Source organism: Pseudomonas sp. SWRI81 (genome assembly GCF_014268545.1).
Taxonomy (GTDB): domain Bacteria; phylum Pseudomonadota; class Gammaproteobacteria; order Pseudomonadales; family Pseudomonadaceae; genus Aquipseudomonas; species Aquipseudomonas hamedanensis.
The window spans coordinates 1-57,233 of the sequence record NZ_JABWQS010000033.1 but is presented as its reverse complement, the minus strand read 5'-3'; the positions used below and the strand labels follow the sequence as shown (position 1 = coordinate 57,233).

Genomic DNA, 57,233 nt, shown 5'->3' with positions numbered 1-57,233 from the left:
TCGGCAGCGCGCCGTTTCGATACCCAATTGTTCGGCGACGCGTGCGTACAGCTGTTGTCGGGGAATTTCTTCGCTGGCGCGGGTTTTCCAGCCGCCGCCGAAAAACACCAGTGACGCGGCCGGCAGTCTCAGATCAGGCACACCGGTGGCGCGCATGTGCTCCAGAGTCTGCCAAAGAAACGCCGGAAAGCCGAAGATCCTTACCGGCAAGCCTTCCTCGGCGAATGCTTGCAGGGCCGCGATGACCCCGTAGACATCGAACTGATGGCTGTCGCCGGTGCAACGCAGGGCGTAGACGACGCGGTTGGCCGGGGCAAAGCGGCAGAGAAATTGATCGGTGTAGGACGTGCCGAGAGTGATCGCGCCGCGCGGCTCGTAGCTCAGTAGCAGGTAGTTGCAAGGCGTGTCGGGCGTCAGCCAGCCATAGTGGTCAAAGATTCGCTCGACCATGAACTGCGCGCCCGCCAGGCTGCGCGGGTCATAGCGCATGCGGCTCTTCTGGCCGCTGGTGCCGGACGACGTCAGCTCCAGGGCGTCTTCCCCGGTCGGGCTGAGCAACAGCTGTTGTTTGAAAAAATTGGCCAGGATCGGAGGCAGGTGTGACCAGTCATCAACACGGTCCAGGTCCTGAACGTCAAAACCGTTAGCGTTCAGCCAATGTTCGTAGCCAGGGGTGTGCCGGCAATGAAACCGGCTGATCTCGGCCATGGCCTGGTCGAACAGGCCCGTCGGTACGGAATTCAGGCAATAGGGGTGTGGCAACGCGCAGAGCGCATCGCTGGCAGGGAAGGCGTGCATTTGAATATTCCTTTATTGGTCAGACGCGGAGTCAGCGGGTGTGCCTGGCAGTAATCCGTACAACAAAGGCAGGCACATCAGGCCGCTGGCCGCAGCGCAGAGGGCGAAAAGTCCGAGGTGTGCGCCACCCCCGATGACGGCGATCAGCGAGCCGCCAAGACCCATCACGGCAATCGAGATCATCCCGGTCAACGCCGAGACCAGGCCTTTGCTGTCATCGCTGGAAAACAGCGCCAGTCGATACACGGCGGCATTGCTCATGCCCAGACCGACCGCATACAGCGCCAGACTGGCAACCACCGACACCGTGCTGGCGCCGAGCAGCGTGCAGCCGGCCAGTGCCAGCAGTCCGAGGCAAAATGGCCAGAGCGCCAGTTGAATCAACTGTGGCAGGGAGTGGGTGGGCAGCAGTCGGTCGAGGATCAGATTGCCGACGATCACCGCAGAAAACACCGGCAATTGCCACAGCCCATATTCCACAGGCGAGAGGCCCTGCAATCGAATGAGCAACAGCGGCGCCAGGCCGATCCAGGCAATCAGCGGCAGGCTCATCAGCCCCAGAGAGAGACTGGCGCAAAGAAACCGGCGGTTGCCCAGCAGTGCACGATAGCGCCTTGCGGTGAGGCGCCAGGAGAGGGCAGTCGGCATAGACCGCTGCCCATCGCGGCGAATGACGCCGACAGTCTCGGGCATATACAGGTAAAGCCCCAGCCAGACGAGCGCCGTCATCAGGCCCAGCCCCAGAAACAGCTCGCGCCAGCTCAGCCATTGCAGCAGCACGACGCCGAGCAGTGGCCCGAGCAACGGCGACAGCAAGGCAACGTTGCCAAGCAGGGCCATCAGGCGAACCGCATCGGCTTCGCAGAACACCTCTTGCAGCGCCGGATAGCTGACCGTCACGACAAAGCCCAGGCCCATGCCTTGCAGCAGGCGCAGCAGGTTGAACAGTTCAATGCTGTTGACGAAAAATGCCGCCGCACAGGCTGCACCAAACAACGCGCACCCGACCAGCAGCAGCGGTCGTCGCCCCCAGCGATCCGACAATGGCCCCAACAACCATTGCAGGCAGACGCCCCCCAACAGGTAAAGATTGAATGCGTGGGGAACATGACGCGCATCGGCGTGCAGTTCGGCAGTGACACTAAGCATTGCCGGCATCAGCAAATCGCTGGCCATGTAAGTCAATAGTTCAAACGCAGTAAGGGCCAGACAAAAAACAGCTATTTGCCGGGGGCCGATGTTTATAAGAGTTCTGTGCATTACACGTCCTTGTCAGTTAACCGCAAGTGGCGAGAGCCTAGAGCCAGACGTGTGCGACACCTAGTTGTTTGCTGCGACATTAGATTTCAAATGCTTGCAGTTTGTTTAAGCGAAGGCCTGATTAAACAAACTTGGCGAGTGTATTCCGCAGGCAAAAAAATACCCGCGACAGCGCGGGCATTGGGTGGGTATATCGATTGGGGGTATTGCGCAAATCCGTATGTGAGTGCCGTCATGAAGCCAAAACGCCTCATCGGCTGTAACATGAGGTCCCGTTTGCAGCGCCGCACCCGCAGAGTGCTATGCGCCCGGCACGCAAGCGGATACGAACCGGATTCAGCCCATGTTCCAGGAAACCGCAATGACCCAGAAGCAACGCTTGATTTATTCGATTCTGATCGCCGTGTCCGTACTGGCGATCATGCTCGGCCTGTCCTGGCTGCAGAACGCCGGGATGATCAGTGAGAAGACCTTTCAGTACATCGCCATCGGCGTGGCGGTGGTCGTGGTGGTGATCAACGGGGTAATGCGCCGCAAGGTCAAGCCCTGACCGCGATTACCGCGCGTCTCACTCGTTATTGAGTACGGCCGCAGCCTGTGGATGCAGGCTGTAGCTTTTGTCGGCATTGAAGACGATGACGCCTTCGGCGCACAGGCGTTTGAGCACTTCGCGCACGCTGAGAAAGGACAGCGGAACGTCCAGATCGAGCAACTGGCTGTGCACGCCGCGTACGCCCAGGCGGCGGTTGCTGTGGGCGGCGACCAGCAGTGCGTCGATGACTTTCAGGCGGATCAGGCTGGTGCGCAGGCCGAAGCTCTTGAGCAACAGGCGGATGCGGTCGTTGGCGTGACGTTCGCCGCGCTGTCCGAAATCGCTCGCGTGTGGGCTCATGGAGACTCCTTGTGGCGCCTGGCTACCGTCCGTTGGTAGTTGCGAGTTGTACATGCGGTGACTCCTTTTCAGCGTCTGATCGGGAAGGGTTTTTTGCGCTCTGTAGAACTAGACGTATCAGCGGCACAAATCATGAAAGAAAAGATGTAGAAATTGTGTGTAAGGGGGGTGGTTTTTTTGTGGGGGACCTTGGCGGCCTTTGGGCCGGCCATGCTGTTGGGGGGTGGGGGGATATCCGGTTTTTTTGGGGCTGCGGCTGGCGGTTCCGCCCTTACGGCGGGTGACTTTGGGGGCCCAAAGTAACCAAAGGCCTTTTGCCCTGACGTGCGGCCCCTCGCCTAGGCTCGGGGTGCCTTCGCTGCGGGATCGATCCGGGCGCAGCGTTTCCGGTTTGCTTCGCTGCACCTCCTTCCGCTGTGTACGACTTCGTCGTACGGTCGCTGCGCTCCCACGCCCGGATCAATCCCTCCGCTCAGCCTTCCGACGGGCGCCGTGCATCAAGATCAAGAGCGTTACTCGAGCTAACGCTCATTGTGTTGAGTGGTGAGAAGCAAAAGCGGTACTTGAGCTAACGCTCATCGTGTTGAGTGGTGAGAAGCAAAAGCTTTACTTGAGCTAACGCTCATCGTGATGAGTGGTTAGAAGCCAATGCGGTTTGCTTTGCTTTTGTTTTTGCTTTTCTGTGGGAGCTGGCTTGCCAGCGAAGGCGGCCTTCCAGCCGACCCATATCCATCAGACTCCACGCGATTCAATTGTAGGAGTGAGCCTGCTCGCGATGACGGCCAACCAGCCGCCTCATCTCCATCAGATTCACCCAATCCCAACTATGGGAGCTGGCTTGCCAGCGAAGGCGGCCTGCCAGCCGACCCATATCCTCCTGACCCACCACAATCCCACTGTAGGAATGAGCCTGCTCGCGATGACGGCCAACCAGCCGCCTCATCTCCATCAGATTCACCCAATCCCAACTGTGGGAGCTGGCCTGCCAGCCGACCCATATCCTCCTGACCCACCACAATCCCACTGTAGGAGTGAGCCTGCTCGCGATGACGGCCAACCAGCCACCTCATGTCCATCAGATTCACCCAATCCCAACTGTGGGAGCTGGCTCGCCAGCGAAGGCGGCCTGCCAGCCGACCCATATCCTCCTGACCCACCACAATCCCACTGTGGGAGCGAGCCTGCTCGCGAAGGCGTCCTGACAGCCACCTATGCTGCTACTGACTGAACTCGAACCCATTGACCGAACCTGCTCTGTTTCCCGAATGACAGGAATCCATTAAATTTTTCCTTCCAGCTTCGTTTCTTCGACAGGCTCATTGCGCGTGGACGCAGGGGTGTTTCCAGAGCGGATCCGCCGTACGCCTTGTTTGTGGCGTCTGGTTCGTTCGTTGGCATGTCGATCAGGAGCAAGCGTGACGATTTCCAGACAATTAACCGGGCTGACCTTTGCCGGCGTGTTTTTCGGCCTGAGTTGTTCAGCTCATGCATTGAGCCTGGCCAATGAGGTCAGTGCCGATATTCGCCGTACCGCTTTTGGTGTGCCGCATATTCGTGCCCATGATGAGCGCGGGCTTGGGTTCGGTATTGGCTATGCCTATGCGCAGGACAACCTGTGCCTGCTGGCGAACGAGATCGTGACGGTCAATGGCCAGCGTTCACGTTACTTCGGTCCGGATCAGTTCACCGTCGAAGAGCGTGAAAATCGAGTCAGCGATGTGTTCTTCAGCTGGCTCAATACCCCCGAGGCGGTCGACACCTTCTGGCAGGCACAACCGGCTCAGGTTCGGGATCTGGTCGAAGGCTACGCTGCCGGTTACAACCGTTATCTGGACGAGCGCCGTCAGCAGGGTTTGCCACAACAGTGTCAGGGCGAGTGGGTGCGCAAGATTGCACCGCAGGATCTGGTCAAGCTGACCCGTCGTTTGCTGGTCGAGGGCGGTGTCGGACAGTTTGCCGAAGCCTTGGTCGGCGCTACGCCGCCGCAAGCGACAGCGGTGGTCGAACACGATAGGCAGGCTTATCAATTGGCCGATGCGCGCCAGCAACGCTTTGCCCTGGATCGCGGCAGTAATGCGGTGGCTGTAGGCAGTGAGCGTTCGTTCAACGGGCGCGGGATGTTGTTGGCCAATCCGCATTTTCCGTGGGTCGGCGGGATGCGGTTTTATCAGATGCACCTGACCATCCCGGGCAAGCTCGACGTCATGGGCGCTGCCTTGCCCGGTCTGCCGGTGATCAATATTGGCTTTAACCAGCACCTGGCCTGGACGCACACGGTCGATTCATCGAAACACTTCACCTTGTATCGCTTGCAACTCGATCCGAAAGACCCGACGCGCTACCTGCTCGACGGCAAGTCGCTGCCGATGAACAAGCAGACCGTGACCGTGCAGGTCAAGCAGGCTGACGGGCAGGTGGCGGCGGTCTCGCGTGACGTCTTCAGCTCGCAGTTCGGGCCGATTGTGCAGTGGCCGGGCAAGCTCGATTGGGACAAGCAATACGCCTATAGCCTGCGCGATGCCAACCTGGAGAATGACCGGGTGTTGAATCAGTGGTACGCGATGAATCAGGCGTCAACGCTCCAGCAGTTGCAGGATTCGGTGCACAAGATCCAAGGCATACCGTGGGTCAATACGCTGGCCGTCGATGACCAGGGGCAGACGCTGTACATGAACCTGTCGGTGGTGCCCAACGTCAGTGCTGACAAACTCGCGCAGTGCAGCGATCCGCGGATTGGCACGCAACTGATTGTGCTCGATGGCTCCAACAGCGCCTGCGCCTGGGATGTCGACCCGCACGCCGCGCAGAAGGGCATTTATGCCGCCAGCCAGTTGCCGCAATTGCAGCGCAAAGACTTCGTCCAGCATTCCAATGACTCCGCATGGCTGGCCAACCCGGCGCAACCGCTGAGCGGTTTTTCACCGCTGATCAGTCAGGACGGTCAACCGCTGGGCTGGCGTTCGCGTTTTGCGCTGGATCGTCTAGCCACGTTGAGCAAGAAAGGTCCGCTGGCAGTGAAGGATTTGCAGCACATGGTGATGGATGATCAGGTGTATCTGGCCACCCAGGTGATGCCGGATCTGCTGAAGTTCTGTGCCGCGAGCTTCGGTGCCAATGCGCAGGCGCTGAAACCGCTTTGCGCCAGTCTCAAGGCCTGGGACGGTCGGGCCAATCTGGATTCGGGGGTGGGGCTGGTGCATTTCCACAACATCATGCAGGCGCTGCAGGATTTGCCGGATGTCTGGCGTGTCGCGTTCGATCCCAACGATGCCCGGCACACGCCGCGCGGTCTGGCGATCGAGCAGCCAGTGGTGGCCGAGGCGTTGCGTGAGGCGATGCTGGCGTCGGTCGAATCGACTGCGAAAATGGGCCTCAAGCCGCAGAGCCGTTGGGGCGACATCCAGGTCGCCAGCAGTGGCGGGCAACAGACGCCTATTCACGGCGGCCCGGGCACATTGGGGATTTACAACGCGATCCAGAGCGTGCCTCGTGAGGACGGCAAGCTCGAAGTGGTCAGCGGTACTAGTTATCTGCAAGTCGTGACGTTCGATGAAAACGGTCCGCACGCCCAGGGGTTGCTGGCGTTTTCGCTGTCGAGCGATCCGGCGTCGAAGTATTCGCGGGATCAGACCGAGGCGTTTTCGAAGAAGCAGTGGAGTGTGCTGCCGTTTACCGAGCAGCAGATTCAGGCTGATCCGCATTATCAGGTGCAGACTGTACGCGAGACGCCGGGCAACGCGGGGAAAGTCGCCGCTCAGTAATTCCCGGCGTGTCATGGTGTCGACGCTGAAGGCCGCATCCTGAAAGGGTTGCGGCCTTCAGCTTTTTGGCGGTTGTTGCGGCATCGAGTTGATCACCGGGTTGCCTTCCTTGTTGCGCGTCAGGTAGACCGGCAGCACTTTGGGCAGACTGTTGGCGAGGTTGTTCAGCTCTTTGATGTTGTAGATGCCGCCCACGCGAAGCGAACCGGTGCGGCTGTCGGCCAGCATCAAGGGGTGGGTCAGGTAGCGGTTGATCAGGGGCAGGGCGTCGTTCAGCGCCAGATTGTCCAGCACCAGTTTACCGCTGCGCCAGGCCAGCGCTGCATCGTCGGGGTAGGTCTGGCTGATCTGCGGAATGTAGTCGCCGTGTTTGTAGCGCGCCTGCATCATTGGCCCCAGACGCAGGCCGTCACCCGGCAGGGCGCGATCGCTGGACACCAGCACCGAGCCTTCGACCAGGTTGACCCGCACTTGATCCTCATACATCCACACATTGAAACGCGTGCCGGTCACCCGAACCTTGCCTTCCCCTGCGCGCACGACAAAGGGATGGGCGAGGTCATGACTGACAGTAAAGAATGCCTCGCCTTTTTTCAGCGTGACACGGCGCTCATCCTTGTAGTTGCTGAAGGTCAGGTCGGTGTTGAGGTTCAGTTCCAGCTCGCTGCCGTCACTGAGGGTGACTCGACGCACCTCGTCGGTGGCGGAGAAATGCTCATGGCTGTTGGGCAACCAGCCAAGATTCCAGCCGGCATAGGCCGCCAGGGGCAGTGCGAGTGCGCACGCTGCGGCGACCGCAACGTACTGGCGCCATGCGTGCGAAGACTGCTGCCGTGCTGTGGCAAGCGCGGGCGCCGGGCGAGGCAAGTGCTCGGCGACCTCCCAGACTTCGAGCATGGCTTCGTACTCGAACGCATGTAGCGGATGAGCCGCGTGCCACTGCTCGAATGCATCACGCTCCTCATCCGTGCAATCGGCGGCGTGCAGACGCATGCACCAGTGCGCGGCGGCATCGGTGATCGCATCGTATTCGGCTTCCGAGAGGGTGTCTTGGGTCATTGAGTCATCCTGATTTTGCTCATTCTACCCTTTGCGGGAAGTGGCCGAGAACAGCAGTCATGGCAATTGCCCATCAAAAGTGGAACTTATTTTCCGCAGCGCTACCCAAAAAAACAGGATGCACTGCCTACTATCCATAAATGGAGTGAAAAAATGATCAAAACGACTTTTGCTGCTCTGATCGCCACTGCCGGTCTGCTCGGCGCCGGCACCGCCCTGGCCGACAAGCCTGGTGCAGGCTGGATCACCATCGAAAAAGCCATCGAAGTTGCCAAGACCAAGGCCGGCTACGTCGAGGTCTATGAAATCGGCGCCGACAATGACGGTTACTGGGAAGGCGAGGGGCGCAAGGCCGACGGCACCGTCTACGAATTCCGCATTGACGGGGCGTCGGGCAACGTGTTGCGCGACCAAAAGGATTAACCAGGCGGTTTGTCCACGTGTGTTGCTTGTAGAAAATGCGCTGGCATCAGGCCAGCGCATTTTTTTCGAGGTTCACGGCGAAGGTTGCGAAGATCCTTGCGGACTCGATGTTGGCGCCGGCAAAGGTATCGGTGCCGGAAGCGGGTCCAGCTCCCTGCCCATTTCGCTGATCAGCAGCGCGATCGAGTCAGCGTTGGCCAGCATCACGTCAATGCGTGCCTCATCAGCCAGAGGATCGCGGAAGGCTTTACGTGCGTCGGCGAGGTTTTTGGTCTTTGTAACGCTGAGGATTTTTTTGCAGGCATCGGCTTCGTCCGGCAACTGGTCGAGATCGACCCATACTCCGTTCTCGTCCTTGCGCGCGAACAGATGCGAAGCTGCAGTGAAGCGCGACAAGGATTTGCGCTGTTGATCGAGGTCTTCTTTGAGCCGTTGCCCCTTGGTAGTCGTTGTATCGATAAGGTGTGGAAACGGCGCCATCGCCTCAGCGGAGACCAGATCTTCGCTATCGCAGATCAGATGCGAAAGCTCGTGCAGCAGCGCGACGGCGCGAGCATGCGAGTCGACATTGAACCTGGGCGGCAATACATCGGTGTAGACATCCATGCCCGGGTTAAAAAAATGTTCGGTCAGGTGAAGGATCTTGCGTTTGTCTTCCTTGAAAACAAAGGCAACGGTGTCGTCGCCGTAGCGCGCATTCAAACCGGCGAAAAAACGCTCGGTATAGAGCATGTCGTCTTTGGGATCTGTCAGCTCGCGGCAAATGGGCAGGATGACTTTCTCGATTTTTCTGAGCAGCATGGGGGTGACTTGCGGTACTTCGAAGAAATGCCTGAGCAACCTTTCTACCCGTGTGCCACCGAGGTTGTCGCGATGTATGACGAAGTTATGCAGACAATAAAGTGCGTAGTTCCGCGCTCGCCCGACAGCTTGCTGTATCACGAAGGCTCGGGCGGGATAGCGCTGATTGATTTGGGCCATCCCTTTGGCCTGGATGTACATCATGATCGAGCGGCTTGACTCGACCTCGGTTTGAATACGGTTGCGCTGTTTCGAGCGACAGCGCTGAACCTGCTGACCCGCGCGCGCCAATACTAATCTGGCGTTCTTCTGTTCAAGGGCCGGCCCTGGCCCCCCGTCTTTTTTGCGCAAGTACCAGTTTTTTCCAGCCTGGACCACCCCATAGACTTTGCCGGCGATTGCCGCGTACTTATGCGTGGTGGCGGCATCCCCGTAAACCAGTTTATTGCCCTCGGGTTTGAGCTTCTCCAGAGCCGTGGTGGTCTCAAAGCGCTGCAAGTCAAGGCGAGGGGACGTAACGGGTGATACTTTTGCCCAACGCGCAGCGGTTTTTATTGTCGTCTCGCCGGCAGTTTCGCCAGCCTTCGATACGGGAGCCTGCGCTTGAGAGGCAAATTCGGCCGTTTCCTGTTCTGCTTCGGTTTCCCAGGACAGGCGCCCCAGACTGGCCAGGGTTATCCCGCCGGCGATGAAGTTTTTCACGGCGTTCGCCCAATGGTGGTCCTGCAGTCCTTCGGCGGATTTTTTGAAATCCTCGTAGCTTTTCCAAAGGAAAAACAAAGATGCGAGTTTACCTGGCAACACGTGCGGAACCAGATGAACGCCATGACGCAAGAGACACTTCACAGCTTCCCAGTCCGATTGCGCGTTTACCTGCGGCTGGCATTTAAGCAATTGGGTTAAGAGGCTGAGGGTGTCCTTGTGTAATCGCTCCAACAGATTGCCCGTGATGGGCGAACGTTGAAGTTTGATGTCGCTGGCTTTGCCAACGGTTGTTTCCAACCGACTCCTGAAGATCGCTTGTTGCGCGGAAGGCAGACGGCGGATGATTAGTTTCTGAAAGTCCCCGGGCGCATTCAAGGCTTCGATCAACTGCACGTCACTCTCGAATTCTCGAAATACTTCACTCGCGTACGGCGCATAGAGCACGCATGGGCCTGTGTGCCCGGTGCCCGGCCCGATGACATACAGCCCAAGCGTGTCGACAAAGTCTGCGCTGCCGGTCTTGATCAATGACAACGGGCTAACGATGGCGTGAGCGCCTTCCACCGTCGCACGCGCTATCCCGTCGGGCATGTCCAGAACCTGGCAAATGAAGTCATACCCGGTGTCCGACAACTGTTGCTGCAATTTCAACGAGTGTGCGTGCTGCATCATTTGCCAGGGTAGCTGGCGCACAAAGCGTTCTTTGCTGGTGCGTGCAGAAGCACTGTCACCTGACAGCGCCTGCACCACTTTGTCAGTGTAGGCGGTGGTAATCTGGAGCGATTGCAGCAGTTGTCGTACCGCTGACTGGTCGAGCTTTGCGGGTAACGCTGTGGTCGTGTTCGAAGCCACTTTGAAGCCAGTGCCTTGCGCAATGTTGAAGTGCTGCAAGGCAAAATCGAGCAGATGGCAGGCAGGGCCGGCGAGCGTCAGATTCGGGATGATCTGAATATCCTGTGGCTTGAGTCCGTTATTCGGGAATCGGCTGTCGAGTAATGTTTTCAGTGTCTGCTCGACATGAGAGGCCAACGTCGGGACATTTTCGAGAAAATCCTTGCCGTCGATAACGCTGCGTCGCCATTGATCAAGCAAGTGCAGTTGCGTGGTTTGTTCGGCCACTGGCGCTTTGCGCAACCAGTCGGGGAAGTCGAGGTGACCAGAAAGGGCCTGCGCGAGCTGCACTGCCCGGCGCAGATTGGTATCGATAACGATGCTTGTCAGTCGATCGAGATAGTTTGCCGGCATGTCCGGATGCTTGCTGCAGGCGCGTAACACTTCGCAGTGAGCGAGGAAGTGTTCAATGGCCGACTGCATGCGGTCGGTCGACACTTTGCCCTCAATCAAATGGAAAGTGCCCACTGTGTACTGCTGATCCAGTCGACGTTGCTCAATTGGCAGGTTCTCCAGCAGTGTCTGACTCTGGTTATTGTTGTCGAGCCGCCGCTGCAATTGCGTTTTCGCAATATCGATGTTGTTGAACGATTCCAGGCCGATGGCCGGGGTCCACAGAATGGCGCGCCCTGAATGCTCGACGTCCATGCCGCCGCGTTCGGTCAACAGGAGGCAATGGGCAAGCGGTAATTCGCCACTTTGGTCTGTGCGGGTAAGGGTCAGTGACCAAGCGTCTGGCCGAAAGCCATTGAGTGTCTGCCGATCCAGGCGTGTGCTGAGTTTCGTGTCGAACACGCAATCAACGATGTCGCGTTCTGTCGCCAGCCATGAACCGCTGAGGTTTCTGATCTGCGATTCAGCGCGCAGCCCATCTTCGAAGGCCTGCGCCAGTTTCCAGCGATTGCTTTGGAGAAAAACACGCTGTTCGGTGCTGCTGAGGGTCGGCTGAACTTTGAAAACGCTGGTGAGATTGTCCAGAGTCTGTCCGAGCGTTTTCGCCAGTTGCGCTGCCTTGTCGACCTGCGCGAGCGAGGTTGGTGGCGTGTTGGAATCAATCGGACGGCTACTCCAGCGCCCATCGACGTCAAGTTTGAGCAGGCGCTCGTGGAGCATCGAGCGGATATCCAGTGCCTTATCAAAAAGCGCATGAACATCGGTAGTGCGTGCACCCTGGCGAAATTGCTGCAAGGCGAATTCGACGTTCTGGCGTTGTTTGGTGATGATCGCCTCAAACAATGCCGTCATGATTTCGCCAGCGATGCGCTCTCCGGCCACCTGTGCGTTGGCGAAACCAAGGTAACGTTTGCGCTCCTCCAGATTCATCAGCCCATACAGTTCGTCTTCCTGGCCGGCCACTGTGAGTGTGGCGATCAGCATTTGTTTAAGCGCGGCGTCGTTGCTGAATGCTTGCAAGCCTTGGCTGGGGCGATAGAGCCAAGCCTTGTCATGGCTGGTCATCAGCGAGCCGGCCAGTTCGACAGCGCCAGTTTCGTCGCGTAGACACACGGTTTTGAAAGTCGGCTTGCGCACCGGTCCGCTCGGCTCCCGGATCAAGCAGTGCAGGGCGTCAAACTCGGTGGCCGAGAGAAGTGCCGACTCGCGTTTGATCATCAGATCGGCACGCGCCTGGTCCTGTAACGTCTGGCTGAAGAATGTACGGCGGGGCGAGCCCTCGAACGAGGCGGCGTTCCAGAACAGCTCCAGCTGTCGAAACAGCCGCATGGTCAGCTCGCCGGACGCGGACTTGATCGCATTGGCCCAAGCGGTCTGGTCGGCCGCCACGCTCGAACGGCCCGGATTGGCAAACTCGACGGTCTGGCCCGGCGGCCAGCCCTGACGGTGAAAATGTAGCAGCAGGGCCTCACTCAGCGACAGTGAAGCAAGCAATTGCCTGTTTTGCGTGGAGAGCGTCGGGGTATCCGCGAAAAAGCGGACCCGGGTGTGCGACTGTCGCAAGCCGGCAAAGTGCGGCTTGAGCAGTTCGTCGAGAATCTTTTCCAGCAACGGGGTGAGTGAAGGCAGACGCTTTAATTCATCCAGCAGATCGCGCGCGCGGGCCTCCTGGGATTCGTTGAACGCGGCTTTCTGATCTTCGAACACATCCCCCTCAATCGTTTCGCGGCTCAGCGTAATGGCTTCCTTACCTGTCAGCTCCTTGCGCCGTGACAGGGTGAGAAACGCGAGTAGATCATCCGTGTCCTTCGTCTTGTCCAGGCGCGTTTGCAAGGCAGCGATCAGCGCTGGGGCATCGCTGAATTTTTTCAGGCCATCGTAGGGGGTGTACAGAAACGCGCCATGGCCATCCGCGCTGGAGCTGAGCATGAAGCTGCCGGCCAAGGGGACAGGCAGTTGCTTGTCGGCGTTGAGCAGAATGCGTTCGGCCAGCATCGGCGGTGTCTGCGCGATGCGCAGGGAGTGGGTGGCCAGTTTCACGTGGGCGAGCCACGCAAGGTCTTCGCTGCCGAGGGTGTGGGTGGAACCCGAGGCAGCCCGCTGGCCTGGGGATTGCAGAATGTCTGGAAACAGCAGTGGAGCAGTCGAACTGGGCATCATCGGGACTCTGAACGAGGGCGCCATGGGGCGGGATCGTCAGAATAAATAGGCGGCCTCAGCGACTGGCGGTAGACAGTTACCGCACACGCCGGATTGAAATGTGCAGTCAGGCGAGTCCTTGATTGTCGTGTCATCGAAGGGTTGACAGCCGACAGCTGCGCCATGGTTAATCGCTGGGCAAGTCGTTCGTACGCTGTTGTTCCCTCCAATAATCATTCTGGAGCTTCAGATGTCTGCGCCACACGATCATGTGTCCTCGGTTGTCTCGTCCTCGTTGTCTCTCGAAGCGCTGACGCAATTGCTTGAAACGATTTTCCTGCGGCATGCCACCTCTGCGGAAGTCGCGCGAGTGCTGGCCGCCAACTGTGCCGGCGCTGAGCGTGATGGCGCGCACAGCCATGGCGTGTTTCGCATTCCTGGTTACGTCTCGACTCTTGATAGTGGCTGGGTCAACGGACAGGCGGTGCCGCAAGTCGAAGACGTCGCTCCCGGATTCGTGCGCGTCGATGCCGGCAACGGTTTCGCCCAGCCGGCCCTGGCGGCCGCTCGGCCGTTGCTGGTCGAAAAGGCGCGGCACGCGGGCATCGCCGTGTTGGCGATTCGCAATTCGCATCACTTCGCCGCGCTGTGGCCGGACGTCGAACCGTTCGCCGACGAAGGCCTGGTGGCGCTCAGCGTGGTCAACAGCATGACCTGCGTGGTGCCCCATGGCGCCGACCGGCCGTTGTTCGGCACCAACCCGATTGCCTTCGCTGCACCCCGGGCCGGCGCCGCACCGATCGTTTTCGACCTGGCCACCAGCGCCATCGCCCACGGTGACGTGCAGATCGCTGCGCGCAAGGGCGAAAAACTGCCGGTCGGCATGGGCGTCGACGGTCTCGGTCAACCGACCCAGGACCCACGCGCCATTCTGGAAGGCGGCGCGTTGCTGCCGTTTGGCGGGCACAAGGGCTCGGCGCTGTCGATGATGGTCGAGTTGCTGGCTGCGGCGCTGACCGGCGGCAACTTCTCCTTTGAGTTCGACTGGTCGAACCATCCCGGGGCAAAAACGCCGTGGACCGGCCAGCTTTTGATCGTCATCGACCCGAGCAAAGCGGCGGGGCAAAGCTTTGCCGAGCGCAGTGAAGAGCTGGTGCGGCAGATGCACGGTGTCGGGCTCAAGCGGTTGCCGGGCGATCGCCGACATCAGCAGCGCGCCAGATCGCTGGCGCAAGGGATTGTGCTGAACGAGGCAACGCTGGCGCAGTTGCGCGAACTGGCAGGGCAGTCAGGCGCCTGAGGAAATAGCGGCAACAAAAAAGGCGAACCGCAAGGTTCGCCTTTTTCATCTACGCCAGACTCAACGACGCCCGAGCAACAACCCTACCACCAGACCGAACCCGGCGGAGATCGCCACGGTCTGCCACGGATGCCCGCCGATATAATTCTCAGTGGCCTCGACTGCCGGTTTGGTGCGATCACGCACACTGGACATCGAATCCAGCGCCTGCTGCAGTTTCAGGGCGATTTGTGCGCGCAGCGTTTCCGCTTCTTCGCCGACCAGCGAGGCGCTGCTCTTGAGCAGTTTGTCCGATTCTTCGATCAGGGCCTGAAGCTCGCTGAAGGCTTGATCCTTGATTTGCTCTTCAGCGGCTTGCGCGGCGGATTTGCGGGCCATTGGGTGACTCCTTGCAGGTGAATGGACAGTGACTAATGGAGTGTGGCGCGGGGCGAAAAGTTGCACGTAATTTAGCCCACGCACAAAAACCTGCGCGGGAGATTTCTGTCGAGCGTGTAAGATGTCGTCATTTTACGCAGCAGGATAATTCCCCATGAGTTTCAATCTGGCCGACAAATCCCTCGCCGAGCGCGCCGCGCTGGAAGATGAGAAATCCCGTCTGTTCGAACTCTGGCAAAACAATCTGGGCAAAGCCAAAGGCGAAGCCGCGCGGTTGTTTGGCGAGCGGGGCAAGCGCAAGGGCAAATGGGCCGAGTGGGTCCGTGCCGAGCTGGACGGCATGTCGCCACCGGAATTTGCCAACATGGTGCGCAGTGAAGTCAATCGACTGATGGCTGCGAACAAGTAGCGCTTCAGACAAACGTCGCGGCAATCGCCTCGCGGACCTTGACCACCAGCGGATCGACCTGCGTGCTGGTGCGCCAGCCCAATTCGATCGGATAACGCGGCAGCTTCAGCGGGCAGGGCAGCAGCGCCAGGCCGCTGAGCGCCGCGATGCTTGCGGCCGCGTGCGCGGGAATCGTCGCCACGGCCCGACTGCCCTTGAGCAAATACGGCAGCGCGGCGAAATGCGTGGTCGAGGCGCACACCCGTCGACTCAGGCCCAGCGCGGCCAATCCTTCATCGGTAATCCCGATAAACCCGCCGGACGACACCAGAATGTGCTCGCGGGCAACAAACTCTTGCAAGCCGATGTCCTCCTGGCCGGATTCCAGACTGTCGGCGTCGACCAGACAGGCGTATCCGCCTTCGCCCAACACCTGCCGGCTGAGCAGACGCTCGGCAAAGCCACCGGCGGTGATTGCCAGGTCAATGCTGCGCTCCATCAGGGCACGGGCAACAATCTGGCTGTGGGTCTGGCGAAAAATCAGCCGCAGTTTCGGCGCGTGGCGGGCGATTGCCTCGATCAGGCGTCGGCCGTAAGCGATTTCGAAATCATCCGAAAGACCAATCGTGATCGAACGACCGTCGTACGCTTGCGCCGCCGGGTCGACCATCGCCAGGCTTTGCCGACATTTGTTCAGCGCCTCGCTGACCACCGGTTTCAACTGATTGGCTTGCAGCGTCGGCGCCAGGCCACGACCGGTGCGCACGAACAGCTGATCGCCATAAACCTCGCGCAAACGCCGCAGCGCCGCGCTGACCGCCGATTGCGTCACGCCCAGGCGCAGCGCGGCGCGGCTGGCGCTGGATTCTTCATGCAGCGCTTCGAAGACTTTCAGCAGGTTGAGATCGATGTCGGCGATATTCATTTGGCTCATATCATTCAGCAGTGATTCGGTCTTTATTCATGATCGCGTGGCGCCGCAGAATCGGCAACCTCTGAACCTGATGGAGTACCGCAATGCCCAAATCAATCGTCGCCGCGCTGCAAATCGGCGCCTTGCCCGGTGGCAAAGGCGAAACCCTGGAACGGATCCTCGACTGGGAGAACGCCATCGCCGAATCCGGCGCCGCGCTTGTGGTAATGCCCGAAGCGCTGCTCGGTGGTTATCCGAAAGGCGAGGGGTTCGGCACGCAACTGGGCTACCGCTTGCCTGAGGGGCGCGAGGCCTATGCACGGTATTTCGCCAACGCCATTGATGTGCCCGGCGCAGAAACCGAAGCGCTGGCGGGGCTGTCAGGCCGCACCGGGGCCAATCTGGTGATCGGTGTGATCGAACGCGCCGGCAGCACCTTGTATTGCACGGCGCTGTACTTCGATCCGCAAGCCGGACTGGTGGCCAAACACCGCAAACTCATGCCCACCGGCACCGAGCGGCTGATCTGGGGCAAGGGCGACGGCTCGACCCTGCCGGTGCTCGACACCCAGGTCGGCAAGCTGGGCGCGGTGGTCTGCTGGGAAAACATGATGCCGTTGCTGCGCACGGCGATGTACGCCAAGGGGGTCGAAATCTGGTGCGCACCGACCGTGGACGAGCGCGAGATGTGGCAAGTGAGCATGCGCCACATTGCCCACGAGGGGCGCTGCTTTGTGGTCAGCGCCTGTCAGGTGCAGGCATCGCCAAATGAGCTGGGCGTGGAGATTGCCAACTGGCCTGCGGATCGCCCCTTGATCGCCGGCGGCAGCGTGATCGTCGGGCCGATGGGCGATGTGCTGGCCGGGCCACTGCGCGGTGAGGCAGGGCTGCTGACCGCTGAAGTTGATACTGACGAGTTGATCCGTGCCCGCTACGACTATGACGTGGTCGGCCATTATGCGCGGCCGGATGTGTTTGAGTTGTCCGTCGATGAACGGGCCAAGCCGGGGGTGCGTTTCAACACCTAAACCTAAGGCTGAGGAAGGTCCTGTAGGAGTGAGCCTGCTCGCGATATCGGTTTATCAGATAAATCTTTATCGCCTGACACACCGCTATCGCGAGCAGGCTCACTCCTACAATGGTTTTGTGTGGCTTCTATGAGTAGCAGTAGACCGCTCAGATGTGTGCGTGACTGGCTACCAGGTCGCAGCACTGGCCTTGGGCAAACTCAGCTTGCCGCTATCGGTAAACCGCATCGTGCCAAACAATCCACCCGCCAGTTTGCCCCGTAGCACGTAGGGCAGATTGTCGAGGCTTTGCGTCTGGCTCAGGCCCAATGTCTGGCGCAGTACCGAAAACGCCGAAACGCTGACCGGGACCGTCACCACGGTTTCCGAAAAACGTGGGATCGAGCCGCTCTGATCGCTCACACCTGACGCCAGCGAATGGCCGTTGACTTCCAGATCCAGGGCGATGCCGTTGTAGTCGATGGCGGTTTCGTTGGGATTCTGCACGCGCAGCTTGATGGCGAAGCGCACCTCCAGTTCCTGGCTCGGCAGCGGTTCGAGGCCGACCACGTTGATGTTCACCGGATCGCGATGGGGAAACAGCGCGCAGGCACTGAGCGACAGCAGCAGTAGCGACAGGATGACGGCGTGGACGCGGCGCATAAACACTCTCTCGAAAAAAGGGCTGAACCGTTGCCGGTGCAGCCCTCTTGTCGAGGCCCGGAGTCAGCGGTTCAACTGTGCGACAGCCGCCGATGGGGCAGGTTCACCCTTGGCCGGCATGTCCGGGTTCTCCATGACTTGAAGAATAGAGGCTTCCGGGTCGAAATCGTCTTCCTCCAGCTCGATGAACTCTTCTGGCAGGAAGATGTTCAGCACGATAGCGCACAACGCCCCGACGGTGATCGGCGATTCGAAGATGTTGCGCAGCGCTTGCGGCAACTCACGCAGCACCTCGGGCACGGCAGCAATGCCCAGGCCCATGCCGAGGGAAATCGCTACGATCAGCATGTTGCGCCGATGCAGGCCGGCCTCGGCGAGAATCTTGATCCCGGCCACGGCCACGGTGCCGAACATCACCAGTTCAGCGCCGCCAAGCACGGGTTTGGGCATCAGTTGCAGCACCGCGCCAATCATCGGGAACAGCCCCAGCAGTACCAGCAGACCGGCGATGAAGAACGCAACATAACGGCTGGCGACGCCGGTCAGCTGAATCACGCCGTTGTTTTGCGCGAACGTGACCATCGGCATGCTGTTGAACACCGCGGCCATCGCCGAGTTCAGGCCGTCCGCGAGCAGCCCCGACTTGATCCGCCGAATGTACAGCGGCCCTTTCACCGGTTGCCGGGAAATCATCGAATTGGCCGTCAAATCACCCGCCGCCTCCAGCGGCGAGACGAGGAAAATTACTGCCACCGGGACGAACGCGACCCAGTCGAAGTTGAAACCGTACTTGAACGGCACGGGCACGCTGACCAGCGGTACTTCCGGCATCGAGGCGAAGTCCACCGTGCCCATCAACCACGCCACCCCGTAGCCGAGGGTCAGGCCGATGACGATCGCACCCAGCCGCAGGAACGGCACGTCGACGCGGTTCAGCACCACGATGGTGCCAATTACCAGCGCCGCCAGGGCTATATGGCTGGCCGCGCCCAGATCCGCCGCGCCGAAGCCGCCGGCGATGTCGGTCATGGCGACTTTGATCAGCGACAGGCCCATCAGCGTGATGATGGTCCCCGTGACCACCGGGGTGATCAGCATGCGCAGCTTGCCGATGAACTGGCTGAGCACCACTTCAATGAACGCCGCGAAAAAGCACACGCCGAAGATGGTCGAGAGGATTTCGTCGGTACCGCCGCCACGCGCCTTGACCATGAACCCGGCGCTGAGAATGACGCTGATAAAGGAAAAACTGGTGCCTTGCAGACACAGCAGCCCCGAACCGACCGGGCCGAAGCGCTTGGCCTGGACAAACGTGCCCAGGCCCGAGACGAACAGCGCCATGCTGATCAGGTAGGGGATTTCACTCTGCAGGCCGAGGGCGCCGCCCATGATCAGGGTGGGGGTGATGATGCCGACGAAACTCGCCAGCACGTGCTGCAACGCCGCAAACACGGTGGCGGTCAGGTGCGGACGGTCGTTGAGGCCGTAGATCAGATCGTTGTTGCGCGGGGCTTTATCAGAGGCGGTCATGGTGAGGTGCGTGCCACAAAGCGCGGCCGGGTCAGAAAATGGAGGCGCAGGATGCCGCAAGCGGGCGGCGAGGGCAACGAGCAATAACTGCCTGAAAGGTCAGGTTTTATTGGGCGCCGCGCTTAGGCAAAGCAACGGCGGGAGCCAGCGTGCTGGCGATAGCGCGAATGGCGCGGCTATCGCCAGCAGAAATTGACGGCCTGGGGTTAGCGAGCGCGCTGCGCCAAAGCCCGTTCCATCCGCGTAATCCCTTCTTCCAGCAGGGCACGCGGGCAACCGAAGTTCAGGCGCACGAACTGCTGGCTCTGATCGGCGAAGTCCACCCCCGGGCTGAGGCCGACCTTGGCCTGCTCCAGGAAAAACTGCTGCGGATTGCTCAGGTCCAGGGCCGAGCAATCGAGCCACGCCAGATAGGTGCCTTGCGGCACATTCAGGGTCACGCCCGGCAGGCGGCTGCGCACCGCGTCCACCAGCCAGTCACGGTTGGCCTGCAGATAGGTTTTAAGCGCCGCAAGCCACGGCCCGGCTTCGCTGTAAGCCACGCGGGTGGCTTCCATGCCCAGCGGATTGACGCTGTCGACCATGCCACAACGGGCATGGTTGACGCGTTCGCGCAGGGCGGCGTCCTGAATGATCATGAACGAAGTTTTCAGGCCGGCGATGTTGTAGGCCTTGCTCGCCGACATCAGGGTGATCGTGCGCCGGGCAATCTCCGGGCTCAGCGACGCAGTAGGAATGTGCACGCGCCCGTCGAAACACAGTTCGGCGTGGATTTCGTCGGAGATGATCCACGCGTCTTGCGCCACGCAAATGTCGGCTACCGCTTGCAGTTCCTCGCGGCCGAACACCTTGCCGATCGGGTTGTGCGGGTTGCTCAGCAGCAGCGCGCCGCCACCATTCAGCGATTCGCGCAGCACCTCCAGTGGCGTGGCATAGGTGCCATCGGCCTGCGCCAGGAATTGCAGTTCAACCTTGTTCAGGCCCCAATGCCCCGGCGCGTGGCGCAGCGGCGGGTAGTTCGGTACCTGCACCACGACATTCTGCGGCGCCTGCACCAGCGCCTTGAGCGCCATGTTGAAACCGGACTCGACGCCGGGCAGGAAAATCAGTTCCTGTGGCTTGACCTGCCAGGCGTATTTGTTCCAGAGATCGGCGACGATCGCTTCACGCAGGTTGTCCTGAGCCACGCTGTAACCGAGCAACGGGTGCAGCAGACGCTTTTGCAAGGCTTCGATCACCACTGGCGGCGCGGCGAAATCCATGTCAGCGACCCACATCGGCAGCACATCGGCCGGGTAGCGGCTCCACTTGGTGCTGCCGGTGTGGTGGCGGTCGAACAGCTGATCAAAATCGAAAGTCATGCGCGGTCTCGTGAAGGCGGGTTATTCATGGGCGCCATGATAAGCCCATGACCTTGCCGGAGCGAGCCTGCAGGTTCCATGGCGGCGGGGGCAATGTAATTCCTGATTTTTCGGCCTTTGGTGACGCGCAGTTCAGCCGGTCCGCCCGGCGATGCGTAGTGGATGCCCTCAGAATCCCAGCGGGTACTGAACCACCACATAGAGACGGTCAATATCATCGCCGGCCTGCGCCTCGTTGCCGCGATGGGAAACATGCGAGAGCTGTACCGACAAGTCCTTTGCCGCCCCCGACTGAACGATGTATTTCACATCGATATCGCGCTCCCAGTGCTTGCCGTCTTTGCCTTGCTGCGGCTGGTACTCGCCACTGTCGGCATCAAACGGGTTGTAGGCGCCGCCCTTGGGCGCGTGGGTGCCGTCGATGTGACTGCCGGCGACGTAACGGGTCATGAAGGTGAGACCGGGGAGGCCAAAGGTGCCGAAATTGAGGTCGTAGCGCGCCTGCCAGGAGCGCTCGTTGGCACCGTTGAAATCAGCGTACTTGATCGAGTTGGCGAGGTAGATCGAGTCGCCACCGACGAAATCGAACGGCGTGTCGCCGTGGATGCGTTGCCAGCCGAGCATCACCGCGTGGGGGCCGAAGGCGTATTTGCCAGACAGGCTGACAGCGGTGTTGTCGATCGCACCGGCCAGGGCTTGTCCGGTATCGCGGGTGTGGTAGAGGTTGGCATCGATCAGCAGACCCGATTGTTTGAAGTGCAGGTTGCCGTAGTACTGGTGCCAGGTGTCGGTCAATTCGGCGGCGTAAAGTGCGCCGCCCAGCGGACGGTCTGCAAACAGGTCGACGCCGATAAAACTGATCGCGCCGTGCTCGGTGCTGGCGCCGTAACCGTAAAAGTCGCCTTTGCCCGAAGCGCTGTCCTGGTTCTTGAACGCAGTGAAATGTCCGGCCTGCAAATTGACGTTGTCGATCTCCTGGCTGCTCAGCAGAAAACCGCTGGCGTATTCCGGTTGCAGGCGTTTGTCCGAGGTATCGAATACCGGGGTTTCCACGGTCATTTCGCCAAAAGCGAGGGTAGTGCGCGAGGCCTTTAGTTTCAGCGCACCACCGGCGCTGGCGTAATTGCTCGCACTGCGCCCGTCGCTGTCGACCGGCAGCAACCCGGTCCCGGAATGACCTTTGCCGCCGTCCAGCTTCAGGCCGGAAAAAGCGTGTGCATCGAGTCCGAATCCAAGCGTACCGGCAGTGAAACCGGATGAGTAAGTCCCGATAAAGCCTTGTGCCCATACCTGTTTATAGTTTTTTTCGCTGGTTGAGGGCGAGCGGTAGTCGTTGTTCAGATAAAAGTTGCGACTGAGCACTTCGCCGCTGGCATCGTCGAAAAAGCCGCTGGCATGCGCGGTTGCGTTCACCCCGCAGAACAGCGCAAGCAGAGTGAGGTGCGTGGAGACACGGTCGATCATGATCAGCGGCCAGCGGCAGTGGAGATGCCCGCGATGATCGAGCAATGGCAGGCGAGGGGATTGAGCGGATGTGCTGACTTGACTCCATCATGCCCACGCAGGGATTTTGTCTGAATTGAGATGAGCATCCCGACGCAGAACCCAGTGTGGGAGCGAGCCTGCTCGCGAAGGCGGTGTGTCAGGCAACGGAAATGTTGGCTGACACAATGCAGTCGCGAGCAAGCATCACCCCCGCAGTCCGGGTCAGACGCGGAACTGACGCAGGAGGCCGTTGAGTTGTTCGCTCAGTTGGCCCAGGCGCACGCTGGCGGCGCTCGATTGCTCCGCGGCGATGGCCGTGCTGTGGGAAAGTCCGGCGGCCTGGGTGACGTTTTGGTTGATGTCCTCGACCACGTGCGCCTGTTGCAGGGTGGCGCTGGCAATCGAAGCATTTAGGCCATTGAGGTTACGTAACGCCTGGCCGATGGCATTGAGGCTCGCACCGGCAAGCCCCGCCTGTTCGATGGTCAGTTGCGAGGCTTTGCTGCTGTCGCTGATCACCTTCACGGCGGCCTCTGAATGATTCTGCAGGCGCTCGATCATCGACTGGATCTCGGCGGTCGACTTTTGCGTACGCTGCGCCAACAAGCGCACTTCGTCCGCCACTACGGCAAAACCGCGACCTTGCTCGCCGGCCCGCGCGGCTTCGATCGCGGCGTTGAGCGCCAGCAGGTTGGTCTGCTCGGCAATCGAGCGGATCACCTCCAGCACACTGCCGATCTGGGTGCTTTCAGCGGCCAGGGTGCGAATCACTTCAACCGCTTGATCGATGGTGCCGGACAGCTTGTCGATCTGCTGCAAGCTGCCATCGATATTGATCTGGCCCTGTTGCGCCTGCGCTTCGGCATCGCGCATTTCCGCAGCAGCGTGCTCGGCGTTTTTGGCCACATCCTGCACGCCATAGGTCACTTCGTTGATCGCCGTGGCGACCAACTCCATTTGCTGCGATTGCTGCTGGCTGCGTTGCTGGGCCTGGGAGGCATCGTTGCCCAGTTCGCTGGAGGACTGGCCCAGCGCGCTGGCCGACACTTGCAGTTCGCCGATGACCCGACGCAGCTTGGCGGTAAAGGCATTGAAGTGATGGGCCAGTTCCGTGACCTCGTCCTTGCCATGGGTATCGAGGCTGCGCGTCAGGTCGCTTTCACCGCTGGCGATGTTGGCCATGGCGTTCACGGTTTCCTGTAGCGGACGGACAATGCTGCGCGCAATCAGAATCACCAGCAGCGCCATGATCAGCGCAATCGCCAGGCCGATGGCCGAAGCCTTGATCATCTGATCCTGAAACTCTGCCTGCACGTCATCCACATATACCCCGGACCCGATCACCCAGCCCCACGGTTCGAACAACTTGACGTAGGACGTCTTCGCCACCGGGTCGGTGGCGCCCGGTTTCGGCCAACGGTAATTGACCATGCCAGCGCCCTTGGCCTTGGCGATGGCGACCATTTCGTTGAACACCGCAAAACCGTCCGGGTCGCGAATCGCCGAAAGATTCTGGCCTTCGAGTTTGGGATTGGTCGGGTGCATGACCATCACGGGGGTGAGGTCGTTGATCCAGAAGTAATCGCTCTGGTCGTAGCGCAAGCCACGGATCGCGGTCAGCGCCTGTGTCTGCGCGGCTTCCTTGCTCAGGGTGCCGGCGGTTTGCAGGCCGTGGTAGTAGGTCAGCAAACCGCTGGCGGTCTGCACCACATGTTCGGTTTTCTGGGCTTTGGCGTGATACAGGTCTTCGTGGATCTGCTTGAGCATCAACACGCCCAAGGTCAATAACATGACCACCGCCACAATCAAGATGAGCCACAAGCGTCGGCTGATCGACACACTGCGCAAGCTGTTCATAACGCTGTCACTCCGGATTCTTGTTCTTGTAATAAACAACCGCGAGCATCCAATCAGCTTTTGCCGATCAGGCATACGCGACCCAAGTCGTATAACGCCGCAGCGCTATTAAGGCTTGTCTGTTAGGATTTCGGCCCCGCGCGTGAAAACCTGAATGCAAATTGATATTTCACGGAATTTTTACCGTTTCGTGTGGATCCTGTGCGCGCGGAATCGGTACAGCTTTTTCAAGCTACGCTGAACGCAGTGAACGTAAAAAAATACTATCGGGGCATGCCGGCGTGCATCGCTCTCTGGGGGATTGATGGATCTTTGGACCGCCTTGCAGGCATTGATACTGGGAGTTGTAGAAGGGCTGACGGAGTTTTTGCCCATTTCGAGTACCGGACACCAGATCATCGTCGCTGACTTGCTGAACTTCGGCGGCGAACGGGCCATGGCCTTCAACATCATTATTCAGCTCGGCGCGATTCTCGCGGTGGTCTGGGAGTTTCGCCGCAAGATTTTCGATGTGGTGGTGGGGTTGCCGACCCAGCCGGGCGCTCGGCGTTTCACCGCCAACCTGCTTATCGCCTTTTTGCCGGCGGTGGTGCTGGGCGTGATTTTCGCCGACCTGATCCACGAATACCTGTTCAACCCGATTACGGTGGCGGCGGCGCTGGTCGTCGGTGGCGTCATCATGCTGTGGGCGGAGAAGCGTCAGCATGAGGTGCATGCCGAAACGGTCGATGAGATCACCTGGCAGGACGCACTGAAAGTCGGTTTTGCCCAATGCCTGGCAATGATTCCCGGCACTTCGCGCTCCGGCTCGACGATCATCGGTGGGCTGCTGTTCGGCCTGTCGCGCAAGACCGCGACCGAGTTCTCGTTCTTCCTCGCCATGCCCACCATGGTCGGCGCGGCGGTGTATTCCGGCTATAAATATCGCGACTTGTTCGTGCCGGCGGACTTTCCGGTGTTTGCCATCGGTTTCGTCACCGCGTTCATTTTCGCGATGATCGCCGTGCGTGGCCTGCTCAAGTTCATCGCCAACCATAGCTATGCGGCGTTTGCCTGGTACCGGATCGTGTTCGGCCTGGTGATACTCGCCACCTGGCAGTTCGGCTGGGTGGACTGGACGGCGGTCAAGCCATGAGCGATTCCCGTGGGCGTCGCCCTGAGGGCCGACCTTCCAGTGGCCACATTCAGCACCTGAAACTCAAACTGCTGGTGTTGCTGGGGGTTTGTGCCTTGCCGTTGTTCGGCTCAGTGTCGATGTGGCTGCGGGGGATTTCCCTGCTGCCCCTCGCGGCGTACGGGATCGTCAGCGTGCTGGCGTTTTTCCTGTACTGGGCCGACAAACGCAAGGCGCGCGCCGACGCCTGGCGCACCCCGGAAAACATCCTGCATGCAGTTGAACTGGCCGGCGGCTGGCCGGGCGCACTGATCGCCCAGCAGGTATTGCGGCACAAGACGCGCAAGGTGTCGTTTCAGATTCTGTTCTGGGTGATCGTGCTGTTGCATCAGGTGTTCTGGATTGACCAGCTATTCCTCGGCTCCAGCCTGTTGACCTTGTTCTGATTAAGCATACAAAGCCCCTGTAGGAGTGAGCCTGCTCGCGATAGCGTAGTGTCAATCGACATCGCTTCAGCAGGTAAACCGCTATCGCGAGCAGGCTCACTCCTACAAGGGACCGTGTTACAGCAATAGGCCGATGCGGGTCTTCTTCGGCAACTTGCTCACCACCAGCTGATGCGAGCGCTGCAACAAGCCCTGCAATTCCTCGGCGCCCAGCGGGTAGGGCGGGTGCATGATGATCCACTGCGCCCGCGCCAGATACGGCGCCGGGTGAATGCCCGGGCGGTCGCAATGGCCGAGGAACAGATCCTTGTCGACCTTGAATGCCAACGAATCCCCGCGCAGTCCTTGCAAGGCAAACATTTTGTTGCCGGCAATCGAAAAGACGCGCACGCCGCCCCACTTGTAATCTTCCCGCGCCCCCGGCAAAGCCAGACAAAATGCCGCGACGTCGGCTTCGCTCATTTTTCCCTTGCTCATAACAACCGCTCCCCACAGGCATTGAACGACTCGACCAGGTGGTCGATCCAGGCGCGGACCGCCGGCATCACCCCGCGTCGATGCGGGTACACCGCCTGCAACCAGCCACCGGGCAACGACCAGTCCGGCAGCATCTGCACCAACGTGCCGTTATGCAGTTCGGTTTCGCAATACATCATCGGCAGCAGGGTAAAGCCCTGGCCAGCGAGGACGCAGGCCTTGCGCACGACAAAGTCATCGATTCCCAGACGGGCTTCCATGTTCAGCTCGAAGCTATGGCCCTGCTGATCGAGCAAGCGCACATGCACCATGCGATCTGCCTCCAGAGCGCCCAGCACGGGCAGGTGCTTGAGGTCTTGCGGATGAATGATCGTGCGGCCCTGTAAAAAAGCCGGACTGGCCACCACGACCATTTGCGCCTGACGCAGACGCCGTGTGACCAACAACGGGTCCTCGTCACCGTGTTCGCGCACGCGCAACGCGACATCAAAGCCTTCGCCCACCAGATCGACCCGCCGATTGAGCAGGACGACCTCCAGTTGAACCTGGGGAAACTTGCCGAGGAAATCGCTGATGACCGCCGGCAACATCTCATGGGCCAGACCGGTCGGACAGGACACCCGCAAGCGCCCGCGCGGCTCGCTGGACATGCTCGCCACCGCCTCGTCAGCCATTTCCGCTTCGAGCAGCATTGCCTGACAGTGACGCAGATAGCGCTCGCCCACGGCGGTGAGGTTGAGCTGCCGGGTGGTGCGTTGCAGCAGACGCGCACCGAGGCGTTCTTCCAGTTCGGCAATGCGCCGCGACAATCGTGATTTGGGTATGCCCAGCAAGCGGCCCGCCGCCGCAAAGCCGCCGGCCTCGACGACTTTGGCGAAATAGTAGAGATCGTTGAGGTCTTGCATGGGATTTCCGCTGTTCTATCAGTGGGACGAACTATCGCATTGTTGGCGGCTAATCATCCATTGGTTTCTTGCGTAGGATTGTCTCCATTGCGCCGCCACCGGCGATTCATTCCAGGAGATTCCACATGAAACTGCTGCATATCGATTCGAGCATTCTGGGCGACAACTCGGCTTCCCGTCAGTTGAGCCGTGAAGTGGTCAAAGCCTGGCAGGCCGCCGAGCCAAGCGCTGTAGTGACTTACCGCGATCTCGCCGCTGACGCCATCAGCCATTTTTCGTCGACCACCCTGGTCGCCGCCGGCACCAGCGCGGAACTGCGCGATGCGGCACAGCAGCATGAAGCCGAACTGAGCGCCTCCACTCTGGCCGAGTTCATCGCAGCCGACGCCGTGGTGATCGCCGCACCGATGTACAACTTCACCGTGCCGACCCAACTCAAGGCGTGGATCGACCGTGTCGCGGTTGCCGGCCAGACCTTCCGCTATACCGAAGCCGGCCCCGAAGGCCTGTGCGGTGGCAAGAAAGTGGTGATCGTGTCCACGTCTGGCGGCATCCATGCCGGTCAAGCCAGCGGCATCGCTCACGAAGAATACCTGAAGCTGGTACTCGGCTTCCTCGGCATCACCGACATCGAAATCGTCCGCGCCGAAGGTCTGGCCTATGGCGAAGAAGTCCGCAACAACGCGATGAGCGCCGCTCAGGCCACCATCAGTGAGCAGTTGTTCGCCGCCGCGTAAGGCATAAAGGAACAGCCATTGTTCAGGTAAGTCGCCAAAAACTCTGTATTCTGGTTCCGCAAGGGCCGAATACGGAGTTTTTTGTTTCTGGCTGTTACATAATCTGGCCCAGGTTATGCAGTTCCAGTACATCCGGCGATTACGTCCAACAGGGTGGGGCATCCGATGATGCGTCTTTGTGCAGCGTTACTGATTTGCCTGCTCGGCAGCCTGAATTCAGTGCAGGCTGCGCCGGGGCGGCACCCTGTCTGGAGCGTTGGCTACCACGAAATGACCGTGCTCGATCCGCTGGATCTGCAACCGATGCGTGCCATCGCGTTTTATCCGTCCAGCGACCGCGAGCACCTGAGTCTGCTTGAGGGCTACTCGGTCGAGGCCGGCGAAGACAGCAAAGTCGCCATTGGTCGCTTTCCGATGTTGATGTTGTCCCACGGCAACACTGGCACACCGCTGGCGCTGCACGACCTCGCCACGTCACTGGCGCGCAAGGGCTTTGTGGTGGTGGCCGTGATTCACCCCGGCGACAACTCGCGCGACCACAGTCGACTTGGCACCTTGAGCAATCTCTACGGGCGTCCGATCCAGATTTCTGCGGCAATCACTGCGACCCTCGGTGATGCCATGCTCGCGCCCTTCGTCAACGCTGACCAGGTCGGTGTGATCGGTTATTCAGCGGGCGGCGAGACGGCGCTGATCCTGTCGGGGGCGCAACCGGACCTGGATCGCTTGCGCCGCTACTGCCAGGAGCGGCCGGATGACCATGACGCCTGCAACACCCAGGGCGAACTGATTGTCGACCGCGATGATTTGCAGCCGGTAGCCGACCCGCGCGTGCATGCGTTACTGCTGATGGCGCCGTTGAGCCTGAAGTTCGGCCGGCATACCCTGGCCGATGTGCATGTGCCGGTGCTGCTCTATAGCGGCGATGGCGACAAACTGGTCGCCTTCGACAAAAACGCCGCCGCGCTGGCGCGCAAACTGCCGACGGCGCCGGATTTCAAATTGCTCGCCGGTGCAGGGCACTTTGTCTTCATGGCACCGTGCAATGAAGAGCAGATCCTCGCCATGCCGGCATTGTGCACCGATGCCGATGGCGTTGACCGCCAGGACATCCACCGCAACCTGATCTCCGAAGCCGGCCGGTTCTTCGCTCATGCACTGGGCCAACCAACGCGGGCGGGGATGCAGACGGCGGATCACTAATCTGATTGCCACCACCTATCCCCTGTAGGAGTGAGCCTGCTCGCGATAGCGTCGTGTCAGTCAGCACATTTATCAACTGACACACCGTTATCGCGAGCAGGCTCACTCCTACAATGGGGATCGTTGGTTTCAGGAGGTTGTGCGGCGCTTGAGCAGGAGGGTCAGGCCCAACCCGGCTACCGATAAAAGCGCCGCGCTGAAGAAGATCCACGAATACCCCAGATTCAACGCCACCGCGCCCATCAACGGCCCGGCAATTGCCAGCGCCAGATCGAAGAACACCGCATAAGCGCCCAGTCCCGACCCACGACTGGAACTCGGCACTTGCTTGATTGCTTCAACGCCAAGCGCTGGATAAACCAGCGACAGGCCAAACCCCGCCAACCCCGCGCCAATCAGCGCATAAGCGGTGGAGGGCGCCAGCCACAGCATCACCAGTCCGACGGTTTCCACCGTCATGCAGGCGATGGCCGAAGCAAACCCACCGAACCGGGCAATCGCCGAGATAAACAAAAGCCGCGACAGAATGAAACACGCGCCAAATACGGTCAGGCAGTAGGCCGCGCCGGTCCAGCCACGGTTGAGGTAATAAAGCGTAATGAACGTGGTCAGCGTGCCGTAGCCAATCGAGGCTAGCGTCAGGCTGAGGCCATACGGCGCAATCTTGCCGAACACAGTCCAGAACGACAGGCGCTCGCCACGAATCACCGGCACCGATGGCTTGTTGCGGATCAACCACAATGCCCCCGCCGCCAACGCCGACAAGGCAATCCCCAGACTGACAAAACCGTATTCGGCGACCATCACCACGCCCAGCGGCGCACCAATGGCAATTGCGCCGTAAGAGGCGATGCCGTTCCAGCCGATGGATTTGGCCGTGTGCTCGACACCGACCTGGCCCATGCACCAACTGATGGTGCCAACACCGATCAGACCTTGGGCGATGCCAAGCAGCAAGCGCCCTGCAATAAGAATCAACAGGCTGGTCAGGGGAAAACTTTGCAACAAGGTCGAGAGCAGCGTCAGCACGCCACTGAGGACAATCCCCCACAAGCCATAAATGATCGCCCGTTTGGTGCCGAGCGTGTCCGACATACGCCCGGCCATCGGCCGGCTGAGCAGGGTAGCGAGGTACTGCGAACCGATCACCAGCCCGGCGATGATCGCGCTGAAACCCAGTTGCTCATGCACATAGCCGGGCAACACCGCAATCGGCAAACCGATGCAGAGAAAAGCAATAAAGGTATAGAAAACGATGGAGACGATCTGCAGGGTGATCGCCAGAGAGCTTTGTGATGGCGGGTGCTGCACAGACATGGGAACTCGTTCGCGGGCGGCGGTGGGAGAGTTCTTGCCATGATGGCTTGGGTGCGGAACAAAAGAAAGCAGGCTAACGATCAAAAGATCGCAGCCTTCGGCAGCTCCTACAGGGATTGATGGCGTTGCTGGTTACCTCATCGCGAGCAGGCTCACTCCTACAGGGGAACGCATTCCAAGTGTAGGAGTGAGCCTGCTCGCGATGGAGTCAGTACTGGCGAAAATGTCGTGATCACATGCAAATAGCCCCGTCACCAGGGACAGGGCTTTCAACTTGCAGCTTGCAGCTTGAAACTAGCTGCTGCCCTTAAAACACGACGCCCTGGCTACGCAGGTAGTCGTCATAAGTGCCGCTGAAGTCGGTCACGCCGTTCGGGCTCAGCTCGATGATGCGCGTGGCCAGGGACGATACGAACTCACGGTCGTGGCTGACGAAGATCAGCGTGCCCGGATAGTTTTCCAGCGCCAGGTTCAGCGCCTCGATCGATTCCATGTCCAGGTGGTTGGTCGGTTCGTCCATGATCAGCACGTTCGGCTTCTGCAGGATCAGCTTGCCGAACAGCATGCGACCTTGCTCACCACCGGAAATAACTTTGACCGACTTGAGGATCTCGTCGTTGGAGAACAGCATGCGGCCCAGCGTGCCGCGGATCATCTGCTCGCCCTGGGTCCACTGACCCATCCAGTCGAACAGCGTCACGTCGTCTTCGAAATCGTGGGCGTGGTCCTGAGCGTAGTAGCCCAGTTCCGCGGCATCGGTCCATTTCACGCTACCGGCATCCGGGGTCAGTTCGTTGACCAAGGTGCGCAGCAGGGTGGTTTTGCCGATACCGTTCGGGCCGATGATCGCGACGCGCTCGCCGGCTTCAACCTGGAAGCTGAAGTCCTTGAACAGCGGCTTGCCATCGAAACCCTTAGCCATTTTTTCGACCATGACTGCCTGACGGTGCAGCTTCTTGTTCTGCTCGAAACGAATGAACGGGCTGACGCGGCTGGAAGGCTTGACCTCGGCCAGCTGGATCTTGTCGATCGCCTTGGCGCGGGAGGTGGCTTGCTTGGCTTTCGAGGCGTTGGCCGAGAAGCGGCTGACGAACGATTGCAGTTCGGAAATCTGCGCTTTCTTCTTGGCGTTGTCCGACAGCAATTGCTCGCGGGACTGAGTCGCCACGGTCATGTATTCGTCGTAGTTGCCCGGGAACAGACGCAGTTCGCCGTAATCCAGGTCAGCCATGTGCGTGCACACGCTGTTCAGGAAGTGACGGTCGTGGGAGATGATGATCATCAGGCTGTTACGCTGGGTCAGGATGTTTTCCAGCCAGCGAATGGTGTTGATGTCCAGGTGGTTGGTCGGTTCGTCGAGCAACAGCACTTCCGGATCGGAGAACAGTGCCTGCGCCAGCAGCACACGCAGTTTCCAGCCTGGCGAGACTTCGCTCATCGGGCCGAAATGCTGTTCCAGTGGAATGCCCAGACCCAGCAACAGTTCGCCGGCGCGGGATTCGGCGGTGTAGCCGTCCATCTCGGCGAATTCGGTTTCCAGCTCGGCGACGGCCATGCCGTCTTCTTCGGACATTTCCGCCAGCGAGTAGATGCGATCGCGCTCGGCCTTGACCTTCCACAGCTCCTCGTGACCCATGATCACGGTGTCGATCACGGTGAATTCTTCGTAGGCGAACTGGTCCTGGCGCAGCTTGCCCAGACGCACGTTCGGCTCAAGCATGACCTGGCCGCCGGACGGATCGAGATCGCCACCGAGGATTTTCATGAAGGTCGACTTGCCGCAACCGTTGGCGCCGATCAGGCCGTAGCGATTGCCCGCGCCGAATTTGACCGAAACGTTTTCGAAGAGCGGCTTGGCGCCGAACTGCATCGTGATGTTAGCTGTGGAGATCAATTACCTTACCTATCAATGGTTTAGAGCTGGTCATATGTGCCTGATACCGACTTGATACCAATCTGGAGCTTTTCCGGCTCCGCCCAGTCTGAGCTTGAGTTGAGCCAACGCGCATGCGCCGCCAGCAACCTTTGGCCGTGGTGGCCAGGCTGCTGAGCGATGCATGCGGGGATCATGTTGGACATTGCGCGCATTGTCGCATAATCAAGAAGGCAGTTGTATGGCGACGCGACAAGCCATCGCCCGCCACCGGCGATGGCAGGCAGCGGGCGGTGCGACCCGCCTCAGGGCAACGCGGGTTTCAATTGGCCTGTTGAGCCCACTCGGTTTGCAGCTGGTTGCATTGCCAGCGCCACGCGTCGGCGAGCATTGTTTCCAACGAGTGGCGCGTGCGCCAGGCCAGTTCATCGGCGGCTTTTTGCGGGTCTGCCCAGCAGCAGGTCACATCGCCCGGTCGGCGTGGCTTGAACGCCAGCGGAATCGGCACGCCGCTCACCCGTTCAAAGGCGCTGACCAGTTCCAGAACGGAGTAGCCGCGTCCCGTTCCGAGATTCCAGATATTCACCCCGCTGCGTTGACCCAACGCCTCAAGGGCGCAGGTGTGTCCCTGCGCCAGGTCAACGATATGGATGTAATCGCGCACGCCGGTCCCGTCCGGCGTTGCGTAGTCCGTACCGAACACAGACAAAGCCTCGCGTTGGCCACTCGCGACCTGCAGCAGATAAGGCAGCAGATTATTCGGCTGGTTGAGTGGCGCCTCGCCCAAAAGACCTGAGGGATGCGCGCCGATCGGATTGAAGTAACGCAGCAGGCCAATGGACCAGCGCGGATCGGAGCTGGCGACACTTTTCATGATGTTTTCCGCCATCAGTTTCGACATCCCGTAGGGATTGGTCGGTTGCCCGGTGGCACATGATTCGTTGATCGGCATCGTCGTGCAGTCGCCATACACCGTTGCCGATGAACTGAACACCAGCGTGAACACACCGGCCTGGGCCATCGCCTGGCACAAAGTCAGGCTGCCGCCAACATTATTGTCGTAGTAGCGCAACGGCTCATGCACGCTTTCACCAACGGCCTTGAGTCCGGCGCAATGCACCACCGCATCGACCGGGTAATCGCGTAGCAGCGTATCGAGCAAGTGCCGGTTTCGCACATCGCCCTGAACGAATCCGGGCCGCCTGCCGGCCAGCGTACTGATGCGGTCGATGGCTGAACGTCGGCTGTTGCACAAGTTGTCCAGAATCAGCACGTCCTCGTCTTTGTTCATCAGCTCCAGTGCGACGTGCGCACCGATGTATCCCGCACCGCCCGTTATCAAGATCATGCGCCCGCCCTCAATCACGATGATTTTTTCGCTGGCTGTTTCGTTGACGTGCCGCCGTCGCAGCGGCAGCAGCAACGTTGCCTGTTGAAGGGTAGGGGGCACTTTCAGTGCGGAGTTCAAACCGGTTGGCCAGCCGGTATGTGCAGTTCATCGGCTTCGATCACGGATCTTTTGAACGCCTTGTGAACGCCGTGTTTCCAAGTTTCAAGAGCCGTACGGACTCATCGAGAGATGCCGGACACCCGTTGTTTCACGGGTGTTACGGCCCGATGGCTCGACCTTGAGCCGTCTTTCCTTCTCTTGATAAGGGCCTTGCCATGAACCTTGCCGAACAACCTGAACAGTCTCCGATTCTCACTGCACAAAATGTTGTCGAACTGTCGCCACAGCTTCGACCCACACTGGTGTGCCTGTCTCACTTGCGCTGGGGATTTGTCTTCCAGCGACCGCAGCACGTGATGTCGCGTCTGGCGAAAAACTACGACGTGATCTTCTTTGAAGAACCGGTGATTTCGCCTGGCGATACGCCCTGGCTGGACACCTCGACCCCGGCAGAAGGAATCCAGGTGGTGGTCCCGCACATGCCCGAGGGCATGAGTCATGAAGCCATCGTGCAGGCACAGCGCAGTTTGCTTGACCAGTTGCTGGCCGGACGGGCGCAGGGCGAGCTTCTGCTCTGGTATTTCACCCCGATGAGCCTGGCTTTTACTGATCACCTGGACGCTCAGGTCACGGTCTACGACTGCATGGATGAGTTGTCCGCGTTCAAGGGCGCACCGGCGCAACTGATCGACATGGAACGGCTGTTGATGGGCAGGGCGGACGTCGTGTTCACCGGCGGTGTCAGTTTGTGGGAGGTCAAGCAACGCCAGCATGGCAACGCTTACCCGGTGCCCAGCAGTGTCGATATCGCGCACTTTGCGGTAGCGCGCCAGGCCTTGCCGGAACCTTCGGATCAGGCGCCGATCGCGCGGCCACGCCTGGGTTTTTTTGGCGTCATCGATGAGCGTTTCGATATTGAGTTGATCGAGCAAGTGGCACAGCGGCGCGCCGACTGGCAAATCGTGCTGGTCGGGCCGGTCGTCAAGATCGACCCGCAGACGCTGCCGCGACGGCCGAACATTCATTACCTGGGCGCCAGGCAATACGCGGAACTGCCGGCGTATCTCAGCGGTTGGGACGTGGCGCTGATGCCGTTCGCGCTCAACGCTTCCACACGTTTTATCAGCCCGACCAAAACCCCGGAATATCTGGCCGGCGGGTGCCCGGTGGTGTCGACGCCGATCCACGACGTCATCAGCGGCTACGGGCAAAGCGGCGCCGTGTTCATCGCGGGCACGGCCGAGGCGTTCATCGAAGCCATTGAACGCGCGTTGGCGCTCAAAGGCACCGACGAATTTCTGCAAAAAGCCAACGCGGCCATTGATGGCATGTCTTGGGACAACACCTGCCGTTTCATGAAGGAGCAGATCGAATGCCTCAGATAACCCTTGAAGCCGCCCGATCGGGCCCATCCCGCCAAGGCGCAGACGGTGCCTATGACTACCTTATCGTGGGTGCCGGGTTTGCCGGCAGTGTCATCGCCGAACGGCTGGCCGAAGGTCTCGGTCGCCAGGTGTTGCTGATCGATCGTCGCGATCACATCGCCGGCAACGCCTACGACCACTACGATGCGGCAGGCCTGCTGGTGCACCGTTACGGTCCGCACATCTTCCATACCAACGCCCAGCGCATCGTCGACTACCTGTCGCGTTTCACCCAGTGGCGCCCCTACGAACACCGGGTGCTGGCCAAGGTTGACGGTCAGTTGCTGCCGATCCCGATCAATCTGGCGACGCTCAACGCGCTCTACGGTTTGTCGATGACGTCGGCACAGGCCGAACAGTTTCTGGCCGAGCGCGCGGAACCGGTGGCGACGATTCGCACTTCCGAGGACGTGGTGGTCAACCAGATCGGTCGCGAACTGTATGAAAAATTCTTTCGCGGCTATACCCGCAAACAGTGGGGGCTCGATCCTTCGGCGCTGGACAAGTCGGTCACCTCGCGGGTGCCGACTCGCACCAATGAAGACGATCGTTATTTCACCGACACGTTCCAGATCATGCCCCGGGACGGTTACACGCGGATGTTCGAGCGGATGATCGATCACCCGCGAATCGATCTGCTGTTGAGCACCGACTTCAAGCAAGTGCGCCATGCCGTGAAGTTCAGGCACGTTATCTACTGCGGGCCGATCGATGAATATTTCGACTTTCAGTTGGGTCGCTTGCCCTATCGTTCGTTGCGCTTCGAACACCAGACGCTGGAGCAGGAACGCTATCAACCGGTGGCGGTGGTCAATTTTCCTGACCCCGAGGTGCCGTACACGCGCATCACCGAGTACAAACATCTGACCGGGCAGACTCATCCGCGTACCAGCATCAGTTACGAATTTCCCTGTGACGACGGCGATCCCTATTACCCCGTGCCACGGCCTGAAAATGCCGAGTTGTACAAACGCTATCGGGCGCTCGCGGAGCAAACGCCGAACGTGACGTTTCTCGGCCGCCTGGGCACCTACAAGTACTACAACATGGATCAGGTCGTCGGGCAGGCGCTCGCGCTGTACCGCGATATTGAAGCGCAGAGCGCAGCGTTGCCGGCCGAAGCGGGGCTGGACGCCTGATGACGGCACAGTCGAAGGGTGACGGACGCGAACCCGCCGAGCGTGTGCATCGCACGCTCTTCGACAGCTTCGTGATGGCCGGCTACGAGTGTTCCAGCCATCGGCGCCGGGATGGCCGGCGTCTGGACTTGCTCTGCAGCACAGGCCATGCGCAATGGGCGGACAGGGATTATCGGCATCTGAGCGATTTGAATATCCGTTGCGCGCGGGACGGACTGCGCTGGCATTTGATCGAGCGCAGTCCGGGTCGCTACGACTGGAGCAGTTTTCTGCCGATGCTCAAAGCGGCGCAAGGCCGGCAATTGCATGTGGTCTGGGACCTCTGCCATTACGGCTACCCGGATCACCTGGATATCTGGCAGCCGTCCTTCGTCGAGCACTTCGCCCGGTTCGCCGGGGCCGTGGCGCGATTGATGATCGACGAGGGTGTCAGCGTGCCGTTTTATTCGCCGATCAACGAAATATCGTTCTGGAGTTGGGCGGGGGGTGACGTCGGTTATTTCAACCCCGGCGCCCAGGGACGCGGGCAAGAACTCAAGCATCAATTGGTGCGGGCAAGCATCGCCGCGATCGAAGCGATTCGAGCGCACGCGCCTGCTGCGCGGTTCGTGCAATGCGACCCACTGATCAACGTCATCTCGGCTTCGCGGCGCAGCGAGGACAGGGAACACGCCGAGCGCTACCGGCTGGCACAGTTCGAAGCCTGGGATTTGCTCACCGGGCGCCAGTGGCCCGGACTGGGCGGTCAAGAGCATTACCTGGACATCATCGGTGCCAACTTTTACCCGCATAACCAGTGGTATTTCGAGGGGGCTCGGATCCAGCGCGGTGAGCCGGATTACCGCCCGCTGGCCGGCATGCTCAAAGAGCTGCATCAACGTTACCAGCGACCGTTACTGATTTCAGAAACCGGGGCGGAGGATCTCGAGCGGGTGCCCTGGCTGCGTTATGTCGTCGATCAAGTGCGGTTGGCGCTCGAGCGTGGGGTGCCGGTGCAAGGCATTTGTTGGTATCCGTTTCTCGATTATCCGGGTTGGGATGATGACCGTTATTGCCCCACCGGCGTCTTCGGTTACCCCGATGGCGAAGGTGAGCGCGCAGGTTTTCATCCGTTGTGCGTCGAGCTTGCCCAAGTTGGCGCACAGATCAACGCATGCACGCACGGCATTGATGGCAAGCAACGGGAGCGTTGGCAGCGATGAACTTTCAGCACTTGCGTGACGCGCCACTGCCGGCCACCGCCAGCGCATTTTTATGGCGTTACGTCAGGGTGCGTCCGTTCCATTTCAGCGCCATGTTGTCGCTGGTGATTGGCGCTGCGTGTTGTGCGGTGGCGGTGCAGTACGGCATGAAAATGCTCGTCGATGCGATGGCCGGAGACGCGCAGACCGAGCAAGTGTGGCGCGCGTTCAGCCTGTTCATCGCGTTGATCGTTGTCGAAAATGTACTGTGGCGCCTGGGCGGCTGGGTGGGTTGTCACACCGTGGTCGGCAGTTGCGCGGATTTGCGCGTGGATCTTTTTCATCACCTGACCGGCCACCCGATGCGCTATTTCAAACGGCACTTCAGCGGGTCGCTGGCCAACCGGGTGGCCGCGGCGGGCGGTGCCGCCGATGTTGTCTACGGCGGCTTGGCGTGGCGCATCGTCCCGCCGTGTGTGGATTTTCTCGGTGCGGTGGTGGTGTTGTTTGCGGTCCGCGATTCCATGGCGCTGGCCTTGATCGTCTGCGTGTTGCTGGTGGCGGCATTGCTCACGGTGGTCGGCGTGCGCGGCCGGAATCGCCACATCGCTTTTGCCTCGCAGTCGGCGCGCGTCGGTGGCGAGATCGTCGACCTGGTGTCCAACGTCTGGACCATCAAGGCGTTCTCCGGCCGTGAACGCGAACGCCAGCGCCTGGAGCGCGAGATAGGCGTGGAGGCCCGCGCGCATCGGCGCAGCTGGATTTACCTGGAAAAGGCGCGGGTGCTGCACGATATCTGCCTGTCGATCATGGCCGGCGCAATGCTGGGGTGGGCGATCCTGTTGTGGCGCCAGGGTGAAGTCACCGCGGGCGATGTGGTGATGGTCAGCGCGCTGACGTTCCGCATCCTGCACGGCTCGCGCGACCTTGCGTTGGCGCTGGTCGACACCAGCCAGCAAATGGGCGTGATTGCCGAGACGCTCGGGATCATCGCTCAACCGCACGAGCTGCGCGATACGCCGCACGAGCTGGCACCGACGCGCGGCAGCATCAAATTGCTCGACGTCAGCTATGCCTACCCGGACGGCTGCCAAGTGTTCAAGCATTTCTTCCTCGACATTGCGGCCGGGCAAAGCGTTGGCATTGCCGGCACCTCTGGCTCGGGAAAGTCGACCTTGCTCAGCTTGTTGCAACGCCTGGATGACGTGCAAAGCGGCGTCATCCTTATCGATGACCGCGACATCCGTTCGGTCAGCCAGGACAGCTTGCGTCGACAGATTGCCGTCGTGCCGCAGGAGCCGGCCCTGTTCAATCGCAGCATTCTGGAAAATATCGGCTACGGCCAGCCTCACGCCACGGAGCAGCAGATTATCGATGCCGCGCGGCAGGCGTTCTGCGATGAGTTCGTGCAGGCCTTGCCCAACGGCTATCACACGTTGGTCGGTGAGCGTGGGGTGACGCTTTCCGGCGGCCAGCGTCAGCGCCTGGGCCTGGCCCGGGCCTTTCTCAAGGACGCGCCGATTCTGATTCTCGACGAGGCGACGTCGGCGCTGGACTCGGATTCCGAAGCGATTATCCAGCGCGCCCTCACCAACCTGATGCGTGGCAGAACGGTGCTCGCGGTGGCGCACCGGCTCTCGACCATTGCCAGCTTCGATCGGGTGCTGGTCCTGGAGCGAGGCGAGATTGTGCAAGACGGCCCGCCTGATGAACTGCGTCTTCGCCAAGGACGCTTTCGCACGCTCTGGCAGATGCAGGCGATGTTGCAGGAGCGCTGAGGGTTGTGCTGGTTTTGCCAGCTTCGCTGCGCTCGTCGGCAGGTCGGGGTGCTTCACCGCTCATCGGGTTTCAGCACAATAAAACCGATGTTTTTCCTCGATTTTCTGGTCATCTCCTTGAGACCGCAAACCTTTGCATACGGCCGTTTCGCTGTGAAACGCCATCCGTCGAGACAGCGGAATGGGCGGATCGCGGACGCAGTCGACTTTGAACAGCGGGCCTCGACAGCCATTGCGTGTTGACTGATGAAGGAGAGCAACTGATGACCAAAATTGACAATCTGCTGGATAACAAAGGCACCCCGCTGGACAAGCAGACGTTTACCTGGCGCGAACTGGCCGGCAAGCCGATCAGCAAGCTGGATGACGATGCGTTCACCCGCGTGCGGGTGATCCTGATGAATGGGGTAGAGTCCGACGCCCTGCGACTCAAGCATTTCGGGGCGCGATTTCACAAGGAACTGCAATTGCCGCTCGCGCAGATTCGCCGCGCCGAGCAGCATCAGATGACCTCGATCAACTGGCTGCTCTCGGCCGACCATTCGCCACTTGAAACCACGGTGGCCTATGAGCAAGTGGCGATAGAAGTCACGGCGGCGGTCGCACAAAACGAGCCGGATCCGTATCAGGCGCAGACCTACCGGTTTGGCCTGCTCGAAGACTTCGATCACTTGTATCGCTACGCGGCCATGCTCGACCGGCTCGAAGGCAAGGATGCCAATAACATCCTGCAAGGCTACACGGATCTGGTGCCCGGTCGGCCGACCAGCGAACACCACCGCGCACCCGGCGACGACTTGCGCGACAACTACGAAAAAGACAGCGCGGCGCTGATCACCAAAATCCATGCCGCGCTGATTACCGGCGCCGAATACCAGACGCACGATTACTACATGAACATCGGCCCGCTGTTTGCCGATCCGGTGGCGCGTGCGCTGTACGCCGAGATCGCCTCCGTCGAAGAGCAACACGTCACCCAGTACGGGTCGTTGCAGGACCCCGCCGAGACGTTCATGGAAAAGTGGTTGGTCCACGAAGCGATGGAGGTCTACACCTACGCCAGTTGCGCCGAGCAGGAGGAAAACCCGCGGTTGAAAGCGATGTGGGAACGTTTTGTCGACTACGAACTGGGGCACCTGAACCTTGCGTGTGAACTGTTCAAAAAGTACGAACGACGCGATCCCGCCGAAGTGCTCGCCGGGCCACTGCCGCGCATGATCGAGTTCAAGAGTCAGCGAGATTTCGTGCGCGAAACCTTGTCGCGCGAGGTTGACCTGCGGGCGCATGGCATCGACTACGTGCCCAAGGAACGCGAAGCACGGCCCTCCCTTGATTACCGCGCTCAGCTCAACAGCGAAGGCGTGCCCGCCAATATCGTCTCGGCCGGTTACACCTTCAAACCCGGTACGGAACTCAACGAAGTGGGAGAACAGCAATGAGCGAACCTCAAGTAACCCTCGGCACCAATCGCACCGGTGTTCAAACCTCGCCAGAAGGCACGGCTCGTCAACTGGAGGCGACCCGAATGTTTCCGGCCGATGTGCCGGGCGACATGAGCGACTACACCGCTGAACGTGAACGCGCGATTCGCGAGGCTGACCTGATCGGTTCGGTGCCGCCGCCGGCAACCACCAAAGGCATGGTCAAGACTGCGATAGACAAAACCATCGGCAAAGCCCCGGAAGTGCTGATCGACAAACTCGGCGAGCGTCTGGCGTTCGAGCGTACCGGCGTGCGCCTGTATGAAGCCATGGTCGCCAAGGCCACGTCGGCACCCGGCGCCGATCCGGCGCTGGTCGACACGCTACGGCAGATTCAGGCCGAGGAGCTGGAGCACATGAACATCGTGCGCGAAGCCATCGAAACCCTTGGCGGCGATCCCACTGCGATGACGCCGTGCGCGGACGTGGCCGGCGTCAAGGCGATGGGTGTGCTGCAAGTGTTGACCGATCCGCGCACCACCGTGTCGCAGTCGATGAGTGCGATCCTGACCATTGAACTGGAGGACAACGCGGCTTGGGAGTTGCTCATCGAACTGGCGCAAAAGGGCGGTCATCCGCTGATCGCCAAACGCTTCAAGCACGCACTGGACCAGGAAGAAACACACCTGGCCACGGTTCGCCAGATCATTCGCAAAGACCTGCTCGACCAAGTGAGCTGAGCCGTGTGCAACGCGTGGTTTCACATCAAGCGTGATGTGAAACCACCGACTCGAGAAGGACACCGCCGTGAGTGAAACCGATCTTGAAATGGAACTGAAAGCGTGGCGCCTGTTGCTGGAAGACGACGCCTATCGCCTGGATTTTCCGGAGGATTATCACCGCACGCTGATTTCGCGGACCGACGAATTGCTGCTGCACGAGTGGATCACTCGCGACGACTGGCAATTGCTGAAAAACGCGGCGGACGACGCCTATGAATTCACTGTGCAAAGCCTTGCGCGCGAACAGCGAGATTGCCTGAAGACCTCGTCGCTACGGTTGCCGAAAGGTCCCGCAGGATCCGGCATAGCCTCAGAGGAGAATGACGATGACTGACGAAAACACGGACCCCAGCACGCGGAGTATTTCACCATGCAAGTACAAGTAGACAGTAACCATATCGAAGGCAGCGCCGAACTGCAGGAGTGGGTGGGTAGCCTGGTGGTCGATGAGCTGGACCGCTACTCATCGTTTTTGACCCGGCTGGAAATTCACGTTGGCGATGTCAATGCGCAAAAAGCCGGAGCGCAGGACAAGCGCTGCCAGATCGAGGCCCATCCCAAGGGGCACACCTCGCTTTCAGCCACCCATCACGCCGAAAGTCTCGAGCTGGCCGTCGCCGGCGCGGCGAAGAAAGTCAGCCATGCCCTTGAGCATCTCGTGGGGCGCTTGTCGCCGCGCGTCGAATCCACCGGACGCCTGACGGCACCGCCGGTGCGGGAAGATTCGCCAGCGGAAATCGACGCCCTGCTCGAGGACGAGTTCCTCGCCAAACAAGCTGATCTGGAGAAAGAGTAAGGAGTGTTGTCATGGCCCGGATTCAACCGTTTACCCACGAGACGCTGGGCACGCTGCTGGCGCTCAGTGGTCGTCTCAACCTCAGCCTGTTCATGCCGGCTCATCGAACCTTTCCGGAGCGCACGCAAGACCCGATCCGCTTCAAGAACCTGATCAGGCAACTGGAAGGTCTGCTTGAGGAACACAGTCCCGAGGCAGACAAGGATCGTCTGCTCGCGCCGTTTCATGAGCTGCTCGACGATCAGGCGTTCTGGAACACCTGCCCGGCGTCCATCGCGGTGTTCGCTGGCGATGAGCACTTCATCGTTCTGGGGCTGCAGCAGGCGGTGCGCGAGATCGTCATCGTCAACAGCCACCCGTATCTCAAGCCGTTGCTGCGGCTGGCACCGGTGACCGATCGCTGTCAGGTGCTTTGCCTGTCCCGCGATAGCGTGCGGATGTACCAAGGCACGGCGCAGCAGATGGAGGAGGTCGAGCTGCCTGAGGCGGTTCCCACCCGCCAGGTCGACGCGCTTGGCGACGAGCTGACGCCGCGCGATCAACAGGGCCACCCCGACGGTTTCAGCGGTGGCGGCGAGCGCGGTGACCCGATGATGCATGAGTCGGGCGGCGGCGGTAAGCAAGACGAAATCAACATCGACCGCGAGCGCTTCTTCCGCGCTGTCGACAAGGCGATTACCGAACACTGCTCGCGCCAGTGCTGCCTGCCGCTGGTGCTGGTCGCTCTGGCGGAAAACCAGGCGGTTTTTCGTGCCGTAAGCCATAACCCGTTTCTGTTGCCTGATGGCATCGAGCGCGATCCGGCGACGATGCAGCCGGCGCAGCTCGCCGCGGCTTGCGCAACCTTGTTGCGCCAGCGCCACGACGATGCACTGGACAAAGCGCTCGATCGCTTTGGCGTGGCGCGCGGTCAAGGGGCCGTAGGGCGCGACTTGCCGGACATTGCCAAAGCAGCGGCGGAGGGCAGGGTGGCTTTGTTGCTGGTTGAGGCCGAACGTGAGATTGCCGGCAGCCTGGCGGCCAATGCAATCAATCGCGACGCGTCGCCCGGCGCAAAAATTCATTCGGAGGACATACTCGACGAGCTGATTCTGGCGGTAATCCGCCAGGGCGGCGAAGTGGTGGTTGTACCGCCCGAGCGCTCGATGCCGACCGAGACGGGCGCAGCCGCCGTTTACCGTTACTGATCACTCGGGCCGAATGCCGGCGCAAGGATTTCAATCTTTGCGCCGGCATGATCGGTTCTTTTCAACGGGAGGTGACGAGCCACGGCCGGCGCTTGTTCGCAAGCGCCGCACAGTTTTTCACAGATGAAGGTTCACTATCGGTTACAAAGTGTGGCTAAAATGCCATCTTTTCACCGAGCGTCCGGTTACGGCGCGGGCCAGGGACGTGCCATGTGTATTCAGACCGCTGCATAAGACGCTGGGCCTCAGGCCGCCGGGGCGCGCAGTTTGTTCACTTCTGACGTGTGACGATTTCCGTGAAACTCATCATTGCTGCTATCTATGTCATTTCCATTGCCTACGTTCATTTGCGTGGACGTGTCCGCCACAAGCTGGGACGGCAACTGAGTGACCACTCGACGTTTCTCGCGCCGATCAACTGCTTCCTTTATCTGTTCTCGAAAATCCCCAACAAGCCATATCTGGATCCGGCGGATTTCCCCGATCTGCGCCCGCTGCAGGCGCACTGGGAAGAGATTCGCGCCGAAGGTCAGAACCTGTTGCGTGCTGGCGAGATCAAGCGCTCGAACCAGTACGACGATGTCGGCTTCAACTCGTTTTTCAAGACTGGCTGGAAACGTTTCTACCTGAAGTGGTACGGCGACAGCCATCCTTCGGCGATGAAACTGTGTCCGCGCACCACTGAACTGGTGCAGAGCATCGGGTCGATCAAAGCGGCGATGTTTGCCGAACTGCCACCGGGTTCGAAACTGGTGCGCCACCGCGACCCTTATGCAGGTTCCTACCGCTATCATCTGGGCCTGGACACGCCGAACGACGCCGGTTGCTACATCAATGTCGACGGTGAGAATTACCACTGGCGCGATGGCGAAGCGGTGATGTTCGATGAGACGTTTATCCATTACGCGGAAAACACCACCGACAAAAACCGCATCATTCTGTTCTGCGACATCGAGCGCCCGATGAAATATCGCTGGGCGGCGGCGTTCAACGGCTGGTTCAGCCGTACCGTGATGTCGGCGGCAGGTGCGCCGAACGATGCCGGCGACAAGACTGGCGGCATCAACCGCTTGTTCACCAAAATCTACAAGATTCGTTTGCGTGGCAAAGAGTTGAAGAAACGTAATCGCACGCGGTATTACCTGGAGAAATGGGCGATTTTCGCTGGGTTGCTGGCGATCTTCATTCTGATCTGATTCCTTGGTTGGCCTTGCTGGCCCCTTCGCGAGCAAGCCCGCTCCCACATTGGTCTTGAGTCGGATGCAGCATTGGAATTCACTCAAATCCACTGTGGGAGCGGGCTTGCTCGCGAAGGGGGGCTGACATTCAATACCGATCTACCGGGTTCACCGCTCAGCCACCTGACGCCTTCCTGGTCTTCTTCGCCGGCGCCGCCTTAGCGCTTGATTTGGCCTTGGGCTTGGCCGGTGCTTTCCCGCCAAGACTGCGTTTAAGCAGCTCGGTCAGATCGATAACATCGGCTGTCTTGCGCTCTTCCTGGCCAGCCTCTGTCTCGACGTCCTCGATCTTGCCTTCGTGGGCCTTCTTCTCGACCAGGGCCATGATCTTGTCTTCGAATTCATCCTTGTAGTCTTCGGGACTCCAGTCGCCGCTCATGTCTTCCACCAGCCGTTTGGCCATGTCCAGCTCGCCCTTGGCCAACTGCGGCTTGGTCACTTCGCTGCCCAATGCCAGCTCATCGAGGCTGCGCACTTCCTGCGGCCAGCGCAACTTCACCAGCACCAGCGCCGACTCCAGCGGCATCAATGCCGCGAGGTATTGCCGCGTATGCAGCACCACGCGGGCGAGGGCGACCTTGTTGGTCTTGCTCAGGGTCTCTCGCAGCAAGGCATAGACCTTGCCACCGCGCTTGTCGGGGGCCAGGTAGTAAGGCGTGTCGATGTTTTGCAGGGGAATCTGCTCGGCGTCGACGAAGGAAAAGATGTCGATGGTCTGCGTCGAGACCGGATGCGCCGAGCGGATTTCCTCTTCGCTGAGCACCACATAACGGCCCTTTTCGTAGGCGACGCCCTTGACGATGTTTTCCTTGGTCACTTCCTTGCCGGTGACCTTGTTGATGCGCTTGTAGCCGACCGGGTCCATGCTGCGGCTGTCGAGCCAATCGAAGTCCACGCCTTGCGAGGATGTCGCTGAAACCAGCGCAACAGGGATGTGTACCAGTCCGAAGCTGATTGCGCCTTTCCAGATTGCCCGAGCCATGGTCAGTTCTCCGAGTGATGATCGGATGACCTGTGGCCGTTACGGAAAGTTTCCCCGGAATGCAGGGTTGGCCGTCACTTGGTCAAGTCGTGTTACATGTTGTTTAAGGCTGACGGGTTAACAAATCCGAACCCTGAGCGTAGCGTGGGCTCGAAGGCTCTATCCCCGGTCCATCGAGAGGCAGCGTCATGAACCGAATTGTGCTTGGCATCGTCGTCCTGGCCCTCAGTGTCGGTCTGGTTCAGGCGGACGTCCTGTTGGCTCAAAGCCCAACCGGCAACAGCAACAATCCCTATAACAGCCCGATCCGCCGGGCCAACCCCAACAGCATGCAGGGCACCCAGCCGAGCACGCCCCCGGTCCGCGCCCCCAATACCGTGCCGACGCCCCGTCAGCCCACCCTGGAAAACCGCGGCATCGGCAACGGTCAGCCGATTCGCTCGGTGCCGGCCAAACCGCCAACCTTCATTCCCAACCCGCCTCCGCGGGATACCGGCAGCAGCCGTTGAACGGCAGGACTGCGGTTCTGTCAGCCTTTCAAATGAACAAAAGGAACCGTGCATGTTGCGTAAAACCCTTCTAGCCACACTGTGTGCCGGCGCGCTGATCAGCACGCCGGGATTTGCCGCCGCGCCCAAAGAGCTGAACAGCGAACAGGGCACGCTCGAAGTCACCACCATTGCAGCAGGGCTTGAGCATCCTTGGGCGCTGGCTTTTCTGCCGGACCGTCAAGGCATGCTGGTGACCGAGCGGCCGGGCAATCTGCGCGTGGTGACTGCCGACGGGAAGCTGTCGGCGCCAATTTCCGGCGTGCCGCAGGTCTGGGCCAAGGGGCAGGGCGGTTTGCTCGATGTGGTGCTGTCGCCGGACTTCAAAGAGGATCGCCTGGTCTATCTGTCGTACGCCGAGGGCGGCGGCGCGGGAAACAAGGCTGGCACCGCGGTTGGGCGCGGGCGCCTGTCCGATGACTTGAAGAGTTTGAAGGATTTCAAGGTGATCTTCCGTCAGGAGCCGAAGCTCTCGGTGGGCAATCACTTCGGCTCGCGGCTGGTGTTTGACCGCGACGGTTATCTGTTCATCACCCTGGGCGAGAACAACGACCGGCCCACCGCGCAGGATCTCGACAAGCTGCAAGGCAAGATCGTACGCCTCTACCCGGACGGCAAGGTGCCGAACGACAACCCCTTTGTCGGCCAATCCGGTGTGCGCCCCGAGATCTGGGCCTATGGCCTGCGTAACCCGCAAGGCGCGGCGCTTAACCCGTGGACCGGCACACTGTGGGAAAACGAACACGGCCCGCGCGGTGGCGATGAAGTGAACATCATCGAGCGCGGAAAGAACTACGGCTGGCCGCTGGCAACCCACGGTATCAACTACTCGATGCAGCCCATCCCCGAAGCGCAGGGCAAGACTGTTGAAGGGGCGGTGGCGCCGCACCATGTCTGGGAGAAGTCACCGGGTGTCACAGGCATGACGTTCTATGACGCTGACCGCTTCAAACCGTGGCAGCACAACGCGTTCATCGGCGCGCTGGTCACTCAGGAGCTGATCCGCCTGCAGTTCGACGGCGACAAGGTGGTGCATGAGGAGCGCTTGCTGGGTGAACTCAACCAGCGGATTCGCGACGTGCGGCAAGGGCCGGATGGCTATCTGTATGTGCTGACGGATGACGAGAATGGCTCGCTGTATAAGCTGGGGCTGAAGTGAGTTGAAAAATCGTTTGATTCGATGATTTGTGTTGGATGATCTGGCGATTCGCGAGCAGGCTCGCTCCCACATTGAAATGCATTTCAATGTGGGAGCGAGCCTGCTCGCGAAGAGGCCGGACTGGCTGGCGCAAGACGTCAGCCAGTCCCGTATTTGGCCGAACCGCCGCCCCATGGCCTTGTTATAGTTCGGGCCTCATTTCCCGCCCGGTAAAAGGAACACTGCCATGCCTCAATACTCCGCCTTCAGCGTCGAACTGGCCGATAACATCGCTCATGTGCAGATCAATCGTCCGGAAAAGATCAACTCGATGAACGCGGCGTTCTGGAGCGAGATCATCGAAATCTTCCAGTGGATCGATGACACCGACGAAGTGCGCGTGGTGATACTCAGCGGCAATGGCAAGCATTTCTCCTCTGGCATTGATCTGATGATGCTCGCCGGCGTTGCCAATGAACTGGGCAAGGACGTTGGCCGCAACGCGCGTTTGCTGCGGCGCAAGATCCTCGCCCTGCAAGCCTCGTTCAATGCCGTCGACCACTGCCGCAAGCCGGTACTGGCGGCGGTTCAGGGTTATTGCCTGGGCGGTGCGATCGACCTGATCGCCGCCTGTGACATGCGCTACGCCGCCGAAGATGCGCAGTTCTCGATCAAGGAAATCGATATCGGCATGGCCGCCGATGTTGGCACTTTGCAACGGTTGCCGCGGATCATCGGAGACGGCATGCTGCGTGAACTGGCGTACACCGGACGCACCTTCGGCGCTGACGAGGCCCGCAGCATCGGCTTGGTCAATCGCGTCTACAGCGACAAGGACGCGTTGCTTGAAGGCGTATTCGACATCGCCCGCGACATCGCTTCGAAGTCGCCGATTGCGGTCACCGGTACCAAGGAAATGATCAGCTACATGCGCGACCATCGCATCGACGACGGCCTCGAATACGTTGCCACCTGGAACGCCGCCATGCTGCAATCGAACGACTTGCGCGTGGCCATGGCCGCCCATATGAGCAAACAGAAACCCGAATTTCTGGACTGAGAAACCATGACATCTCGCTGGACCACCGCAGTACTGGACACCGACCAACCCGGCGGCTGGGCCGTCGCGCGCAGCCCCGAAGGCTTTCTGTTCGATGACAATGGCGCACTGTTTCCACGGCAGTGGCTCAAGCGTCAGGACCTCTGCGTCCTTGCCGAACACGGCATTGGCCATCTCGACGGCGAGCCGGTCTACCTGCTCGAACTGCACCGTTCAAGCGAGGTGCCGGGATGCGGCTGGAAAGGTTTGCGGGCGTTCATGCTGGAAGGTGACCAGACGATCTATAAAGTGCTTGGTTACGCCGCGCAGATCGGCACCTGGGCCCGTGAGCATCGCTTCTGTGGCAATTGCGGACAAGCCATGACGCAAGTGCCACATGAGCGGGCGATGTATTGCCAGCCGTGTGACTTGCGCAGCTATCCGCGAATTTCACCGAGCATGATCGTGCTGATCACCCGCGGCGACGAAATCCTCCTGGCGCGCTCGCCGCGCTTCGTCGCCGGTGTCTACAGCACGCTGGCCGGCTTTGCCGAGCCGGGCGAGTCGGCCGAAGACTGCCTGATTCGTGAAGTGCGCGAAGAAGTGCAGATCGAGGTAAAGAATATTCAGTACATGGGCAGCCAATGCTGGCCGTTCCCGCATTCGATGATGCTCGGCTTTCACGCTGAATACGCGGGCGGCGAGATTGTCTGCCAGGAAGATGAAATCGAAGACGCCCAGTGGTTCAACGTGCATGCGCTGCCGCCGTTGCCGGCGTCCAGATCGATTGCACGCTACCTGATCGACGTCTACGTGGCGCGCCGCTTAGGCCACGCTGAACCAGTGCTGCCAGGCTAGGCGTACCGTCAGCCCGAGCACCACGGTGATGAACACCGGACGAATGAACTTGGCGCCGCCGCTGATCGCCGTGCGTGCGCCGAAGAACGCGCCGACCATGACCGACAGGCCCATGCACAGGCCGATGATCCAGTCGACTTGACCGGAAAATATGAACACCGACAACGCAGCAATGTTACTGACGAAGTTCATGCTCCGCGCCACGCCGCTGGCCTTGACCAGATCGATCGGGTAGAGCAGCAGGCTGCTCACCGTCCAGAACGCGCCAGTGCCGGGGCCGGCCACGCCGTCGTAAAAGCCGAGGCTGAAGCCTTGGGTCGATTGCCATTTCTTTTTGATCGGTGCGTCACTGTCCAGCGGCGCTTTCGGCGTGCCGCCAAACAACAGATACAGGCCACAGGCGAAGACGATCACCGGAAGCATTTTGTTCAGCCACTCCGCCGGCAAGTAATGAGCGACGATGGCCCCGGTGAGCGCGCCGACCAGGGTGCCGACAATCGCATGGGTCCACTGTCGCGGGTGGAACAGTTTGCGTTTGTAGAAGGTGAAACTCGCGGTGGCCGAACCGAATGTCGAACTGAGCTTATTGGTGCCCAGTACCAGATGCGGCGGCAGGCCGGCGGTCAGCAGGGCTGGCGTGGTCAACAGACCGCCACCACCGGCGATGGCATCGATGAAACCGGCAAGGAAGGCGACAGCGGCCAGAATGGCCAGGGTGGTGAGGTCAACGCTGAGTTCGAAGGGCATGGAATCGGCTTATTCGGCAGGGCGCAGAACGTGGGCTGCGGGGAGGGCTGCCATGTTACTCATTTCCAGGTGTTGCGGCGAGCCGTCGGGCCTCTTCGCGAGCAGGCTCGCTCCCATGGATGTTGTGTCGTACATATTCGCCGCATGACCATTGTAGGAGTGAGCCTGCTCGCGATGGCGGTGTGTCAGATGAGGAAATCTCACAGATATATCGCAATCGCGAGCAGGCTCACTCCTACATGGGATTTGTGTTCGCCTTAGAGACCGAGTTCGCTCAGCCCCGGATGCTCATCCGGGCGGCGGCCCAGCGGCCAGTGGAACTTGCGTTCGCTTTCCTTGATCGGCATGTCGTTGATGCACGCATAGCGCTGAAACATCAGGCCGTTCTCGTCGAACTCCCAGTTCTCGTTGCCATAGGAACGGAACCAGTTGCCCGAATCGTCGTGCCATTCATAGGCATAGCGCACCGCTATTCGGGTGTCGGAGTAAGCCCACAGCTCTTTGATAAGGCGATAGTCAAGTTCCCTGGCCCACTTGCGCGTCAAAAAAGCCTTGGCTTCTTCGCGGTTGTTGGCGAACTCGGCGCGGTTGCGCCATTGGGTGTCGAGGGTATAGGCCAGCGAGACCTTTTCCGGATCACGGGTATTCCAGCCGTCTTCGGCCAGACGCACTTTTTCGATGGCCGACTCACGGTTGAACGGGGGTAATGGCGGACGTACCTGGGCTGCAGCAGACATATCAGTCTCCCGATTTATAGAACAGTCAAACAACGGGTTCGGCTTATTAAGGCGTTACAGGTCCAATAACTTTCGCGCCATGCATTGCGCATTATCGGCGGCACCGTGATCACCCATCACAAGCGCTACGGTAATGGCACCGTCAATCAGGATCAGCAGCTGTTTGGCCAACAGTTGCGGGTGCTCGGCGCCATGTTCGGTACACAGCTCGCACACGTAGTCGAGCAACTTCTGTTTGTGTTCTTTGGCGACCAGACGAACAGGGTCACGCGCATCCCCGGTCTCGCCGCTGGTGTTGATAAAGGCGCAGCCGCGAAAGCCTTCCGAAGCGAACCAGCCCTTGAGTACGGTAAACAGGTTGAGCAGGCGATCGGCCGGGGTTTCGGCCTGGTCGACGGCGCTTCTGTACCAGTGCATCCAGCGCAGGTCGCGGCGTTGCAAGGCGGCGACGGTCAATGCGTCCTTGTCGGCAAAATAGCGGTAAATACTTTTTCTCGAGACGCCAGCGGTTTTCACCAGAAGATCCATGCTGGTGGCGGCAATGCCACTTTTGTAGATCAACTTTTCGGTGACATCCAGAATGATGTCGCGTGTGTTGGTGCGGGCTGATTCGTTCATGCAGCAAACAGTAGAACGGATGTTCTCCTTGGTCAATTGAATATTTCGGTGTTTCTGCAATCCCTTTCGCGAGCAGGCTCGCTCCCACAGGGGACTGCATTTCAAATGTGGGAGCGAGCCTGCTCGCGAAGAGGCCGGTGCAGACACCGACAAGACCCGACGCAGACGATGGTGTAAGCTCTCAAACTCTTCGGATTCGAACCCCTGCGAGCCTTATGCCGTTGCTTTTCAAACGTTCTCTGCTGCCCAAACTGCGCAGCTTTGCGCTGACCCCCGAGGCGGTCAGCATTGTGTCGAGCGCTGCCGAGTTCCGTCGTTGCCTGCTTGCGAAAATCGCCGCAGCGACCCAGCGCATCTACATCGTCGCGCTGTACTTGCAGCAGGACGAAGCCGGTCAGGAAATCCTTGATGCCCTGCACGCCGCCAAACTCAAGCGCCCGGAGCTGGAGATTGCCGTGGTGGTCGACTGGTTGCGGGCGCAGCGCGGGCTGATCGGTGCCGGCAAGCAGCCAGGCAACGCCGCCTGGTATCAGGACATGACCCGTACCCACCAGAGCGAAGTGCCGATCTACGGCGTACCGGTGCAAACCCGCGAACTGTTCGGCGTGCTGCACCTGAAAGGCTTTGTAATCGACGACAGCGTGGTGTACAGCGGCGCGAGCCTGAACAACGTTTATCTGCACAAGTTCGACAAGTACCGTTTCGACCGCTATCACGTGCTGCAAAACCAGGCGTTGGCGGATTCGATGCATCACCTGGTCAAGCACGGGCTGATCGAATCCAAAGCCGTGCACCGCCTCGATCTGCCGAACCTGCCGAGTACGCGCAGCCTGCGCAATGACATCGGCGATCTGCGCAGTCGCCTCAAATACGCCACTTACGACACCAGCGCCGGCAGCACGGCCAGGGAAGGCCTGTCGGTCAGCCCGCTGTTGGGCGTGGGCAAGAACAACCCGTTGAACCGGGCGATTCTCGAACTGATTGCCAGCGCGCAACAGCAACTGACCATTTGCACACCGTACTTCAACCTGCCGCTGGGGGTGATCCGTGAGATCAACCGCGCGCTGGCCCGTGGCGTGAAGATCGATATCGTAGTCGGCGACAAGACCGCCAACGACTTCTACATTCCGCCGAGCGAGCCGTTCAAGGTGATTGCGGCGCTGCCGTATCTGTACGAAATCAGCCTGCGCCGTTTTGCCAAGCGCCATCAGCGCAACATCGACAGCGGCCAGTTGAATCTGCACTTGTGGCGCGATGGCGATAACACCTATCACCTCAAGGGCATGTGGGTCGATCAGCGCTACACCTTGCTGACCGGCAACAACCTCAATCCCCGGGCGTTCCGCCTCGATCTGGAAAACGCGCTGCTGATCGATGATCCCAAAGGCGAGTGGCTGGAGCCGCGGGCGCAGGAGCTGGAAACCATCTTCCGCCATACCACGCGGATCGACAGCTTCCACACGCTGGAGACGCTGCCGGATTACCCGGCGGGGGTGGCGAAGTTTCTCAAGCGGGTGAGTCGTGTGCGGATTGAGCGGTTGTTGTATCGGATTTTGTAAGGGATCAAATTTGCAGTGCAGCCAAAACCGCTATCGCGAGCAGGCTCACTCCTACAGGGGAACGCATTCCAATTGTAGGAGTGAGCCTGCTCGCGATAGGGCCCTGACAGACGCTACAAAAGGTCAGTTAAGCCCCAACTTCCCACGCATCATCGACAAATCTTCCGCCAGCGTATTCACCGGTCCAACCAGCGCCTTGCGATCGTTGTCCTTGACCTTGTCGTAGGTTTCAAAGCCGCCATCGGCGGTCTTGTACCGGGCGAGGATCTTGTCGACAGTGGCAAAGTTTTTGTCGACCTTGGCCACAAACGCCTTGTCCTGCTGTTCGATCTGCGCGCGGAACAAATCGACAATCTTTTTCGCGCCGTCGATGTTGCCCTGGAAGTCATACAAATCAGTGTGGCTGTAGCGATCCTCTTCGCCGGAGATCTTCGTCGCCGCGACTTCCTCCAGCAGCGCCGCTGCGCCACCCACCACTTTTTCGGGCGGGAAGGTCAGGCCGGCGACACGGGTTTGCAGATCCTGCACGTCTTTGTTCAAACCGTCCGCCAGGCCATCCAGCCCCTTGGTGGATTTTTCCGCAAACAACGAATATTCAATGCGATGGAACCCGGTGAAGTCTTCAGCCTTCACGCCTTTTTCATGGTCGTCGACACGCGAATCGATGGACGCGTCCAGATCACTGAACAGCTCGGCAATCGGCTCGATCGACTCGTAATAGACACGGGTCGGCGCGTAGAGCTTTTGCGCGGTGGCCAAGTCGCCTTTTTTCACCGCATCGGTGAACTGCTGGGTGTGACTGGCGAGTTCGTCGAGCTTTTCCGTGACATAAATCTTGTAGTCCGACACCGGCCCCACCAGATCCAGCGGCGCCGTGGCGGCGAACGCCGACAGCGGGGTGTTGAGCAAACCAAGGGTCAGCAATAACGCAAGTGGCGTTTTTTTCATGGGGGCGGCTCCAGTGTCGGTTGGGTGTTATGCGGTTGTTTGGGCGGATGTGGCGGCAAGCAGTGAGCGACCGATGAAGTCGCGATCGCCGGTGACGCCCGGCAAGGTGAAGAAATAACCGCCGCCGACCGGTTTGAGGTATTCCTCAAGCGGCTCGCCATTGAGGCGGGTCTGCACGGTGATGAAGCCTTTTTCCAGATCGGCCTGGTAGCAGATGAACAGCAGGCCCATGTCGAGCTGGCCGTTTTTGTTGACGCCGTTGGAATAGTTGAACGGTCGACGCAGGATCAAGTTGGCCTGACTCGCGGCGGTGCGCGGGTTGGCCAGGCGGATGTGCGCGTCGAGCCGGGTCAGCTTGCCAGCCGGATCGTTGCGATAATCCGGGACCTCGCTTTCGCGGTGGCCGCCGATTGGCGCGCCGCTGCTTTTGACCCGCCCGAGAATGCTTTCCTGCTCCTGCAATGGCGTCCGGTCCCAGCGTTCGACGAAGTTGCGGATAATGCGCACCGCTTGATAGCTGCCGTGGGCCGCCCAGGCCGGCTCATCGCTGCCAGGCTGCACCCAGACGATCCGGTCCATGGCTTTGCCATCGTTGGAATCAGGGTTGGCCGAACCATCGCGAAAACCGAGAAAATTGCGCGCCGATTGTGCCGGTACGCCGGGTTTGGTCGGCGCCTGGGGTGGTACGCTGCCTTCTTGTTTCCAACGCACCAGCAACAGGTCTGGCAGGTTTTTCACGATATCGCGCAGGGCGTGAATATTGGTGTCGGCGGTGTTCGCACAGAACTGCAGGCTCAGGTCGCCGTGGCAGCTGTCGGCATCCAGCGCATCGTTGGGAAAACCGACCATGCGTTGCAGACGTTTGGGTTTCACCGCGGCCAGACCGAAGCGCTCATCGAACAGCGATTCGCCCACCGATACGGTAATGGTCAGGTTGTCCGGGGTGACCACCGGGCCGAGAATCCCGGAGTCCGGCGGCGGCAGTTTCGGATCGATCTGCGCCACCGGGCCGCCCTTCATCAGAAAGGCGATGCGCTGGTTGAGGGTGCGAAACAGCCGCTCGAGGTCGTCGCGATCAGACGCCAACACATCGAACGCCACCAGCATGCCCGAGGCTGGGCGTGGGGTGACGATGCCCGTCTGGTGCACTCCGTGAAAATCGTGGCGATCTTCGGTCTTGTCGCTGCTCGGCGCTTCGGTCACCTGCGCCGTGGCGGCGGCCATGGCCGGGCAACTGAGGGCCGAACCGGCGAGGGCGACACCCGCGGCGCCCATGCCCATCAGGACGCGACGACGCTGCAGATTGAGGGGTTCGATTTCTTTCATCGCGATAGGTCTTCTGCTTACAGGCCGGAGAGGCCGAGGGCGGGGTCGATGCCGTTCAAAGCCGTGGCCAGGGCCTTGGCTTTGTTGGCAATCTGTTGGCGTTGCTCGGCGGATACGGCGTCGTAACTGACGTAGCCGTCGGCGGACTTCAGGGCGTTTAGCTGGCTGTCGAAGTCGCCCAGCGCCTGGTCGATGTCTGGCAACAGGTCAGCGGCGGATTTGCTCAGCATTGGCCGCAACAGGTCGACGACCTTATGCGCGGTTTGCGCGTTGGCGGCGAAACCGTTGAGATCGCTGTGGCTGTAACGCTCCTCTTCACCGCTGGCGGCGCGAACGTCGGCGAGGCTGTTGAGGTTGCGCACGACGATGCTGACCAGTTGCTCCGGTGGCAGTGACTGGGCGAGCAGCTGTTGTTTGAGCTCACTGACGTCGGCGAGCAGGCGCTGGGCAATCGGCGCAACGGTGTCGAGTTTGCGTTGCTGAAACAGGGCATATTCGAGGCGATGGAAACCGACAAAAGCCGGGTCCTGCTCGCGCTTTTCAAAGTAATCGGCGCGGGCATTGATGCGGTTATCCAGCTCGGCCAGACGCTGCGCCGCCGGCGCCAGACGCTGATAAGCGGCGCGCGCCGGCAGGTACACCGCTTGCGCCTGCGCCAGATCGCCACGGGCGATCGCCTGATCCAGCGCCGTCACTGCTTTGATCAAGGCGCTGCCCTGAACGGCCAGATACACACGGAATTCCGACAGCGGTCCTACGAACGCGACCATCGACGGCTTGGCCCTGGCGGCGGCATCGGAGGCTGCCGTCGGCGTCACGTGCAAAGTGCCGCGCGGGTTGCTGAGCAAGCCACAGGTGATTGCGTAGTCGCCCGGTTGCAGATTGGCGTTGATCACCTGGCTCAGGCCCGGCGCGATGTTTTCACGCTCTTCGACCACCAGCACGCCATCGAGAATCTCCCACTCGACCGCACGCTCGGAGCGGTTGACGATGCGGAAACTGGCGCGTCCGGCCGGCACTGTCAGCGCATTGGGTTCGCAGCTGTGCGGATGAATATTGACGACGATTTCGTCGTGGTTGTGTTGGCGCTTGGCCGCCGCCATTTTCGAGGCGTACCAGAACAGCCCGCCGGCGGCGATCATCAGCAGTACCGAGCCGGCCAGCGCCAAACGCAGGGCGCGGGGAGGCGAGGCCTGAGGGTTTTCAGTGTTAGACATGGGGGCTCTTTATTGGCTGGAAACGGAAGTCGTGGGCGCCGCTTGGCCAGGGGCCGGCAGGAAGAACATCACCAGCGCCACCAAGAGGTAAATCAGGTAGGCGCCGAGGGTGCTCACGGTTGGCGCATCCTGATAACCGAACATGCCGGCCAGCACCGAGCCGAGCGGGCCGTCCATCGGCAGTGTCGCGCTGAAGTCGAAAAGCACGGTCTGCAGATGATTCCACAGTCCGGCTTCATGCAACGCCTGCACCGAGTTGGCGAGAATCCCGGCGGCGACCACGAGGATGAACAGTCCGGTCCACTTGAAGAACGCCGAGAGATTCAGGCGCAGGCTGCCGCTGTAGATCAGGAAGCCGACGATCACCGCCAGCATCAGCCCGAGCAGGGCGCCGATCGGCGCGCCCGCACCTTCGCTTTGCTGGAACACGGCGAGCAGGAAGAACACGGTTTCCAGGCCTTCGCGAGCGACGGCGAAAAAGACCATGGCGATCAGTGCAATGACTTGATGGTTCGATGCCGTCAGCGCCTGATCCAGCGAGGCGTGCAGCGAATGCTTGATTGACCGCGCGACCTTGCGCATCCAGAACACCATTGAACTGAGAATGCCAACCGCGACCAAACCGACGACGCCTTCGAACAGTTCCTGCTGCTTTTGCGGGAATTCAGCGCTGACCAGTTCCAGACCACCGCCGACCAGCAGGGCGAGGGCGGCGGCGAGAAATACGCCAATCCACACGGCGGGCATCCACTGGCCACGCCCGGTTTGCTGCAGGTAGCTGGCGATGATGCCAACGATCAGCGCGGCCTCGATGCCTTCGCGCAGCATGATCAGAAAGGGAACGAGCATTCGGCAACCACGGTGATTTAGATAGGTGGCTAAGTTGTAACATAATGACACTCATTCCCAAATGGCATTGGTTGACATTTAGCTGAACCTGAGCTGAACAAACACAATCTTCGTTTCACACAGATCCCCTGTAGGAGTGAGCCTGCTCGCGATGGCGTTGTGTCAGCTAACAAGATGTGACTGATAGACCGATAT

Annotated in this window: 50 protein-coding genes (1 of these 50 running past the window's edge); 25 read left to right on the top strand and 25 right to left on the bottom strand. The window is 60.2% G+C overall.

Annotated features, from left to right (window positions below; translation table 11 throughout):
- On the bottom strand, nt 1–798 hold the 5' portion of the coding sequence (locus HU765_RS19345; RefSeq protein ID WP_186622368.1) for an acyl-protein synthase. 333 nt of this gene lie to the left of the window's left edge; 798 of the gene's 1,131 nt are visible here — the first part of the coding sequence; its start codon is at nt 796–798; its stop codon lies beyond the left edge, outside the window.
- Nucleotides 799–810: 12 nt separating this feature from the next.
- On the bottom strand, nt 811–2,058 hold the full coding sequence (locus HU765_RS19340) for an MFS transporter (protein WP_186622367.1): 1,248 nt from the start codon (nt 2,056–2,058) through the stop codon (nt 811–813).
- Between the two features lie 361 nt (nt 2,059–2,419).
- Here HU765_RS19340 and HU765_RS19335 point away from each other — a divergent pair, with 361 nt between their 5' ends.
- Entirely contained in the window at nt 2,420–2,608 is a 189-nt protein-coding gene (locus HU765_RS19335) for a hypothetical protein (protein ID WP_186552537.1), read from the top strand.
- Nucleotides 2,609–2,626: 18 nt separating this feature from the next.
- Here HU765_RS19335 and HU765_RS19330 read toward each other — a convergent pair whose 3' ends face one another.
- On the bottom strand, nt 2,627–3,004 hold the full coding sequence (locus HU765_RS19330; RefSeq protein ID WP_186552536.1) for a fe2+ zn2+ uptake regulation protein: 378 nt from the start codon (nt 3,002–3,004) through the stop codon (nt 2,627–2,629).
- Nucleotides 3,005–4,365: 1,361 nt separating this feature from the next.
- Here HU765_RS19330 and HU765_RS19325 point away from each other — a divergent pair.
- Nucleotides 4,366–6,711: a penicillin acylase family protein gene (locus HU765_RS19325; RefSeq protein WP_186622366.1), complete on the top strand. Its 2,346-nt coding sequence runs from the start codon at nt 4,366–4,368 to the stop codon at nt 6,709–6,711.
- Between the two features lie 57 nt (nt 6,712–6,768).
- On the opposite strand, the gene HU765_RS19320 is transcribed toward HU765_RS19325, so the two are convergent.
- Entirely contained in the window at nt 6,769–7,770 is a 1,002-nt protein-coding gene (locus tag HU765_RS19320; RefSeq protein ID WP_186622365.1) for a FecR family protein, read from the bottom strand.
- 153 nt (nt 7,771–7,923) lie between these two features.
- Between HU765_RS19320 and HU765_RS19315 the strand changes: the two genes are divergently transcribed.
- Complete coding sequence (locus HU765_RS19315; RefSeq protein ID WP_186552429.1) at nt 7,924–8,193, top strand: PepSY domain-containing protein; 270 nt, start codon at nt 7,924–7,926, stop codon at nt 8,191–8,193.
- A 72-nt stretch (nt 8,194–8,265) separates the two neighbouring features.
- Here HU765_RS19315 and HU765_RS19310 read toward each other — a convergent pair whose 3' ends face one another.
- Entirely contained in the window at nt 8,266–13,167 is a 4,902-nt protein-coding gene (locus HU765_RS19310; RefSeq protein WP_238344726.1) for a DUF6543 domain-containing protein, read from the bottom strand.
- Between the two features lie 205 nt (nt 13,168–13,372).
- Here HU765_RS19310 and HU765_RS19305 point away from each other — a divergent pair, with 205 nt between their 5' ends.
- Entirely contained in the window at nt 13,373–14,422 is a 1,050-nt protein-coding gene (locus HU765_RS19305) for an Ldh family oxidoreductase (RefSeq protein WP_186622364.1), read from the top strand.
- Between the two features lie 60 nt (nt 14,423–14,482).
- On the opposite strand, the gene HU765_RS19300 is transcribed toward HU765_RS19305, so the two are convergent.
- Complete coding sequence (locus HU765_RS19300) at nt 14,483–14,800, bottom strand: DUF883 family protein (RefSeq protein ID WP_186622363.1); 318 nt, start codon at nt 14,798–14,800, stop codon at nt 14,483–14,485.
- A 154-nt stretch (nt 14,801–14,954) separates the two neighbouring features.
- Here HU765_RS19300 and HU765_RS19295 point away from each other — a divergent pair, with 154 nt between their 5' ends.
- Nucleotides 14,955–15,209, top strand: a complete 255-nt coding sequence (locus HU765_RS19295; RefSeq protein WP_007917411.1) for a hypothetical protein — start codon at nt 14,955–14,957, stop codon at nt 15,207–15,209.
- 4 nt (nt 15,210–15,213) lie between these two features.
- Here the strand turns inward: HU765_RS19295 and HU765_RS19290 are convergent, their stop codons facing one another.
- The gene (locus HU765_RS19290; RefSeq protein ID WP_186622361.1) at nt 15,214–16,122 is read right to left on the bottom strand and encodes a LysR family transcriptional regulator; all 909 of its coding nucleotides are present in this window, start codon (nt 16,120–16,122) and stop codon (nt 15,214–15,216) included.
- Nucleotides 16,123–16,205: 83 nt separating this feature from the next.
- Between HU765_RS19290 and HU765_RS19285 the strand changes: the two genes are divergently transcribed.
- A complete protein-coding gene (locus HU765_RS19285) occupies nt 16,206–17,129 on the top strand; it encodes a carbon-nitrogen hydrolase family protein (protein WP_186622359.1) in 924 nt (307 codons plus the stop codon).
- Nucleotides 17,130–17,297: 168 nt separating this feature from the next.
- Here HU765_RS19285 and HU765_RS19280 read toward each other — a convergent pair whose 3' ends face one another.
- The 5 genes from HU765_RS19280 to HU765_RS19260 all read right to left on the bottom strand — a co-directional run bounded on the left by HU765_RS19280 (nt 17,298) and on the right by HU765_RS19260 (nt 24,004).
- Nucleotides 17,298–17,771, bottom strand: a complete 474-nt coding sequence (locus HU765_RS19280) for an LEA type 2 family protein (protein ID WP_186552434.1) — start codon at nt 17,769–17,771, stop codon at nt 17,298–17,300.
- Between the two features lie 63 nt (nt 17,772–17,834).
- Nucleotides 17,835–19,301: a nucleobase:cation symporter-2 family protein gene (locus HU765_RS19275; protein ID WP_186552435.1), complete on the bottom strand. Its 1,467-nt coding sequence runs from the start codon at nt 19,299–19,301 to the stop codon at nt 17,835–17,837.
- 206 nt (nt 19,302–19,507) lie between these two features.
- The gene (locus HU765_RS19270) at nt 19,508–20,662 is read right to left on the bottom strand and encodes a PatB family C-S lyase (RefSeq protein ID WP_186622357.1); all 1,155 of its coding nucleotides are present in this window, start codon (nt 20,660–20,662) and stop codon (nt 19,508–19,510) included.
- Between the two features lie 168 nt (nt 20,663–20,830).
- Nucleotides 20,831–22,126 (bottom strand): OprD family porin, encoded by a 1,296-nt coding sequence (locus tag HU765_RS19265; RefSeq protein ID WP_186622355.1) that lies wholly within the window; start codon nt 22,124–22,126, stop codon nt 20,831–20,833.
- Between the two features lie 243 nt (nt 22,127–22,369).
- Nucleotides 22,370–24,004, bottom strand: a complete 1,635-nt coding sequence (locus tag HU765_RS19260) for a methyl-accepting chemotaxis protein (protein ID WP_186622353.1) — start codon at nt 24,002–24,004, stop codon at nt 22,370–22,372.
- 304 nt (nt 24,005–24,308) lie between these two features.
- Here HU765_RS19260 and HU765_RS19255 point away from each other — a divergent pair, with 304 nt between their 5' ends.
- Nucleotides 24,309–25,139 carry an undecaprenyl-diphosphate phosphatase gene (locus HU765_RS19255; protein ID WP_186622351.1) on the top strand — a complete coding sequence of 277 codons (831 nt, stop codon included), beginning with the start codon at nt 24,309–24,311 and terminating at the stop codon, nt 25,137–25,139.
- Nucleotides 25,136–25,564 (top strand): DUF1294 domain-containing protein, encoded by a 429-nt coding sequence (locus HU765_RS19250; protein WP_186622349.1) that lies wholly within the window; start codon nt 25,136–25,138, stop codon nt 25,562–25,564. The genes HU765_RS19255 and HU765_RS19250 overlap by 4 nt, the downstream gene beginning before the upstream one ends.
- Before the next feature lie 117 nt (nt 25,565–25,681).
- On the opposite strand, the gene HU765_RS19245 is transcribed toward HU765_RS19250, so the two are convergent.
- Both HU765_RS19245 and HU765_RS19240 read right to left on the bottom strand, forming a co-directional pair.
- Nucleotides 25,682–26,041, bottom strand: coding sequence for an MmcQ/YjbR family DNA-binding protein (locus HU765_RS19245; RefSeq protein WP_186548083.1), 360 nt, complete (start codon nt 26,039–26,041; stop codon nt 25,682–25,684).
- Complete coding sequence (locus tag HU765_RS19240) at nt 26,038–26,946, bottom strand: LysR substrate-binding domain-containing protein (RefSeq protein WP_186622347.1); 909 nt, start codon at nt 26,944–26,946, stop codon at nt 26,038–26,040. Before HU765_RS19240 ends, HU765_RS19245 begins: the two co-directional genes overlap by 4 nt.
- A gap of 125 nt (nt 26,947–27,071) precedes the next feature.
- Between HU765_RS19240 and HU765_RS19235 the strand changes: the two genes are divergently transcribed.
- Together HU765_RS19235 and HU765_RS19230 are read left to right on the top strand one after the other, a co-directional pair.
- Nucleotides 27,072–27,683 (top strand): FMN-dependent NADH-azoreductase, encoded by a 612-nt coding sequence (locus HU765_RS19235; protein WP_186622346.1) that lies wholly within the window; start codon nt 27,072–27,074, stop codon nt 27,681–27,683.
- 165 nt (nt 27,684–27,848) lie between these two features.
- Nucleotides 27,849–28,886 carry a dienelactone hydrolase gene (locus tag HU765_RS19230; RefSeq protein ID WP_186622345.1) on the top strand — a complete coding sequence of 346 codons (1,038 nt, stop codon included), beginning with the start codon at nt 27,849–27,851 and terminating at the stop codon, nt 28,884–28,886.
- A gap of 129 nt (nt 28,887–29,015) precedes the next feature.
- Here the strand turns inward: HU765_RS19230 and HU765_RS19225 are convergent, their stop codons facing one another.
- The 3 genes from HU765_RS19225 to galE all read right to left on the bottom strand — a co-directional run bounded on the left by HU765_RS19225 (nt 29,016) and on the right by galE (nt 33,424).
- Complete coding sequence (locus HU765_RS19225) at nt 29,016–30,203, bottom strand: MFS transporter (RefSeq protein WP_186622344.1); 1,188 nt, start codon at nt 30,201–30,203, stop codon at nt 29,016–29,018.
- A gap of 307 nt (nt 30,204–30,510) precedes the next feature.
- Nucleotides 30,511–32,097, bottom strand: coding sequence for an ABC-F family ATPase (locus HU765_RS19220; protein ID WP_016774693.1), 1,587 nt, complete (start codon nt 32,095–32,097; stop codon nt 30,511–30,513).
- Nucleotides 32,098–32,398: 301 nt separating this feature from the next.
- Nucleotides 32,399–33,424 carry a UDP-glucose 4-epimerase GalE gene (gene galE, locus HU765_RS19215; RefSeq protein ID WP_186622343.1) on the bottom strand — a complete coding sequence of 342 codons (1,026 nt, stop codon included), beginning with the start codon at nt 33,422–33,424 and terminating at the stop codon, nt 32,399–32,401.
- A 317-nt stretch (nt 33,425–33,741) separates the two neighbouring features.
- On the opposite strand from galE, the gene HU765_RS19210 reads away from it, so the two are divergent.
- The 10 genes from HU765_RS19210 to lpxO all read left to right on the top strand — a co-directional run bounded on the left by HU765_RS19210 (nt 33,742) and on the right by lpxO (nt 44,430).
- On the top strand, nt 33,742–34,911 hold the full coding sequence (locus HU765_RS19210; RefSeq protein WP_186622342.1) for a glycosyltransferase family 1 protein: 1,170 nt from the start codon (nt 33,742–33,744) through the stop codon (nt 34,909–34,911).
- A complete protein-coding gene (gene glf, locus HU765_RS19205; protein WP_186622341.1) occupies nt 34,899–36,089 on the top strand; it encodes a UDP-galactopyranose mutase in 1,191 nt (396 codons plus the stop codon). The genes HU765_RS19210 and glf overlap by 13 nt, the downstream gene beginning before the upstream one ends.
- Complete coding sequence (locus tag HU765_RS19200) at nt 36,089–37,291, top strand: beta-glucosidase (RefSeq protein ID WP_186622339.1); 1,203 nt, start codon at nt 36,089–36,091, stop codon at nt 37,289–37,291. The genes glf and HU765_RS19200 overlap by 1 nt, the downstream gene beginning before the upstream one ends.
- Nucleotides 37,288–39,048: an ABC transporter ATP-binding protein gene (locus HU765_RS19195; protein WP_186622337.1), complete on the top strand. Its 1,761-nt coding sequence runs from the start codon at nt 37,288–37,290 to the stop codon at nt 39,046–39,048. Before HU765_RS19200 ends, HU765_RS19195 begins: the two co-directional genes overlap by 4 nt.
- A gap of 263 nt (nt 39,049–39,311) precedes the next feature.
- Nucleotides 39,312–40,487 carry a hypothetical protein gene (locus HU765_RS19190; RefSeq protein WP_186548105.1) on the top strand — a complete coding sequence of 392 codons (1,176 nt, stop codon included), beginning with the start codon at nt 39,312–39,314 and terminating at the stop codon, nt 40,485–40,487.
- Nucleotides 40,484–41,209 (top strand): ferritin-like domain-containing protein, encoded by a 726-nt coding sequence (locus tag HU765_RS19185; protein ID WP_186548107.1) that lies wholly within the window; start codon nt 40,484–40,486, stop codon nt 41,207–41,209. The genes HU765_RS19190 and HU765_RS19185 overlap by 4 nt, the downstream gene beginning before the upstream one ends.
- 67 nt (nt 41,210–41,276) lie before the next feature.
- Nucleotides 41,277–41,585, top strand: a complete 309-nt coding sequence (locus HU765_RS19180) for a hypothetical protein (RefSeq protein WP_186622335.1) — start codon at nt 41,277–41,279, stop codon at nt 41,583–41,585.
- Nucleotides 41,586–41,621: 36 nt separating this feature from the next.
- On the top strand, nt 41,622–42,047 hold the full coding sequence (locus tag HU765_RS19175) for an HPF/RaiA family ribosome-associated protein (protein ID WP_186622333.1): 426 nt from the start codon (nt 41,622–41,624) through the stop codon (nt 42,045–42,047).
- A gap of 11 nt (nt 42,048–42,058) precedes the next feature.
- A complete protein-coding gene (locus HU765_RS19170; protein ID WP_186622331.1) occupies nt 42,059–43,234 on the top strand; it encodes a hypothetical protein in 1,176 nt (391 codons plus the stop codon).
- 296 nt (nt 43,235–43,530) lie between these two features.
- Nucleotides 43,531–44,430: a lipid A hydroxylase LpxO gene (gene lpxO, locus HU765_RS19165; RefSeq protein WP_186622329.1), complete on the top strand. Its 900-nt coding sequence runs from the start codon at nt 43,531–43,533 to the stop codon at nt 44,428–44,430.
- A gap of 157 nt (nt 44,431–44,587) precedes the next feature.
- On the opposite strand, the gene HU765_RS19160 is transcribed toward lpxO, so the two are convergent.
- On the bottom strand, nt 44,588–45,454 hold the full coding sequence (locus HU765_RS19160) for a Ku protein (protein ID WP_186622327.1): 867 nt from the start codon (nt 45,452–45,454) through the stop codon (nt 44,588–44,590).
- Nucleotides 45,455–45,642: 188 nt separating this feature from the next.
- On the opposite strand from HU765_RS19160, the gene HU765_RS19155 reads away from it, so the two are divergent.
- The 4 genes from HU765_RS19155 to nudC all read left to right on the top strand — a co-directional run bounded on the left by HU765_RS19155 (nt 45,643) and on the right by nudC (nt 49,037).
- Nucleotides 45,643–45,963, top strand: a complete 321-nt coding sequence (locus tag HU765_RS19155) for a hypothetical protein (RefSeq protein ID WP_186622325.1) — start codon at nt 45,643–45,645, stop codon at nt 45,961–45,963.
- Between the two features lie 52 nt (nt 45,964–46,015).
- Nucleotides 46,016–47,161 carry a PQQ-dependent sugar dehydrogenase gene (locus HU765_RS19150; protein ID WP_186622323.1) on the top strand — a complete coding sequence of 382 codons (1,146 nt, stop codon included), beginning with the start codon at nt 46,016–46,018 and terminating at the stop codon, nt 47,159–47,161.
- A gap of 226 nt (nt 47,162–47,387) precedes the next feature.
- Nucleotides 47,388–48,200, top strand: coding sequence for a crotonase/enoyl-CoA hydratase family protein (locus HU765_RS19145; protein ID WP_186622321.1), 813 nt, complete (start codon nt 47,388–47,390; stop codon nt 48,198–48,200).
- Nucleotides 48,201–48,206: 6 nt separating this feature from the next.
- Nucleotides 48,207–49,037, top strand: a complete 831-nt coding sequence (nudC, locus tag HU765_RS19140; RefSeq protein ID WP_186622318.1) for an NAD(+) diphosphatase — start codon at nt 48,207–48,209, stop codon at nt 49,035–49,037.
- Here the strand turns inward: nudC and HU765_RS19135 are convergent.
- The 3 genes from HU765_RS19135 to HU765_RS19125 form a co-directional block, all read right to left on the bottom strand.
- Nucleotides 49,005–49,784 (bottom strand): TSUP family transporter, encoded by a 780-nt coding sequence (locus tag HU765_RS19135; protein ID WP_186548128.1) that lies wholly within the window; start codon nt 49,782–49,784, stop codon nt 49,005–49,007. The genes nudC and HU765_RS19135 overlap by 33 nt on opposite strands.
- Before the next feature lie 257 nt (nt 49,785–50,041).
- Complete coding sequence (locus tag HU765_RS19130) at nt 50,042–50,521, bottom strand: nuclear transport factor 2 family protein (RefSeq protein ID WP_186548129.1); 480 nt, start codon at nt 50,519–50,521, stop codon at nt 50,042–50,044.
- 54 nt (nt 50,522–50,575) lie between these two features.
- Entirely contained in the window at nt 50,576–51,139 is a 564-nt protein-coding gene (locus HU765_RS19125) for a TetR family transcriptional regulator (protein WP_186622316.1), read from the bottom strand.
- A 215-nt stretch (nt 51,140–51,354) separates the two neighbouring features.
- On the opposite strand from HU765_RS19125, the gene pssA reads away from it, so the two are divergent.
- Nucleotides 51,355–52,698, top strand: coding sequence for a CDP-diacylglycerol--serine O-phosphatidyltransferase (pssA, locus tag HU765_RS19120; RefSeq protein ID WP_186622314.1), 1,344 nt, complete (start codon nt 51,355–51,357; stop codon nt 52,696–52,698).
- Nucleotides 52,699–52,821: 123 nt separating this feature from the next.
- Here the strand turns inward: pssA and efeO (HU765_RS19115) are convergent, their stop codons facing one another.
- From efeO (HU765_RS19115) to efeU, 4 genes are read right to left on the bottom strand one after another with little or no spacing between them, the layout of a single operon-like run.
- Complete coding sequence (efeO, locus tag HU765_RS19115; protein ID WP_186622312.1) at nt 52,822–53,646, bottom strand: iron uptake system protein EfeO; 825 nt, start codon at nt 53,644–53,646, stop codon at nt 52,822–52,824.
- A gap of 27 nt (nt 53,647–53,673) precedes the next feature.
- On the bottom strand, nt 53,674–54,972 hold the full coding sequence (gene efeB / locus HU765_RS19110; protein ID WP_186622310.1) for an iron uptake transporter deferrochelatase/peroxidase subunit: 1,299 nt from the start codon (nt 54,970–54,972) through the stop codon (nt 53,674–53,676).
- 17 nt (nt 54,973–54,989) lie between these two features.
- Nucleotides 54,990–56,189 (bottom strand): iron uptake system protein EfeO, encoded by a 1,200-nt coding sequence (efeO, locus tag HU765_RS19105; protein WP_186622308.1) that lies wholly within the window; start codon nt 56,187–56,189, stop codon nt 54,990–54,992.
- A gap of 9 nt (nt 56,190–56,198) precedes the next feature.
- A complete protein-coding gene (efeU, locus tag HU765_RS19100) occupies nt 56,199–57,038 on the bottom strand; it encodes an iron uptake transporter permease EfeU (RefSeq protein ID WP_186622306.1) in 840 nt (279 codons plus the stop codon).
- Nucleotides 57,039–57,233 lie beyond the last annotated feature (195 nt).

Coding starts and splice junctions, on each gene's coding strand:
- HU765_RS19125 (WP_186622316.1), bottom strand. CDS start 51,139: ATGAACGAATCAGCCCGCACCAACACACGCGACATCATTCTGGATGTC.
- efeO (WP_186622308.1), bottom strand. CDS start 56,189: ATGTCTAACACTGAAAACCCTCAGGCCTCGCCTCCCCGCGCCCTGCGT.
- HU765_RS19340 (WP_186622367.1), bottom strand. CDS start 2,058: ATGCACAGAACTCTTATAAACATCGGCCCCCGGCAAATAGCTGTTTTT.
- HU765_RS19285 (WP_186622359.1), top strand. CDS start 16,206: ATGCCCAAATCAATCGTCGCCGCGCTGCAAATCGGCGCCTTGCCCGGT.
- efeB (WP_186622310.1), bottom strand. CDS start 54,972: ATGAAAGAAATCGAACCCCTCAATCTGCAGCGTCGTCGCGTCCTGATG.
- HU765_RS19160 (WP_186622327.1), bottom strand. CDS start 45,454: ATGGCTCGGGCAATCTGGAAAGGCGCAATCAGCTTCGGACTGGTACAC.
- HU765_RS19305 (WP_186622364.1), top strand. CDS start 13,373: ATGTCTGCGCCACACGATCATGTGTCCTCGGTTGTCTCGTCCTCGTTG.
- efeO (WP_186622312.1), bottom strand. CDS start 53,646: ATGAAAAAAACGCCACTTGCGTTATTGCTGACCCTTGGTTTGCTCAAC.
- HU765_RS19130 (WP_186548129.1), bottom strand. CDS start 50,521: ATGTCTGCTGCAGCCCAGGTACGTCCGCCATTACCCCCGTTCAACCGT.
- HU765_RS19210 (WP_186622342.1), top strand. CDS start 33,742: ATGAACCTTGCCGAACAACCTGAACAGTCTCCGATTCTCACTGCACAA.
- HU765_RS19195 (WP_186622337.1), top strand. CDS start 37,288: ATGAACTTTCAGCACTTGCGTGACGCGCCACTGCCGGCCACCGCCAGC.
- HU765_RS19170 (WP_186622331.1), top strand. CDS start 42,059: ATGGCCCGGATTCAACCGTTTACCCACGAGACGCTGGGCACGCTGCTG.
- HU765_RS19190 (WP_186548105.1), top strand. CDS start 39,312: ATGACCAAAATTGACAATCTGCTGGATAACAAAGGCACCCCGCTGGAC.
- HU765_RS19235 (WP_186622346.1), top strand. CDS start 27,072: ATGAAACTGCTGCATATCGATTCGAGCATTCTGGGCGACAACTCGGCT.
- HU765_RS19275 (WP_186552435.1), bottom strand. CDS start 19,301: ATGACCGCCTCTGATAAAGCCCCGCGCAACAACGATCTGATCTACGGC.
- HU765_RS19320 (WP_186622365.1), bottom strand. CDS start 7,770: ATGACCCAAGACACCCTCTCGGAAGCCGAATACGATGCGATCACCGAT.
- HU765_RS19330 (WP_186552536.1), bottom strand. CDS start 3,004: ATGTACAACTCGCAACTACCAACGGACGGTAGCCAGGCGCCACAAGGA.
- HU765_RS19150 (WP_186622323.1), top strand. CDS start 46,016: ATGTTGCGTAAAACCCTTCTAGCCACACTGTGTGCCGGCGCGCTGATC.
- galE (WP_186622343.1), bottom strand. CDS start 33,424: ATGATCTTGATAACGGGCGGTGCGGGATACATCGGTGCGCACGTCGCA.
- HU765_RS19225 (WP_186622344.1), bottom strand. CDS start 30,203: ATGTCTGTGCAGCACCCGCCATCACAAAGCTCTCTGGCGATCACCCTG.
- HU765_RS19185 (WP_186548107.1), top strand. CDS start 40,484: ATGAGCGAACCTCAAGTAACCCTCGGCACCAATCGCACCGGTGTTCAA.
- HU765_RS19200 (WP_186622339.1), top strand. CDS start 36,089: ATGACGGCACAGTCGAAGGGTGACGGACGCGAACCCGCCGAGCGTGTG.
- nudC (WP_186622318.1), top strand. CDS start 48,207: ATGACATCTCGCTGGACCACCGCAGTACTGGACACCGACCAACCCGGC.
- HU765_RS19315 (WP_186552429.1), top strand. CDS start 7,924: ATGATCAAAACGACTTTTGCTGCTCTGATCGCCACTGCCGGTCTGCTC.
- glf (WP_186622341.1), top strand. CDS start 34,899: ATGCCTCAGATAACCCTTGAAGCCGCCCGATCGGGCCCATCCCGCCAA.
- HU765_RS19295 (WP_007917411.1), top strand. CDS start 14,955: ATGAGTTTCAATCTGGCCGACAAATCCCTCGCCGAGCGCGCCGCGCTG.
- HU765_RS19265 (WP_186622355.1), bottom strand. CDS start 22,126: ATGATCGACCGTGTCTCCACGCACCTCACTCTGCTTGCGCTGTTCTGC.
- HU765_RS19335 (WP_186552537.1), top strand. CDS start 2,420: ATGACCCAGAAGCAACGCTTGATTTATTCGATTCTGATCGCCGTGTCC.
- HU765_RS19255 (WP_186622351.1), top strand. CDS start 24,309: ATGGATCTTTGGACCGCCTTGCAGGCATTGATACTGGGAGTTGTAGAA.
- HU765_RS19245 (WP_186548083.1), bottom strand. CDS start 26,041: ATGAGCAAGGGAAAAATGAGCGAAGCCGACGTCGCGGCATTTTGTCTG.
- HU765_RS19310 (WP_238344726.1), bottom strand. CDS start 13,167: ATGGCGCCCTCGTTCAGAGTCCCGATGATGCCCAGTTCGACTGCTCCA.
- HU765_RS19250 (WP_186622349.1), top strand. CDS start 25,136: ATGAGCGATTCCCGTGGGCGTCGCCCTGAGGGCCGACCTTCCAGTGGC.
- HU765_RS19230 (WP_186622345.1), top strand. CDS start 27,849: ATGATGCGTCTTTGTGCAGCGTTACTGATTTGCCTGCTCGGCAGCCTG.
- HU765_RS19300 (WP_186622363.1), bottom strand. CDS start 14,800: ATGGCCCGCAAATCCGCCGCGCAAGCCGCTGAAGAGCAAATCAAGGAT.
- pssA (WP_186622314.1), top strand. CDS start 51,355: ATGCCGTTGCTTTTCAAACGTTCTCTGCTGCCCAAACTGCGCAGCTTT.
- HU765_RS19260 (WP_186622353.1), bottom strand. CDS start 24,004: ATGAACAGCTTGCGCAGTGTGTCGATCAGCCGACGCTTGTGGCTCATC.
- HU765_RS19145 (WP_186622321.1), top strand. CDS start 47,388: ATGCCTCAATACTCCGCCTTCAGCGTCGAACTGGCCGATAACATCGCT.
- HU765_RS19270 (WP_186622357.1), bottom strand. CDS start 20,662: ATGACTTTCGATTTTGATCAGCTGTTCGACCGCCACCACACCGGCAGC.
- HU765_RS19175 (WP_186622333.1), top strand. CDS start 41,622: ATGCAAGTACAAGTAGACAGTAACCATATCGAAGGCAGCGCCGAACTG.
- efeU (WP_186622306.1), bottom strand. CDS start 57,038: ATGCTCGTTCCCTTTCTGATCATGCTGCGCGAAGGCATCGAGGCCGCG.
- HU765_RS19290 (WP_186622361.1), bottom strand. CDS start 16,122: ATGAGCCAAATGAATATCGCCGACATCGATCTCAACCTGCTGAAAGTC.
- HU765_RS19155 (WP_186622325.1), top strand. CDS start 45,643: ATGAACCGAATTGTGCTTGGCATCGTCGTCCTGGCCCTCAGTGTCGGT.
- HU765_RS19240 (WP_186622347.1), bottom strand. CDS start 26,946: ATGCAAGACCTCAACGATCTCTACTATTTCGCCAAAGTCGTCGAGGCC.
- HU765_RS19135 (WP_186548128.1), bottom strand. CDS start 49,784: ATGCCCTTCGAACTCAGCGTTGACCTCACCACCCTGGCCATTCTGGCC.
- HU765_RS19280 (WP_186552434.1), bottom strand. CDS start 17,771: ATGCGCCGCGTCCACGCCGTCATCCTGTCGCTACTGCTGCTGTCGCTC.